The sequence below is a fragment of the Streptomyces sp. HNM0645 genome (genome assembly GCF_030056615.1).
Classification (GTDB): domain Bacteria; phylum Actinomycetota; class Actinomycetes; order Streptomycetales; family Streptomycetaceae; genus Streptomyces; species Streptomyces marianii.
In genome coordinates this window covers 1-54938 of the sequence record NZ_JASHLT010000010.1, presented here as the reverse complement: position 1 = coordinate 54938, position 54938 = coordinate 1, and the positions used below count along the sequence as shown (strand labels likewise).

General features: G+C 72.7%; 47 protein-coding genes and 8 pseudogenes (1 of these 55 running past the window's edge). 21 read left to right on the top strand and 34 right to left on the bottom strand.

What is annotated here, in order from left to right; genetic code table 11:
- Positions 1 to 873: the 3' portion of a PP2C family protein-serine/threonine phosphatase gene (locus QMZ92_RS08520; protein ID WP_283296619.1), read on the top strand. 324 nt of this gene lie to the left of the window's left edge; the window shows 873 of its 1197 coding nt (coding positions 325–1197); the start codon falls outside the window, past its left edge; the stop codon is at positions 871 to 873.
- 49 nt (positions 874 to 922) lie between these two features.
- On the opposite strand, the gene QMZ92_RS08515 is transcribed toward QMZ92_RS08520, so the two are convergent.
- Positions 923 to 1444, bottom strand: a complete 522-nt coding sequence (locus QMZ92_RS08515) for a MarR family winged helix-turn-helix transcriptional regulator (protein ID WP_283296618.1) — start codon at positions 1442 to 1444, stop codon at positions 923 to 925.
- Between the two features lie 276 nt (positions 1445 to 1720).
- On the bottom strand, positions 1721 to 2221 hold the full coding sequence (locus tag QMZ92_RS08510) for a MarR family transcriptional regulator (protein ID WP_283296617.1): 501 nt from the start codon (positions 2219 to 2221) through the stop codon (positions 1721 to 1723).
- Between the two features lie 282 nt (positions 2222 to 2503).
- On the opposite strand from QMZ92_RS08510, the gene QMZ92_RS08505 reads away from it, so the two are divergent.
- A complete protein-coding gene (locus tag QMZ92_RS08505; protein WP_283296616.1) occupies positions 2504 to 3400 on the top strand; it encodes a YihY/virulence factor BrkB family protein in 897 nt (298 codons plus the stop codon).
- A 25-nt stretch (positions 3401 to 3425) separates the two neighbouring features.
- On the opposite strand, the gene QMZ92_RS08500 is transcribed toward QMZ92_RS08505, so the two are convergent.
- On the bottom strand, positions 3426 to 4094 hold the full coding sequence (locus tag QMZ92_RS08500; RefSeq protein ID WP_283296615.1) for a pyridoxamine 5'-phosphate oxidase family protein: 669 nt from the start codon (positions 4092 to 4094) through the stop codon (positions 3426 to 3428).
- 203 nt (positions 4095 to 4297) lie between these two features.
- On the opposite strand from QMZ92_RS08500, the gene QMZ92_RS08495 reads away from it, so the two are divergent.
- The gene (locus QMZ92_RS08495) at positions 4298 to 4588 is read left to right on the top strand and encodes a DUF5133 domain-containing protein (protein WP_283296702.1); all 291 of its coding nucleotides are present in this window, start codon (positions 4298 to 4300) and stop codon (positions 4586 to 4588) included.
- A gap of 95 nt (positions 4589 to 4683) precedes the next feature.
- Here the strand turns inward: QMZ92_RS08495 and QMZ92_RS08490 are convergent, their stop codons facing one another.
- Positions 4684 to 5259, bottom strand: coding sequence for a TerD family protein (locus QMZ92_RS08490; protein ID WP_283296614.1), 576 nt, complete (start codon positions 5257 to 5259; stop codon positions 4684 to 4686).
- A 189-nt stretch (positions 5260 to 5448) separates the two neighbouring features.
- Between QMZ92_RS08490 and QMZ92_RS08485 the strand changes: the two genes are divergently transcribed.
- Together QMZ92_RS08485 and QMZ92_RS08480 are read left to right on the top strand one after the other, a co-directional pair.
- A complete protein-coding gene (locus tag QMZ92_RS08485; RefSeq protein ID WP_283296613.1) occupies positions 5449 to 5859 on the top strand; it encodes a BlaI/MecI/CopY family transcriptional regulator in 411 nt (136 codons plus the stop codon).
- A gap of 4 nt (positions 5860 to 5863) precedes the next feature.
- Positions 5864 to 6802 carry a M56 family metallopeptidase gene (locus QMZ92_RS08480; RefSeq protein WP_283296612.1) on the top strand — a complete coding sequence of 313 codons (939 nt, stop codon included), beginning with the start codon at positions 5864 to 5866 and terminating at the stop codon, positions 6800 to 6802.
- A 27-nt stretch (positions 6803 to 6829) separates the two neighbouring features.
- Here the strand turns inward: QMZ92_RS08480 and QMZ92_RS08475 are convergent, their stop codons facing one another.
- Entirely contained in the window at positions 6830 to 7894 is a 1065-nt protein-coding gene (locus QMZ92_RS08475; RefSeq protein WP_283296611.1) for a sporulation protein, read from the bottom strand.
- Positions 7895 to 8335: 441 nt separating this feature from the next.
- Between QMZ92_RS08475 and QMZ92_RS08470 the strand changes: the two genes are divergently transcribed.
- Both QMZ92_RS08470 and QMZ92_RS08465 read left to right on the top strand, forming a co-directional pair.
- A complete protein-coding gene (locus QMZ92_RS08470) occupies positions 8336 to 9670 on the top strand; it encodes a hemolysin family protein (RefSeq protein ID WP_283296610.1) in 1335 nt (444 codons plus the stop codon).
- Positions 9667 to 10692 carry a hemolysin family protein gene (locus QMZ92_RS08465; protein ID WP_283296609.1) on the top strand — a complete coding sequence of 342 codons (1026 nt, stop codon included), beginning with the start codon at positions 9667 to 9669 and terminating at the stop codon, positions 10690 to 10692. The genes QMZ92_RS08470 and QMZ92_RS08465 overlap by 4 nt, the downstream gene beginning before the upstream one ends.
- A 386-nt stretch (positions 10693 to 11078) precedes the next feature.
- Here QMZ92_RS08465 and QMZ92_RS08460 read toward each other — a convergent pair whose 3' ends face one another.
- The 5 genes and pseudogenes from QMZ92_RS08460 to QMZ92_RS08440 all read right to left on the bottom strand — a co-directional run.
- Complete coding sequence (locus QMZ92_RS08460; protein WP_283296608.1) at positions 11079 to 11507, bottom strand: hypothetical protein; 429 nt, start codon at positions 11505 to 11507, stop codon at positions 11079 to 11081.
- A 6-nt stretch (positions 11508 to 11513) separates the two neighbouring features.
- Positions 11514 to 11888: a roadblock/LC7 domain-containing protein gene (locus tag QMZ92_RS08455; RefSeq protein WP_138052385.1), complete on the bottom strand. Its 375-nt coding sequence runs from the start codon at positions 11886 to 11888 to the stop codon at positions 11514 to 11516.
- Positions 11889 to 11929: 41 nt separating this feature from the next.
- Positions 11930 to 12721 carry a MarR family transcriptional regulator gene (locus QMZ92_RS08450; protein ID WP_283296607.1) on the bottom strand — a complete coding sequence of 264 codons (792 nt, stop codon included), beginning with the start codon at positions 12719 to 12721 and terminating at the stop codon, positions 11930 to 11932.
- Between the two features lie 788 nt (positions 12722 to 13509).
- Positions 13510 to 13677 (bottom strand): annotated as a pseudogene (locus QMZ92_RS08445) (CorA family divalent cation transporter); the annotation flags it as partial.
- A gap of 102 nt (positions 13678 to 13779) precedes the next feature.
- A pseudogene (locus QMZ92_RS08440) lies at positions 13780 to 13938 on the bottom strand (IS110 family transposase); the annotation flags it as partial.
- 108 nt (positions 13939 to 14046) lie between these two features.
- On the opposite strand from QMZ92_RS08440, the gene QMZ92_RS08435 reads away from it, so the two are divergent.
- A complete protein-coding gene (locus QMZ92_RS08435; protein ID WP_283296606.1) occupies positions 14047 to 14850 on the top strand; it encodes a nucleotidyltransferase domain-containing protein in 804 nt (267 codons plus the stop codon).
- A gap of 107 nt (positions 14851 to 14957) precedes the next feature.
- On the opposite strand, the gene QMZ92_RS08430 is transcribed toward QMZ92_RS08435, so the two are convergent.
- From QMZ92_RS08430 to QMZ92_RS08415, 4 genes and pseudogenes are all read right to left on the bottom strand, one after another.
- Positions 14958 to 15182 (bottom strand): recombinase, encoded by a 225-nt coding sequence (locus QMZ92_RS08430; protein ID WP_283296605.1) that lies wholly within the window; start codon positions 15180 to 15182, stop codon positions 14958 to 14960.
- 161 nt (positions 15183 to 15343) lie between these two features.
- Positions 15344 to 15627 (bottom strand): annotated as a pseudogene (locus QMZ92_RS08425) (IS110 family transposase); the annotation flags it as partial.
- A 276-nt stretch (positions 15628 to 15903) separates the two neighbouring features.
- On the bottom strand, positions 15904 to 16239 hold the full coding sequence (locus QMZ92_RS08420) for an ATP-grasp domain-containing protein (RefSeq protein ID WP_283296701.1): 336 nt from the start codon (positions 16237 to 16239) through the stop codon (positions 15904 to 15906).
- 658 nt (positions 16240 to 16897) lie between these two features.
- Positions 16898 to 17137, bottom strand: a pseudogene (locus QMZ92_RS08415) (aspartate 1-decarboxylase); the annotation flags it as partial.
- A gap of 1 nt (position 17138) precedes the next feature.
- Between QMZ92_RS08415 and QMZ92_RS08410 the strand changes: the two are divergent.
- Positions 17139 to 17521, top strand: a pseudogene (locus tag QMZ92_RS08410) (hypothetical protein); the annotation flags it as partial.
- 51 nt (positions 17522 to 17572) lie between these two features.
- Here QMZ92_RS08410 and QMZ92_RS36305 read toward each other — a convergent pair.
- Together QMZ92_RS36305 and QMZ92_RS08405 are read right to left on the bottom strand one after the other, a co-directional pair.
- A pseudogene (locus QMZ92_RS36305) lies at positions 17573 to 17923 on the bottom strand (hypothetical protein); the annotation flags it as partial.
- Positions 17924 to 18147: 224 nt separating this feature from the next.
- Positions 18148 to 19308: a magnesium and cobalt transport protein CorA gene (locus tag QMZ92_RS08405; RefSeq protein ID WP_283296604.1), complete on the bottom strand. Its 1161-nt coding sequence runs from the start codon at positions 19306 to 19308 to the stop codon at positions 18148 to 18150.
- 267 nt (positions 19309 to 19575) lie between these two features.
- On the opposite strand from QMZ92_RS08405, the gene QMZ92_RS08400 reads away from it, so the two are divergent.
- Complete coding sequence (locus QMZ92_RS08400; protein WP_283296603.1) at positions 19576 to 20739, top strand: winged helix DNA-binding domain-containing protein; 1164 nt, start codon at positions 19576 to 19578, stop codon at positions 20737 to 20739.
- A gap of 278 nt (positions 20740 to 21017) precedes the next feature.
- Here the strand turns inward: QMZ92_RS08400 and QMZ92_RS08395 are convergent.
- Positions 21018 to 21206: pseudogene (locus tag QMZ92_RS08395) on the bottom strand (LuxR C-terminal-related transcriptional regulator); the annotation flags it as partial.
- Positions 21207 to 21233: 27 nt separating this feature from the next.
- Here QMZ92_RS08395 and QMZ92_RS08390 point away from each other — a divergent pair.
- The 3 genes and pseudogenes from QMZ92_RS08390 to QMZ92_RS08380 all read left to right on the top strand — a co-directional run.
- A pseudogene (locus tag QMZ92_RS08390) lies at positions 21234 to 21715 on the top strand (AMP-binding protein); the annotation flags it as partial.
- 79 nt (positions 21716 to 21794) lie between these two features.
- Positions 21795 to 23318, top strand: a complete 1524-nt coding sequence (locus QMZ92_RS08385) for an AMP-binding protein (RefSeq protein WP_283296602.1) — start codon at positions 21795 to 21797, stop codon at positions 23316 to 23318.
- Positions 23319 to 23365: 47 nt separating this feature from the next.
- Positions 23366 to 23521, top strand: a complete 156-nt coding sequence (locus QMZ92_RS08380; protein ID WP_283296601.1) for a hypothetical protein — start codon at positions 23366 to 23368, stop codon at positions 23519 to 23521.
- Positions 23522 to 23699: 178 nt separating this feature from the next.
- On the opposite strand, the gene QMZ92_RS08375 is transcribed toward QMZ92_RS08380, so the two are convergent.
- Positions 23700 to 24599, bottom strand: coding sequence for a hypothetical protein (locus QMZ92_RS08375; protein WP_502962019.1), 900 nt, complete (start codon positions 24597 to 24599; stop codon positions 23700 to 23702).
- A gap of 301 nt (positions 24600 to 24900) precedes the next feature.
- Here QMZ92_RS08375 and gcl point away from each other — a divergent pair, with 301 nt between their 5' ends.
- On the top strand, positions 24901 to 26688 hold the full coding sequence (gene gcl, locus QMZ92_RS08370) for a glyoxylate carboligase (RefSeq protein ID WP_283296599.1): 1788 nt from the start codon (positions 24901 to 24903) through the stop codon (positions 26686 to 26688).
- Between the two features lie 124 nt (positions 26689 to 26812).
- Here gcl and QMZ92_RS08365 read toward each other — a convergent pair whose 3' ends face one another.
- Entirely contained in the window at positions 26813 to 28237 is a 1425-nt protein-coding gene (locus tag QMZ92_RS08365) for a glycosyltransferase 87 family protein (RefSeq protein WP_283296598.1), read from the bottom strand.
- Positions 28238 to 28350: 113 nt separating this feature from the next.
- Between QMZ92_RS08365 and QMZ92_RS08360 the strand changes: the two genes are divergently transcribed.
- Entirely contained in the window at positions 28351 to 29484 is a 1134-nt protein-coding gene (locus tag QMZ92_RS08360) for a molybdopterin-dependent oxidoreductase (RefSeq protein WP_283296597.1), read from the top strand.
- The gene (locus tag QMZ92_RS08355; protein ID WP_283296596.1) at positions 29484 to 29939 is read left to right on the top strand and encodes a hypothetical protein; all 456 of its coding nucleotides are present in this window, start codon (positions 29484 to 29486) and stop codon (positions 29937 to 29939) included. Before QMZ92_RS08360 ends, QMZ92_RS08355 begins: the two co-directional genes overlap by 1 nt.
- Here the strand turns inward: QMZ92_RS08355 and QMZ92_RS08350 are convergent.
- From QMZ92_RS08350 to QMZ92_RS08335, 4 genes are all read right to left on the bottom strand, one after another.
- Entirely contained in the window at positions 29921 to 30586 is a 666-nt protein-coding gene (locus tag QMZ92_RS08350) for a methyltransferase domain-containing protein (protein WP_283296595.1), read from the bottom strand. The genes QMZ92_RS08355 and QMZ92_RS08350 overlap by 19 nt on opposite strands.
- Entirely contained in the window at positions 30583 to 31293 is a 711-nt protein-coding gene (locus tag QMZ92_RS08345; RefSeq protein WP_283296594.1) for a TIGR04282 family arsenosugar biosynthesis glycosyltransferase, read from the bottom strand. The genes QMZ92_RS08350 and QMZ92_RS08345 overlap by 4 nt, the downstream gene beginning before the upstream one ends.
- Complete coding sequence (locus QMZ92_RS08340) at positions 31290 to 31964, bottom strand: glycosyltransferase family 2 protein (RefSeq protein WP_502962012.1); 675 nt, start codon at positions 31962 to 31964, stop codon at positions 31290 to 31292. The genes QMZ92_RS08345 and QMZ92_RS08340 overlap by 4 nt, the downstream gene beginning before the upstream one ends.
- 837 nt (positions 31965 to 32801) lie before the next feature.
- A complete protein-coding gene (locus QMZ92_RS08335) occupies positions 32802 to 33884 on the bottom strand; it encodes an NAD-dependent epimerase/dehydratase family protein (RefSeq protein WP_283296592.1) in 1083 nt (360 codons plus the stop codon).
- A 222-nt stretch (positions 33885 to 34106) separates the two neighbouring features.
- Between QMZ92_RS08335 and QMZ92_RS08330 the strand changes: the two genes are divergently transcribed.
- Entirely contained in the window at positions 34107 to 36017 is a 1911-nt protein-coding gene (locus QMZ92_RS08330; protein ID WP_283296700.1) for an NAD(P)-binding protein, read from the top strand.
- Positions 36018 to 36545: 528 nt separating this feature from the next.
- Here the strand turns inward: QMZ92_RS08330 and QMZ92_RS08325 are convergent.
- Together QMZ92_RS08325 and QMZ92_RS08320 are read right to left on the bottom strand one after the other, a co-directional pair.
- Positions 36546 to 37967 (bottom strand): flotillin family protein, encoded by a 1422-nt coding sequence (locus QMZ92_RS08325; RefSeq protein ID WP_283296591.1) that lies wholly within the window; start codon positions 37965 to 37967, stop codon positions 36546 to 36548.
- Positions 37968 to 38042: 75 nt separating this feature from the next.
- Positions 38043 to 38552 carry an NfeD C-terminal domain-containing protein gene (locus QMZ92_RS08320; RefSeq protein ID WP_283296590.1) on the bottom strand — a complete coding sequence of 170 codons (510 nt, stop codon included), beginning with the start codon at positions 38550 to 38552 and terminating at the stop codon, positions 38043 to 38045.
- Between the two features lie 645 nt (positions 38553 to 39197).
- Here QMZ92_RS08320 and QMZ92_RS08315 point away from each other — a divergent pair.
- A complete protein-coding gene (locus tag QMZ92_RS08315; protein WP_283296699.1) occupies positions 39198 to 40457 on the top strand; it encodes an LCP family protein in 1260 nt (419 codons plus the stop codon).
- 124 nt (positions 40458 to 40581) lie between these two features.
- On the opposite strand, the gene QMZ92_RS08310 is transcribed toward QMZ92_RS08315, so the two are convergent.
- Genes QMZ92_RS08310 through QMZ92_RS08300 form a run of 3 tightly spaced genes read right to left on the bottom strand, consistent with a single transcriptional unit; the run spans position 40582 to position 42223 of the window.
- The gene (locus QMZ92_RS08310; RefSeq protein WP_283296589.1) at positions 40582 to 40854 is read right to left on the bottom strand and encodes a DUF6510 family protein; all 273 of its coding nucleotides are present in this window, start codon (positions 40852 to 40854) and stop codon (positions 40582 to 40584) included.
- Positions 40855 to 40910: 56 nt separating this feature from the next.
- A complete protein-coding gene (locus QMZ92_RS08305; protein WP_283296588.1) occupies positions 40911 to 41621 on the bottom strand; it encodes an FAD-binding oxidoreductase in 711 nt (236 codons plus the stop codon).
- A 2-nt stretch (positions 41622 to 41623) separates the two neighbouring features.
- Positions 41624 to 42223: a molybdopterin-dependent oxidoreductase gene (locus QMZ92_RS08300; protein ID WP_283296587.1), complete on the bottom strand. Its 600-nt coding sequence runs from the start codon at positions 42221 to 42223 to the stop codon at positions 41624 to 41626.
- Positions 42224 to 42836: 613 nt separating this feature from the next.
- Between QMZ92_RS08300 and QMZ92_RS08295 the strand changes: the two genes are divergently transcribed.
- Complete coding sequence (locus QMZ92_RS08295) at positions 42837 to 45092, top strand: heavy metal translocating P-type ATPase (protein ID WP_283296586.1); 2256 nt, start codon at positions 42837 to 42839, stop codon at positions 45090 to 45092.
- Positions 45093 to 45469: 377 nt separating this feature from the next.
- Here QMZ92_RS08295 and QMZ92_RS08290 read toward each other — a convergent pair whose 3' ends face one another.
- Positions 45470 to 46009, bottom strand: coding sequence for a DUF4396 domain-containing protein (locus QMZ92_RS08290; RefSeq protein ID WP_283296585.1), 540 nt, complete (start codon positions 46007 to 46009; stop codon positions 45470 to 45472).
- Positions 46010 to 46474: 465 nt separating this feature from the next.
- On the opposite strand from QMZ92_RS08290, the gene QMZ92_RS08285 reads away from it, so the two are divergent.
- Both QMZ92_RS08285 and QMZ92_RS08280 read left to right on the top strand, forming a co-directional pair.
- Entirely contained in the window at positions 46475 to 47683 is a 1209-nt protein-coding gene (locus tag QMZ92_RS08285; protein WP_283296584.1) for an NAD(P)/FAD-dependent oxidoreductase, read from the top strand.
- A gap of 92 nt (positions 47684 to 47775) precedes the next feature.
- Positions 47776 to 48672, top strand: a complete 897-nt coding sequence (locus tag QMZ92_RS08280) for an RNA polymerase sigma-70 factor (RefSeq protein ID WP_283296698.1) — start codon at positions 47776 to 47778, stop codon at positions 48670 to 48672.
- 648 nt (positions 48673 to 49320) lie between these two features.
- On the opposite strand, the gene QMZ92_RS08275 is transcribed toward QMZ92_RS08280, so the two are convergent.
- The 5 genes from QMZ92_RS08275 to QMZ92_RS08255 all read right to left on the bottom strand — a co-directional run bounded on the left by QMZ92_RS08275 (position 49321) and on the right by QMZ92_RS08255 (position 54818).
- Complete coding sequence (locus tag QMZ92_RS08275; protein ID WP_283296583.1) at positions 49321 to 50784, bottom strand: catalase; 1464 nt, start codon at positions 50782 to 50784, stop codon at positions 49321 to 49323.
- 334 nt (positions 50785 to 51118) lie between these two features.
- On the bottom strand, positions 51119 to 52045 hold the full coding sequence (locus tag QMZ92_RS08270; RefSeq protein ID WP_283296582.1) for a 2-hydroxy-3-oxopropionate reductase: 927 nt from the start codon (positions 52043 to 52045) through the stop codon (positions 51119 to 51121).
- Positions 52046 to 52104: 59 nt separating this feature from the next.
- Positions 52105 to 52944 (bottom strand): TIM barrel protein, encoded by an 840-nt coding sequence (locus QMZ92_RS08265; RefSeq protein ID WP_283296581.1) that lies wholly within the window; start codon positions 52942 to 52944, stop codon positions 52105 to 52107.
- A gap of 509 nt (positions 52945 to 53453) precedes the next feature.
- Positions 53454 to 54305, bottom strand: coding sequence for a hypothetical protein (locus QMZ92_RS08260; RefSeq protein WP_283296580.1), 852 nt, complete (start codon positions 54303 to 54305; stop codon positions 53454 to 53456).
- A 48-nt stretch (positions 54306 to 54353) separates the two neighbouring features.
- Positions 54354 to 54818 carry an Rv1363c family protein gene (locus tag QMZ92_RS08255; RefSeq protein ID WP_349307713.1) on the bottom strand — a complete coding sequence of 155 codons (465 nt, stop codon included), beginning with the start codon at positions 54816 to 54818 and terminating at the stop codon, positions 54354 to 54356.
- Positions 54819 to 54938: the final 120 nt, after the last annotated feature.

Sequence of the window (54938 nt, the reverse complement as noted above, 5' to 3'; positions counted from 1 at the left end):
GCGGACGCCTTCACCGAGGGCGACCTCCCGGACCTCCGGTTGGCCTGCGAGGCGCTCGGCCACGAAATCCTCGTCGCCGAGCGCGACACGGACCTGTACGTACTGGCCCGCCGTGCGGCACGGCTGACCCTCGCGGCCGAGATGCAGTGGCAACTGCTCCCGGGCCACGCCTGTGCCCGGGACGAGTTCGCGCTCGGCGCTCAGCTGGAACCGGCCTACGCGATCTTCGGAGACAACTACGACTGGTCGGTGTCGTCCGACCACCTCACCATGGCCGTCACCAACGGCATGGGTGACGGCATCGAGGCGGCCCTCCTCAGCAATCTCGCCGTCAACGCCCTGCGCAACGCACGCCGAGCGGGCCTCGGCCTCGCCGACCAGGCCGCCCTCGCCGACCAGGCCGTCTGGGCCCACTACCGGGGCCGGGCGTATGTGTCCGTGCTCCTGCTGCGCTTCGCATTCGCCACGGGCGAGGTCGAGGTCATCGACGCCGGGTCGCCGAGGCTGTGGCGGCTCCGCGACCGGGAGGTGGAGCCGATCCCGTTCGACGCGCAGCTGCCGCTCGGCATGTTCGAGGAGACGGTGTACGTGCCGGAGCGGTTCACCGTGCTCCCCGGCGACCGTCTGGTCTTCGGCAGCGACGGTGTCTACGAGGCGGTGTCCCCCGCCGGCGAGTCCTACGGCCGGCGGACCCTCGCCCGTACGCTGCTCGCCACGAGCCTGCTCCCGCCCACCCAGGTCCCCGGGGCCGTGCTGCGCGAGCTCGCCGGCCACCGCGGGGACAAGCCCCTCGACGACGACGCGCTCGTGGTCTGCCTCGACTGGTACGGACGGGGGAGTGGTTCCGGCGGCAGGGGGCGCACCGCGGACTGAACCGGTGGGGTGCGACGGCCTCCGCGGCGCGGAGTGCCGTGCGGGCCGCTTACGCGTGCCTCGCGGAACCGCCGTCCTGGCGCGCGCTCCCGGCGCCGTCCGGTCCGGGGCTGGGGTCACCGTCGGCCACCACGGCGTTCCGGAATCCGTGGAGCCCCTCGAGCAGTGCCGCTCGGGACGTGGGGTCCATGGCCTCGATCGCCGCCAGCAGGACCTCCTCGCGCTGGGAGCGCAACTCCGAGAGGTACGCCCGGCCGTGACCGGTCAGGCGGATCGTCAGCTCCCTGCGGCTCACCGGGCTGGGGGTGCGTTCCACGAGTCCCATGGCCTCCAGCCGGTCGCACAGCCTGCTGACCGACGACGGCGCCGAGCCCAGGACGTCGCCGAGCGTGCGCAGATTGATCCCGTCGGCGCGCTCCAGGCTGTACAGCACCCGGAGCTGTGAGGCGGAGACGGCCGAGGCGGTGTCCCTGCCCCGCTCCCACAGGATCTCGAGCATCTCGATGACGTCGCAGGCCGCTCGTGCCGCATCGGTCGCCCGCCGCGAGTGTGGAGCCGGACTCGTGCTCATGCCGTGACACTCCAAATCAGACGTGCTCCGCCGATGCCGCGGAGCCGGTGCCGCGCCCCTGCCTCGCGCGCGCCGGCGCCGGACGGATACCGGTGGCCGGGATTCCGGCGGCCGGCGTCGTCGCGCGGGCACGAGGCGGGTACGGGGGCAACCATATCCCTCCCCCCGACTACCCGACCGGCCGCCGATCCTTGTGCCGATCGGTTGACGATCCGGTGTGGCCGGCGTGAAGAACGCCCGCCCGCGGGACCGCCCGCCCGGCGCCCGGCGGGCGGGTCATGCGGAACGTGCGTTGTCGGCCGGGCGCAGCCCCGGTGCGGAGCCCGTCTCGCCGAGCGCGTCCCGGAAGCCCGACAGGCCCAGGAGGAGGGACTTGGCCGCGGCCGGAGGCATCGCGGCGATCACTTCGAGCAGCGACGCGTCCCTGCGGCTGCGCAGCTCCTGCAGGTAGGTCCGGCCGCGGCTGGTCAGATGGAGCTCCAGCTCGCGCCTGCTCACCTGGCTGGGGAGGCGTCGGACGAAGCCGAGTGCCTCGAGCCGGTCGCAGAGCCGGCTGACGGAGGGAGGGGCCGATCCCAGCAGCTCGCCCAGGGTCCGGAGGTTGATCCCCTCGTCGCGGTCGAGGGTGTAGAGGACGCGGAGCTGCGACGCGGAGACCGGGGCGTAGGGCACCTCACGGCCCCGTGTCCACAGGGCCTCGAGAAGTTCGACGAACTCGTGGCCCACCGCCGGGACGTCGCGCCGGCGAGGCCCGGAAGCAGAGTGGTTCGCGTCCATACCTTCCGACACCCCGAATCGGTCACCCTCATTTCGCGGGGCCGTGGCAGCGCCGCAGATCCAGAGGCAGAGGCCGTCCCCGCCACCGCAACCATATCTTTTTACCGGCACCGGACACCCGGGGTCACGGCATACCCGCTCGGTGACGGCCGCGCGGGACGGATGGCCGGGTGGGACGCGGGCAGGCGTCCGGGGCCGCCGACCGTGCGACCGGCCGCCCCGCGTCGAGCGGCCGCGCACGGGCACGCGGACCGGAGCGCTCCCCTCGCGACAGGAGACGACATGCACGGTGACCGGACGCGTACCGGCGGGCCCGCGCCGGACGGCACCCCGTCCGGGGTGCTGCCCCCGCGGGGCGACCTGCTCACCGCCCTGCGCCGGACGCCGGTGTCCGCCTGGCACGGCGACGTCACTGACTGGGCCGCGGCACTGACGTACTACGCCGTACTGGCGCTGATCCCCGTACTGCTGGTCACCGTGTCGCTCACCGGGCTCGCCGACGCCTCGCAGACCGGCGCCCTGATCGAGCGGGCGGCCGCGCTCGTGCCGTCCCAGGCCCGGCCACTGCTGGAGGGAACGCTGCGGGACCTGGCGGGGCGGCAGTCCCAGGCCCGGCTGGTCGCCGTGATCGGCTTCCTGGGCTCGCTCTGGTCCGCCTCCAGCTATCTGGCCGTCTTCCGCCGGGCCCTGCACGCCATGCACGGCGTCGAGGACGCACGGTCCGCCTGGCGGACCGTGCCCCGTGCCGTCGTCACGGCGTGCGTCCTGCTGGCCGCCCTCGTCTCCAGTGCGCTGGTGCTCACCCTCAGTGGCGAACTGGCCGTGGCGCTCGGCGGGGCACTGGGCCTCGACGCGGCGGCGGTCGTCACCTGGGACGTGCTCAAGTGGCCCCTGCTGGTCTGCCTGGCGGCCACGATGGTGCTGGTGCTCTTCCGCTCGGGCCCGGTACCGGCCAGGGGAAAGCGGCGGCGGGTGCTCGGAGGCGGCCTCGCCGTCCTGCTCTGGCTCGCCGCCTCCGCCGCGTTCACCTCGTACACCAGCCACGTCGGCACCTACGACCGGCTGTACGGGCCGCTGACCGGGTTCATCGTGTTCCTGGTCTGGCTGTGGGTCTCCAACCTCGCCCTGCTGACGGGCGCGCAGTTCGAGGCCGAGCTCGTCAAGGCGCGGGCGCGGTGAACCCGTTCGCCGGTTGCCGGGCCGCTCACACCGGGGTGCCTCCGGGGTGCGGGACGCCGGAGGACCGGGCGGGCGGAACCGGCTCGTGCGCCGGGACCCCGAGCCGCTCGGGCGCGACGAAGTACTCGCCGTCGCGCGGCCGGTCGGCGCGCTGGCGGGGCCGGGGCGCCGGCTCCAGGTGCGGGATGTGCTTGGAGCAGTGGACGTACGCCTCCTCCACCGTGATGTGCACCCAGAACTCGGGCCGGCGCCCCGGAGCGGAGTCCACGGGCAGGCCGGGGCACGCCCGCCGCTGCTCCTCGTCCGTCCGGAGCCGTGCCGTCCCGTTGACGTGCAGCCCGACGTGGTCGTGGGTGAAGTCGACGAAGAGCAGGCCGACATGGGGGTTCTCGGTGATGTTCCCGGCGCTGGCGAGCACGCCGTTGCCCCGGTACTCCGGGTAGGTCAGCGTGCGGTCGTCCAGCACGGTGACGAAGCCGGGCGGCCCGGCCCGGAAGGTGATGTCGCAGGCGCCGCCGGCGTCCGCCGTCGACAGGAACATCATCGTCTGCCGGGCGACGAAGCCCGCCATCCGCCCGGTGAGGTGTGGCTGCACCTGGCGGTCGTAGAAGTCGCCTGCCTGTTCGGCGGTGCCGAGGAGTTGCTGGAGACGGCGCTCGCCGACGGAGCCGGGTGACTCGTGGATGTCGTTCACGAAGGGCTCGGTCTTCCTGTGGGACGTCCGTTCGGGGGGTGGGCCCCGGCACTCTAACGCCGCAGGGAACGTGGTGTCGTCGACCGTACGGACATCCGGGCGAGCTTGTGGCGTCGTGTGAGGGACGCCTGAAATGCCGTGCGTGCGGCGGTGTTCCCGGGGCACATGGTGAGCCACCGGAAGAAGGAGCGGACGCCGTGCCGATGCCGGACCCCAAGGTGCTTCGGAGCATCCTGGAGCGGTGCGCCGAGCCGCGCATCGCCGCACCGCAGAACGACGGGAACCGTCGTGCTCTGGACGACGTGACCTGCACGTTGTGCGTGATGACGGCCACGAGCAGCGTCGTGGAGGCGCTCGAACGGGCCGACGCGCTGCTGGAGGAGGCGGCGGCAGCGGGGCGGGTGACCCCGCCCGCCACCGCCGGTTCGCGCCCCGGGCCGTCGCAGGAGGCCGCCCCGCCGCGGGACGGCAGCGGAGTCACCCTCGTCGCCTGACTGCCGCAGCGCCGCGGAAGGCGCCGCTCCGGGGCGGACGGCGCGCTGCCGTTCGCCCCGGAGCGGCGTTCCGCCGTGCGACGGGGCCCCTCGCGTCAGACCGCCACGCCGAAGTCGGAGACGATGCCGGCCAGTCCCGAGGCGTAACCCTGGCCCACGGCACGGAACTTCCACTCGTCGCCGTTGCGGTACAGCTCCCCGAACACCATGGCGGTCTCGGTGGAGGCGTCCTCGGAGAGGTCGTAGCGGGCCAGTTCGGCCCCGCCCGCCTGGTTGACGACGCGGATGAAGGCGTTGCGCACCTGGCCGAAGCTCTGGCTGCGGGCCTCGGCGTCGTGGATCGACACCGGGAAGACGATCCTGGTGACGTCGGCGGGCACCGAGGCGAGGTCCACCTTGATCTGCTCGTCGTCTCCCTCGCCCTCGCCGGTGAGGTTGTCGCCGGTGTGCTGGACGGAGCCGTCGGGGCTGGTGAGATTGTTGTAGAAGACGAAGTGCCCGTTCGAGGCGACCTTGCCCGAGTCGTCCAGGAGCAGCGCACTGGCATCGAGGTCGAAGTCGGTGCCGGTGGTCGTGCGGACGTCCCAGCCCAGTCCGACCAGGACCGCGCTCAGGCCCGGCGCCTCCTTGCTCAGTGACACGTTGCCGCCCTTGGCGAGGCTCACGCCCATATCGGTTCTCCTCACGTGTGTGCCCGGGTGCGGCGGCACGCGGGCGACGGAACTGCGAACGCTCGGAATCTACAGCAATGTAGAAATTGTCCGCCCGGTGGCGCGCCCCGACTCGCCGTGGGTCAGTACGATGAGGCGGCGAGGCCGCGAGGCCGCGAGGGACGCGGACGAAGCCGGAGGGAGGCGGAGTTGGACAACCGGGAAACGGCCGGCTCGCTCCCTGCGGGCGGTGGGCGCAGGCGCGGACAGGGCGAGCTCGAGGCGCAGGTGCTGTCGGTGCTGAGGACCGCGCCGGGACCCGTCACTGCCGCCTGGGTGCAGGAGCGCCTGCCCGGGCAGCTCGCCTACACCACCGTCATGACCATCCTGTCCCGGCTGCGGGCCAAGAACGCCGTCACCAGGCAGCGGGAGGGCCGGTCGTTCGTGTGGGAGGCGACCGCCGACCAGGCGGGGCTCGCCGCGCTGCGCATGCGCCGCGTCCTCGACGGGGAACGGGACCGGGAGGCGGTGCTCACCAGCTTCGTCACCTCCCTGTCCCCCGAGGACGAGCGGGTGCTGCGCGAACTGCTCGGCCACACGGACGACGATCCCGAGGAGTGACCGGGTGGGCGTCTTCGTCTTCCTGCCGCTGGTGCTGCCCCTGACGGCCTGGCCGATCGCGCGCCTCGCCGAGCAGCATCTGCACCCCCGCACCGCCACGTGTCTCCTGGCCGGGGTCGGCGCCCTGATGGCTCTGTGCAGCACCCTTTGCCTCGCCCTCATCATGGTGGTGGGTACCGCGCAACTGCCGGGCAACCCGCTGCCGGACACCTGGTCCGACCCCGAGGTGCGCGAGGCGGTCCCGTACGACGAGGTCGTCGGCAAGGCCGCCATCCCCGCACTGGTCGCCGTGGCGGCGGCCGCGGTCCGTACGGTGTGGCGGCAGCACCGCGTCCGGCGCCGGGCGGAGCGCGCCCTGGAGGGGCTGCCGCCGTCCCCCGTCGCGGTGCTGCCCGACGACTCGCCGTACGCCTACGCCCTGCCCGGCGGCCGGGGCCCGGTGCGCGGCCGGATCGTGGTGTCCACCGGCATGCTGGCCCGTCTCGACTCGGGTGAGCGCCGCGCCCTGTTCGCGCACGAGCGCGCGCATCTGGCCGCGGGCCACCACCGCCATCTCCTCGCGGCCCGGCTGGCCTCCCGTGCCAATCCGTTCCTGCGGCCCCTGCACACCGCCGTCGCCTACTGCGCGGAGCGCTGGGCGGACGAGGAGGCCGCCGGGGTGATCGGCGACCGGCGCGTGACGGCCAGGGCGGTCGGCAAGGCGGGCCTGGTGTCCCGGGGCGCCCCGTTCCCGCTTCCGGCCGGTTTCGCCACAGGGCCCGTGCCGCGGAGGGTCGCCGCCCTGCTGGGGCCGGTGCCGCCCGCCGGAACCTGGCCGCCCGCCTTCACCGCCGCGGGTGCGGCGCTCTGGACCGCCGCGGCGGGGGCGGCGGTGTCCGCGCTGTCGTCGGCGAACTCGGCCGTGGCGCTGTTCCTGGTGCTGAAGGCCGCGACGCCGTTGTAGGGCGGGCGCGGGAGGACGGCCGGGCCGTCAGCTCTCCTCGCCCTCGCCTTCCGCGTCACTCCCGTCCGGGCCCTCGTCCTCGAGGGCGTCGCCGATCTCGTCCACCACCTCCGCGCCGACGGCCAGGCCCGCCGCGCCGGCGGCCACGGCGGCGCCCGTGCCGGCGGCCACGGCGGCGCCCGTGCCGGGTCCGTGGTGCCCGCCGTGGTGGTGGCCGTGACGATCGGCGTGGTGGTGGTCCTCGTGCCCGCTGCCGTGGACCAGGCCGTGGGTGGCGTCGCCGCCGTGCGGCCCGTGCGCGGCGGGGCCGGAGCGGTGCTCCAGCAGATGGTGCAGCCAGGTGCCGACCCTGGCGTTCCAGTCCGTGTCGCCGGCCTCTTCGTGGGCGACGTCGAAGCGGGTCGTCGCGTCGTGCCCGCCCGCGGACAGCCCTCCGCGCCCGTCCGACTCCAGGACCACCTCCACCCGGCCCGGTCCGGCGAGGAAGGTCACCTCGACCTCGTCGACCGCTTGGGCGTACTGCGGGGGCGGGGTGAGCTCGATCTCCTGGTGGAAGGACAGCAACTGCCCCGTCCCCCCGATGTGCCCGTACTCGAGATCGGCGGACCGGAAGCCGAAGCCGAGCTGCCCGAACGCCTCCAGGACCGCTTCCTGCACCGGGAGCGGCCGCACGGCCAGCCGGTCCAGGTCGCTCTTGTCCCGGGCGCCGGCCACGCCGAGCTCCGTGCGCACACCGAGCACGACGCCGAGCGCCTGCCCGTGCAGCTCGGTCAGCGGCGTCTCCCAGGGCACCGTCACCGCGAAGGGGACCACGTGCCGCGCGCCCGGGTCGAGCCGGAACCCGCCGCCCACCGTGAACCGCTCGAAGGTGACCTCCGCCTCCCGCTCCCCTTCGTCGGTCTCCTCGGTCTCCGCTTCGACGCGGGCGACGAACTCCAGGGTGATGTGCTCGATCTCGAAGGCGGTGTCCCCGCCCTCGAGCCGGACCTCGCCGGTGAGGCTGCCGCCGGGCGGGACGGCTCCGGGGGCGAGGACCGTGTCGACGGCCGGGCCTCCGACGCCGATCGAACCGAGCAGTCGCTTGAACACCATCGTGGCGTTCGCTCCTTACGTGTGCGAGGTTCCTGCGGGGCGATGCGGCGGATGCCGCACGGACGGACGGGGGCGGGCCCGTGGGCATCGCTCCTCGTCCCCGGGAACATCCCGTAGCGCGGGAACATCCCGTACCGTCCTTGGCGTTGTCTACACGCATGTAGACGCGTACGAGCGGAGCCCCGCCGCGGCCCGCGCACACGGGGGGTGGCACCGGAACGGCCGAAAACGCCTCACGGATGGCCAGTGCAAAGGGAATGGCCAGCTGCTTTACCCCTCCTTTACCATGGTTCGGCGGACACTGTCCCGACCATGACCCCAACAGGGCCGATCCCGGTCCACCGAGCCACGAAGGAGCAGCAGACCCGCAATGGGTGAACCTCCCAGTCCCAGCCGTGCCCCGTCCCGCCCGCCGTTGTCCGAGGGCCGGGAGGTGGCACGGTGACCGAAGTGCTCCTGCTGCTCGTCGCCCTGGCGCTCACGCTCGCCTGCGCCGTCTTCGTCGCGGCCGAGTTCTCCCTCACCACCGTCGAACGCGGTGAGCTGGAGCGGGCGGCGCGGGCCGGCGACCGGGGCGCCGAGAGCGCCCTCAAGGCCGTGAAGCGCCTCACCCTCCAGCTGTCCGGTGCCCAGCTGGGCATCACCGTGACCTCGCTGGTGATCGGCATGCTCGCGGAACCGTCGGTCTCGGCCCTGCTGCGCGGCCCGCTCGAGGCGGTGGGACTGCCCTCCGGCGCCGTCCCGACCCTGTCGACGCTGCTCGGCGTCGCGATCTCGACCGTCGTCCTGATGGTGGTCGGCGAGCTCGTGCCCAAGAACTGGGCGATCTCGCGCCCGCTCGCCGTGGCCAGGGTCGTGGCCGGGCCGCAGCGCGGCTTCACCGCCGCCTTCGGACCGCTGATCCACCACCTGAACAACACCGCGAACCGGATCGTGCGCCGCTTCGGGCTGGAGCCCGCCGAGGAGCTGGCGTCGGCCCGTACCCCGGAGGAACTGATCGCGCTCGCACGGCACTCGGCCCGGGAGGGCGCCATCGAGGCCGACTCGGCCGAGCTGTTCGTCCGCACCCTGCACCTGGGCGAGCTGACCGCGGAGAACGTCATGACGCCCCGCGTCGACGTCCGAGCCCTCGAAGAACACGCCACGGCGGCCGACGCGGCGAACCTCACCCTCGCCACCGGTCTGTCCCGTTTCCCGGTCTACCGGGGCAGCCTCGACGAGGTCATCGGCACCGTGCACATCCGCGACGTCCTCGCCCTCGACGAGGACAAGCGGCCGCTCACACCGATAGCCGACCTGGCCACCGCGCCCCTGCTGGTGCCGCACTCGCTGCCCGTGGACAAGCTCCTCGGCCGGCTGCGCAGGGCCCGCACCATGGCCGTGATCATCGACGAGTACGGGGGCACCGCCGGTGTCGCCACCGTCGAGGACATCGTCGAGGAGGTCGTCGGCGAGGTCCGCGACGAGCACGACCCCCACGAGACGCCCGACCTGGCGCCCGCCGAGCCCGCGCTCGACGGCCGTCCGGTGTGGCACGCCGACGGCAGCGTCCGTATCGACCAGCTCCGGGAGATCGGCTTCGCCGCGCCCGACGGCCCGTACGAGACCCTGGCGGGACTGATCGCCATGCGGCTGGAGCGCATCCCGACCACCGCCGACCGCCTCGACGTCGACGGCTGGCGGCTCGCCGTGCTCCACACCGAGCACCACCGTGCCGACCGTGTCCGCATCACCGGCCCCGCCGCCGTGGCCAAGAGCGCGGAGGAGACCCGATGACCACCCTCCAGCTGCTGATCGGTGCGTTCACCCTCGTCACCAACGCCTTCTTCGTCGGAGCCGAGTTCGCCCTGATCTCCGTGCGCCGCAGCCAGATCGAGCCGGCCGCGGCCAAGGGCAACCTGCGTGCCCGGACCACCCTCTGGGGCATCGAGCACCTGTCCGCGATGATGGCCACGGCCCAGCTCGGCATCACCGTGTCGTCGCTGGTGCTGGGTGCCGTCGCCGAACCGGCCATCGCCCATCTGCTGGAGCCCCCGTTCCACGCCATCGGCGTCCCGGAGGCGCTGATCCACCCGATCGCGTTCGTCATCGCGCTGACGCTGGCGACGTATCTGCACATGCTCGTCGGCGAGATGGTCCCGAAGAACATCGCCCTCGCCGCCCCCGCGCCGACCGCGCTGCTCCTCGGCCCCCCGCTGGTGGCGCTGACCCGGGCCCTGCGACCGGTGGTCTTCGGCATCAACGCCTTCGCCAACGCCCTCCTGCGACTGCTGAGGGTCGAGCCGAAGGACGAGGTCGCCTCGGTCTTCACCGACGACGAACTGGCCCGCCTGGTCAAGGACTCCAGCGAGGCCGGGCTCCTCGAGCCGGAGGACGGCGAGCGACTGCAGGACGCGCTGGAACTGGGCACCCGGCCGGTCGGCGAGGTGATAGTGCCGCTCAACAAGATGCTCACCGTCGGCGCCGGAATCACCCCCCAGGGCCTGGAAAGGGCCTCGGTCGCCAACCGGTTCTCCCGCCTTCCGGTGGTCGCGGAGGACGGTGCGATCCTGGGCTACCTGCACATCAAGGACGCGCTCGGCGCCGCCGACCGCACGAAGCCCTTCCCGCGCACGGCCCTCCACCCCATCATCAAGGTCGCCATCGACACCCCCCTCGACGACACCATGACCGCCATGCGGGGCGCCGGCACCCATCTCGCCGCCGTCACCGGCACCAAGGGCACCGTCATCGGCTTCGTCACCATGGAGGACGTCCTGGAGGAACTGGTGGGCCCGGCTCCCGACGCGGTCGCCTGATCGACGAGTGCTCCGACCGCGCACCGCACCGGGGCCGCCCCACCCGAGAGGGTGGGGCGGCCCCGGTGCGTCCCGGCCTCCGCGGGCCCTCGCGGCGGCCGGGACGCCGGAACCACGTCCGGCAGAGCTGCGGCAGGCTCCCGGCTTCGGAGGACGGACCGTCCGCGCTCCGAGGCGTGGACGCTGGTCAGGCCGCGGGCGACGAGGGAGCGGAGGAAGGCGAGCCGGCCGGCGCCGTCCTCGGCCGCCACCCGGCGGGAAGCCAGTCCTTCGGGGTGGGCGCCGAACGCCGGCAGAGGGCCCGTAGGCCGTCACCGGCGCCAAAGGGCTGTCCAAGCAGACGGCAGTGACGATCCGGAGGCTGGGCCCCCGGATCCTCCCGGGGCTCAGATCCCGCCGTATTCCTTCACCACGCGCCTGGCCTGGGCGAAGAGCATGCCCACGTTCACCGACTTGCGGCACACCGCCACCGCGACGACGTCCTGACTGTCGTTCATCCGAATGAACAAGTGGGTCAGATTCTCACTGTTCACCAGGATCTCCTGGAAGTAGTGCTGATCATTCTGAACCCCCCGCCGCTCCTTGAACACGTCCTCGATCATCAGCACCGTGCGCCCCTGGAACAGGTCCAGAGTCGCTCCCGCAAGCAGGTCCAGGACCTCTGTGGGGTGTGTGTCGACGGTCTCGTAGGACAGGAGCATGCCCGTCGCCATGTCGACGACACCGGCCGCGACACAGTCGGGAGTCTCGGACCTCAGTGCCTTCACCAGAGCCATGATCTGGTCCGAGAACCCCGTGATGCGCTTCGTGGCCATGTTTCGTCAGTTCCCTTCGGAGAGGATGGCTCCGATGCGCTTCAGCATCGGCTGGGACTCCAGGTGCAGTTGCTCGACGGCGAGTCCTTCGTCACCGAGGACCACCATCAGGGCCGTGTCACCCACCGGGTAGACCGCGGCACAGCCCCTGCTTCCACAAGCCACCGTGCGCCGCAGAGGACCGCGGCCGGTGGCCGCTGCCGTACGCTGGGCGATGCCCATACTGGCCGCGGCGAGCGCGGCGAGTTCGTTCGGTTCGATACCGTCCTCCGTGTCGGCCGCAATGAGTATTCCGTCCACCGCGGCGATCACGGTGTCGGTAATTCCTGATATCTGGTCACGAAGTCCTTTCATCTCACCGGCCAACGCCTCGTGATCCATTCATATACCTCCTCGCGCGTGTGCATGATTCCCCGGGGCCTTCAGGAGTCGGCGACCCTGAAATCCGCTTCCCGGGTACGGCTCCTGAACCGAAAGAGCCCTTTCCAGCTCGCTGCGGATTCCTCCGCGACGAGAGTCTTCGACCTGAACCCACTGGCTCCGGGGGTGCGGCGGGGGAGGGCATCAGCGCCCCGCACGACGTTCCCGGGGGCAGCCGGACTGCGTGGCACCGGGGCACGCTCCGCCCAGACCTTGGGCACGCCGATCGCCTCCGCACCGTGCGTGGCCCGCTCCAGCAGCCCCTCACCGAGCATGCGGGACACCTCGACGGTCACGCCGTAAACGCCGCGGCCGAGCGCGAAGGCGATGTCCCGTGGGGTGCGCCGACCGTCGGCGAGGAAGAGGATCTCCCGCCTGTGTGGCGCCAGTTCCTCCGCCGCCCCCCTGACACCCCGCCCGGCGACCACCCGCTCGCGGTCGGGCAGGACGGCACACGGCAGCGCGGCGAGTCCTGCGAGCTTCCTGGCGGCGGTGTCCAGCAGCCGCAGCGGATCCTCGCCGGGCGCTACCGGGCCCTCCGGGCCGTCGTGGGCCGCGGCGCAGTCGGTCATGTCTCCCGCGACGACGGCGAACGCCGCGTCCTGCAGTGCCATCGCGATGACGACCTGAAGCTCGGCCGCGCCGATGTGCCCGCGGGCGACGAGGCCGGCATCCCGGTTCTCCGGGGCGGTCCGCGCGGGGAACAGCTCTGCCCATCCCGCCTCGCTCACACGGCCGGAGCGCAGCAGGAGTGCCTCGACCCCGGGGGCTCCCGGGCTCTCGACCGCGACCACGCTTCCTTGCTGCAAATGGAACACCCCGCCGGGCCTGCCGCGCACCCGAAGAGCCGTGGTGGTTCTGTCGGTCCGGCACTGGGCCAGGGCGAGCGAGAGCACACCGTGTCCGGCCCGGTGAAGGGATTCGCGATTGTCCGACACCACACCTCTTCGACCCGGCAGCCGCTCGTGCGCAACACGTGTGAAATTCGCACGAGTTCCTGACGCATGACACCAACGGGTTATGTGTATCAGCCGGGAAGTCGATTCCTACGCCGGTGACGCAATGTGACAGAAGCTGCAAACTTCTACTGATCACAGACGTTCCACTAGCGGAGTTTCGATCGACTACTTGCGGTTGCCGCCGTGGGAGACGCTCAATGGAGACCGCTGGGACGACGAGAGGCCGGGGCTGACCCGAAGGTGTCCCTTGCCCGGGTGGCGGGTTGTGACCGGTTCGAAGCGGATGGCCGATCCGAGGCTGCAACGTGTCGTCTCGACCTGCTCGGAGAAGGCGAGCCGGGGCGGGCGTCGCCGTCAGGGGTCGACGCCGCCGCGAGATCGCTCAGGTGCCGGTGGACATCCCGGTCGGCACGGCATCGGACGGCAGGCCCGGGTCCCACTCGGGGCCGGCTCGTGCGGCGCGCGATCCGGGGCAGGACGGGGCCGGACCCCGCGGTGCGGCACTGCCGGGGGCACGGCCGGGCCGGGCCCGGGGACGGCTTCGGGCCTCCGGGCGTGGTCGGGGGAGAATCTCCGCCGCGTTCGCGCATGTGAAGAACATCCCGTCCCCGGTCGGTCTGCCAGAGCCAGTCCCGCCTCTTGAAGACGATGTACAAACTCACGCACACCGCTGCCATCAGCAGAATCGCGAACGGGTACCCCACCGCCCACTTCAGCTCCGGCATGGTGCCGAAGTTCATCCCGTACACCGTTCCAACCAAGCTGGGTGCAAACAGAATGGCCGCCCAGGCCGGGAAGAACCGGCCGGGCGTCCACTCGTTGCCTCACGGTTCCCTGGGCTCTGCCGGTAACCGCCCAGGTGCCGACCAGACGGTCCAGGAGGCCGCCGCCCGTACGGCTGCGAGGAACTCTGCACCCAGCACGGTGCCGATGCCGGGGACGCTCAGGACGATGTTGGCGAGTTCGTGCTCGCGAAACCTGCCCTCGATGAGCTTGTCGATCTCGGAAACCTGCTCGTTGAGGGCCATCACCTCCTCGGCCAGGGCGTGGACTTCACTGCACTTCACCCGGACGGGTGGGGGCCTGAGGGTGGAGGGCGCTGAGAAATGGGGTCGCAGTGAGTGGCCTGGTCCTGCAGACTCTGGGCTGTGGATCGTTTGATGGAGATCGCGGATCGGTTGACCGGCGTCGGCGGACTGGTCGGCGTGTGTCTGGGCGGGAGCCGAGCCAGGGGAACACACCGGCCCGACTCCGATTTCGATCTGGGTCTGTACTACCGGCCGCCGCTGGACACCGGTGCCTTGCGTCTCCTCGCATCCGAGCTGACCGGCGAGTCGGTCGAAGTGACGGAACCGGGCGGTTGGGGGCCGTGGGTGGACGGTGGAGCATGGCTGACCGTTGACGGCTGCCGTGTCGACTGGATCTACCGCGATCTGGACCGCGTTCACCGGGTCTGGGAAGAGTGCCGGGCGGGGAACTTCGAAGTAGGCATTCAGGCCGGTCACCCGCTTGGGGTCTACTCCTATACCTATGTCGGCGAGGTGGCCGTTGGACGCGTTCTCGCTGATCCCGGTGGTGAACTGCGGGCCCTGCAAGAGAAGACTCGCCGCTATCCGGAGCCGCTGCGCAAGGCTCTGATCGCCAACGCGCAGTGGGAGGCTCCCTTCACCCTGGCCAATGCCCGCAAGGGAGCGGCTCGCGGAGACGCCTTCTATGTCGCCGGCTGCCTCTTCCGCGCGGTGGGACTCCTCGTGCAGGGCCTTCATGCTCACGCGGGTTGCTGGGTGTTGAACGAAAAGGGAGCTGTTCAGGCTGCGGGAGAACTTCCGGCTGCTCCTGCGGACTTCGCGGCGCGGGCTCATGGGTTGTTCGCCATGCCCGGCATGACCCCAGACGTTCTGTCCACCGTGCTCGATGACGCTGACGCGCTGGCCGCCGAGGTGTGCAGGCGGCTCACTTCCTGAAGGAAGCCAAGGAGACGTAGTCGACCAGCCGGCCATGGTCGAGCACGACCGGCTGGTGCAGCGCCCGCGAGGTTTGTGCCCTTCGGAGGGCCGGGTTTCGATGCGTATCACTGCGTCTCCTCGGGACGGGGGCGGGGAATGCCGAGGTCGATGACGGGTCTCTTGACGAAGCGCGCGGCCTCGGCTTGCTTGGCGCGGAGGAAGGTCAGGGTCGAGTCGATGCCTTCGACCTCGCCGAGCCACTGCTCCTCCTGGGCTCGTTTGCGGCGCAGGAGGAGGTCCTTCTCGATCTCCGCGAGGCGGGGCAGCAACTTGGGGTTGGCCTGGAGCATCGGGCAGCGGATGCAGGCTTCTCGAAGTGGGGGAGGAAGGCGTCCCACTCGTCCTCTGTCGGGATGCGGTACTCCTCACCGGGGCGGGAGGCCCGTCGGCCGGCGCTGAATGCTCGGTGGGCCTCGATCGTCTCGGCAGGGTAGACCGCTGATTGACACCCCAGCTTTGCGATGGTCTTCTCCCCGGGGCTGGCGGTGTGCTGGCGTTCGGCAGCCTCGACTGCGGCCTCGGCCAGGGCCCTCGCGCTTCGGACCTTGCGGTTGGCCAGCCACTTCGTCAGCCGCGCGACCCCGGCCCGGCGGATCGCGGCCGGGGTCTGGTAGCCGTCAGGAGTCTGAGCGGGCGGGTGTTGGTGTCCAGGGCCCGCTCCAGGGCCGGGAACATGCTCAGCAGGGTGCCGCGCAGACGGTTGACCACGGGGGTGCGGTCCGCGACCGGGTCGGCCGCAGCTCGGCAGCCGTTGCGGTGCGGGCGGCCAGCCGGTGCGGGTCGACATGGTGTCGGAGTCACGATCGCGGATCATGACCAAGCTCCTTGCGCGAGGGGATTGACATGTCCTGATCTCGTCGAAACCTGCAATAGTTCTTTGCAGTCCACGATCTTTGGACCAGTCGCTCAAGGCGCAGCGAGGGGCATCACCACCCTGTCCGCCCGAATCCGGCAGGTCCGGCGCGGACCGTGTGGGGCCCTGTCATACGCTGCCAGGGGGAACGCCTCTGCTCAACGGCGGGCTGCCCCCGCGTCCAGTCGCCCACGGATCCAGCCGAAGAAGGCGTCGGCGACCTTGCCGAGTTCCGGCTCCGGCATCATGGTGAAGCCGCCATGGGCCGTGCTCCACTCGTTGAGCACGGGACCGGAGTCGGTCATCAGCCAGTCGACGCACATCCATTCGGCTCGCAGGTCCAGTGCCATACGACTGCAGAAGTCAGCGACCTGCAGGTGGTCCTGGTTCACCTCTATGGTCCCTCCCTGGCTGACGCTCGCCAGGTAGCCCCCGGGGCGGGGGCGGCGGGTCAGAGAGGACACGACCTTGCCGTCGGCGACGAACACACGCATGTCGCCGTAGTGCGGGATCAGCGGCTGCACGATGTAACCGGCCCCGGTTTGGGCGACGATGTCGATCGTCGCCCGCCAGCTGCTGATCGGAGTCGACCCGTAGCACGCCGTAACCGCCGGTCATCTCGCGCGGCTTGACGATGTAGGGGCCGTCGCCGAGTTCACGCCGCACTTCGGCGATCGCTCGGCGGGCGTACTTGCCGGACGGCACTGTGATGGTTCCCGCGGTCGGGATGCCCAGCGCGCCGGCGTGCTGGAGTTGTGCGAGCTTGTCACGCTCCAGGTAGTCGGGGCCGTCGAACGAGCCGTTGAGCAGGACCGAACTGCTGGCCTGGATGGTGCGGTAGATGGCGCGCAGCGCCTGGCCGCCCTGTGGTTGGGTGGCCATGTCTTCGACGATGTAGCACTGCCGCTGCTCCAGCAGGTCCTCGCCGCGGTAGCGCAGGACTGGCCTGCCCACGGAGGACGGCACCAGCTCCGCTGCTCTGATCACCCGGAAGTCAAGGCCGCGAGGCCGGGAAAGCACCGAGTAGCGCTGCGTGATGCTGCGCTCGAATGCCTCCACCTCTGTTGGATCCGCGGCCTCGGACTCGTATATCCACGTGATCACGGTGTTCATGTGCCGTATGTCCTTCCCTCGTTGGTGATAGGCCGACCGCTACGAGGACACCCGGCTGCCGGACCGCAGGCCGAAGCCGTCCGGCACGTCTGCGGGTTCGTGACCCTGGCTCACCACCCTGTTGTGCTCGTCCACGAAGACCACCCGAGGCCTGAGAGTCCGGGCCTCGTCCTCCGTCACCATCCCGTAGGCGATGAGGATGACCAGATCTCCGGGACTGATCAGGCGGGCGGCAGCGCCGTTGATGCCTATGACCCCGGAATCGCGGGGACCTTCGATGTGGTCGCTGGACGGCGTGACCTGGACCAAGGTCGCCACCGGCGGCTCCACCGCCGCCAAGGCCCTCAGCATCACGCCGCCCGAGGACGGCACCCACACACTTCAGGTGCGGCAGGTCGACAAGGCGGACAACAAGTCCGAGGCCATCGACTACACCTTCCACGCGGGTCCGGGGGCTTCTCCTCGCCGGAGGACGGCACCCGCACCGCACGTCGCCTGTCGCTCGTCGCCGAAGCGGGCAAGTACAACGCGGTGACCTTCCCGTGGCGCCGTTCGGCGGAGGACGCCTGGGCCGACGTACCGGTGTCCGCCGTGACGGTGGGCGGTGCGGCACTGTCCGGCTGGCCGCTGCCGCTGACCGGTGGTGAGAACGAGGCGGCCGTGGTTGCTCGTGCGCGCCTGCCGGACCTGGTAGAGGAGCGAGAGAGCCACACCGGCCAAAGCGATGGCTGATAGCACGACGGACACGGCCCCGTACGTCTGGCTGATGTCCCTGAGCTTCCCCCAGTCCGTGCTCGCCGGAGCCACAGCGGCCAGTACGAATGGTGTGGAAACGATCAGCCCCAGCAGTCCGAGCCCGAGCAGGCCGTACGCCAAGGCCGTCCATACCCATGTTGTGCGCTGCGCCCTGCCACTACCAGTTGTCACACGCCCCCCGGAAACACTGACTGCCGGTTCGCTGACCGGAATGAAGCTGGCGTTGACGCCCGGCAAGAGGCCCTCAATCCGCCCCCACCCATCGGCCGGACAGGTCGTAGTCCCGCTTGTCCGCTGGACCGCGCCCATGCCGACGCCATCGTCGGCGGGCCGCCACTCGGGCAGTAATGCTCACTCTGGGTGATGGCCCGGCATGGCAGGGTGCTTGGAGCCGGGCCATACGAAAGGTGGGGAACAGCAGATGAGGCGGACGATGGCCCGCTCCCCAAGGCCGCGCATTCTCCCCAGGGCCCCGAAAAGACCCTTCGGTGCCATTCGCGACTACGAAGTGGATCACTCGTTTTGGCTCGTTTCTACAGCCAGTCCCGCCGCTTGAAGATGAAGTACAGGCTCAGGCATACCGCGGCCATCAGTAGAATCGCGAACGGATACCCGCCCGCCCAGTGCAGCTCTGGCATGTTCTGGAAGTTCATGCCGTAGATGGTTCCCACCAGCGTGGGTGCGAAGAGGATGGCCGCCCAGGCGGAGATCTTCTTGATCTCCTCGTTCTGTTCGAAGCCCGCCTCCGCCAGCGCCCGCATCTCCGCGTTCTGCTGCTGCGTCACCAGCGTCGCGTTGACCGTCAGGATGTCCGCCAGGGCCTGGCGGAACCCGTCGACGCGCTCGCTGATGTGGGTGACGTGGTCGGCGACGTCGCGGAGGTAGCGCTGGAGTTCCTCGTCCGTGCCGTACTTGGCGAAACCCGCCATCAGGCCGTGCAGCATGCCGACCAGCGGCCGGGTCGCGCGCTGGAACTCGACCATCTCGCGGGACAGTTCGTAGATGCGGCGGGACACCGCGGGATCGCCGCCGAAGACCTCCGTCTCGATCTCGTCGATGTCGTTCTGCACACCGGCGACGACGGGCGCGTACCCGTCCACGACCGTGTCGAGTATGGCGTAGAGCACCGCCTCGGGGCCGAGGGCGAGCAGTTCGGGGTCGGTCTCCATGCGGCGGCGGACCGCCGACAGGTCCGGCGCTGCCCCGTGCCGGACCGTGATCACGAAGTCGCGGCCGACGAAGACGTGCAGTTCGCCGAAGTCGACCTCTTCCAGGGCGTCGAGGTAGCGGGCGGCGCGCAGGACGACGAAGAGGGTCTCCCCGTACCGTTCCAGCTTGGGCCGCTGGTGGGCCTCCATGGCGTCCTCGACGGCCAGCTCGTGCAGGTCGAACTCCTCGGCCAGCGCCCGCAGTTCCGCATCGGTCGGTCGGTGGAGGCCGATCCAGGCCATCCCGGCCGGGTCGTCCCTCAGCAGTCGGAAGGTCTCGGCGAGGGACGAGGGTGACGACACCCGGCGCCCGTCACGGTAGAGCACGGCCTGGACGATGCTGCGCCGGTCCTGCTCCTCGCGCGCCCGTTCGGCCGGCGCCGGCGCCGCGGGCTCCGGGGGCTTCGGTGGGGCAGCGGCGGGGGAGGCCCGGCGGCGCCACGACTGCCGTTTCGAGGCCGGGGCGGAACGGGCTCGTCGGGGCATCCCGGGTCACCTCCCGTGCGAGCGAGGCGCACGCTGCGCTTCTGCGTACCCGCCCCTCTACCCGCGTTCACGCCGTGTACATGCGTTCCTGACCGGCACGGGCAGGATATCCGGGCTCACCGGCGGAAGCATGGCGGACTGCCGGTGAGCCCGTGCCCGGGGAGCTGCGGCGGGCCCCCTCTCGGCCGGGCCGAGAGACCGGGCTCGTCGGCACCCGGATCGTCATCGCGGACGCACGGTGACCGCACGGCCGACTAGCGTCCCGGTATGGCCCCGAAGACACCGCCCGTGCTCGGCCCCCGCGCCCTCGGCCGCGCCACCCTGGACCGCCAGCTGCTGCTGCGCCGCGACCCGGGGGAACGGTTGACCGCCGAGGCGGCCGTGGAGCATCTGATCGGCCTCCAGGCGCAGAACGTCGGACCCCCGTACCACGCCCTCGCCGCCCGGCTGCACGGCTTCCGCCCGCAGGAGCTGTCGGAGCTCATGGAGTCCCGCGCCGTCGCCCGCATGGTGACGATGCGTTCCACCCTCCACACCCACGGTGCGCACGACTGCCTCACCCTGCGGCCCTTCGCGCAGCCGGGCGGCCCCGAGCGGGAACTGCGGATGTTCACGAGGCGTCTCGGCGGTATCGATCCGGACCGGCTCGCCGCCGTGGGCAGGGAACTGCTGGAGGAACGGCCCAGGCCGGTCGGGGAACTCCGCGACGCGCTGCTCGCGCAGTGGCCGGACGCCGATCCGCTCGCGCTCACCACGGCCGTGCGCTGCATGCTGCCGCTGGTGCAGACGACCCCGCGCGGGCTGTGGGGCAGGGCCGGACAGGTCACGCTCACCACCGCGGAGCAGTGGTTCGGCCGGCCCGTCGGCCCCGCGCCCGAGCCCGAGACGGTCGTACGGCGTTATCTCGCCGCCTTCGGACCCGCCTCCGTCAGGGACATGCAGACCTGGTCCGGTCTGACGCGGCTGAAGGGGGCGTTCGAGCGCCTGCGCCCCGAGCTCGCCGCCTTCCACGACGACAAGGGTGTCGAACTCTTCGACCTCCCGGAGGGTCCCCGGCCCGACCCGGACACCCCCGCGCCGCCGCGTCTGCTCCCCGAGTTCGACAACCTCCTGCTCTCGCACGCGGACCGTTCCCGCTTCGTCCCGCCGGACTTCAGGGACCGTACGTGGAAGGGGAACCAGGCCCGCAGCGTCCTCCTGGTCGACGGTCGCGTGGCCGGGATCTGGCGGACCGGCGGGCGGGGAGGGACCGGCGGGCGGAAGAGGGACCGTGACGCGGAGGCGGGCGGCGCCCTGACGCTCACCGTGCGGAGCTTCGTCCGCCTCACGGCGGCGCAGCGCACGGCCGTGGCCGAGGAGGCGGGGCGCCTGCTGGCGATCGTCGCTCCGGGGGCCGACCACGACGTGCGCTTCGGGGAGTTCACGGAGTGAGACACCGGGACCCGTTGACGTCACCCGGGCGGTGCGGCGGGGGACACCCCGGCCACCGTGACGTCACCCCCCTCCGGGCGGGGAAGGCGGACGGGGGCCACACGGAGGGGGAGCGCCCGTTGCGCGGGTTCCGTGAGCCTGGTCCAGGCCCCTTCGCGCCGAGGGCGTCGGTCAGGCACCGTTCCGCGGCGAGCCCCACGGCGGTGCACACGCCGAGAGGCGTGCGCATGCCGCGCAACCAGTGTTCTTCCCCGCTCGCCGTTCCCAGAAAGCCGCCATCAGGGCGGCAGCCCCGCGCGCCTCGCCGCCACCACCGCCTCCAGACGTTCGTGCGTGCCCGGTTTGCGCATCGCGGACCGGGGATAGGCGTTGACCGTCTCCGGGCGCCGCCCCGGACGGTCGGCGGCGGCCGCGTTGGCGGAACCCGTCGCCACGCAGGCGAGCACGTCGAGTTCGCGCGGCGCCAGGGTGGTGCCCGCGTCGCCGACGTGCGCATCCAGGCGGACCTGACCCAGCTGCGCACCCCGTCGCGCGAGGTCGTCGCCGGTGAACCGCTCAATCCCGAGGTCATCGAGGCCGTGCGGCGGGCCTGGGGCGTGACCGTCCGCGACGGCTTCGGGCGGACCGAGACGGCCGTCCAGGTCTCCAACAGCCCCGGACACCTGCTGAAGGCCGGCTCGATGGGCCGCCCCAGCCCCGGGTGCCGCGTCGAACTCCTCGACCCTGTCAGCGGAAAGCCCGGCGCGGACGAGGTGGGGTCGTCCTGGACCTGTCGGCCGACCCGGTGGGGCTGATGACGGGCTACCACGGGGACCCCGACCGCACGGCCGAGGTGGTGGCCGGAGGGTACTACCGCACCGGCGACATCGGTGCGCGCGACCCCGACGGTTGCATCACCTACGTCGGCCGCACCGACGACGTCTTGAAGACGTCAAGATCAGGGGGCATTGCTTTCCGGTCGCGGATCGCGGCGTGATGGAGGATGGGCGGCGATCGGTCCTGGCTGTAACAGTCCCAGACAAGCAGCAAGTCATACAGGGGAGAGCTGAAGAGCGATGCGTGTACCGATGACCGTCAACGACTTCCTCGACCGTGCGGAGCTGGGCTTCAGGGACTGCATCGGTGTGGTCGACGAGCCGGATCAACCCGCACCGCCGGTGCCGATGACGACATACGGCCGGTTGGGCGACCGCGTACGGGCCTGGCAGGCAGGGCTCGACCCGCTGGGCGTCGGTGAAGGGGAGCGAGTGGCGGTGGTCAGCCACAACTCCGCCCGCTTGCTGGAGCTGCTGTTCGCGGTGACGATGAGCGGCCGGATCTGTGTGCCGGTGAACTTCCGGCTCAAGCCGGACGAGGTCGAATACGTGGTGCAGCAGAGCGGGGCCTCGGTGCTGCTGGTCGACCCCGAGCTGGACGACGCTCTGACGAGTGTGAAGGCCCGTCACCGCTTCGTCCTCGGCGAGCAGACGGAGTCCGAGTTGATGAGGTTCGGTGTGGAGCCGCGACCGTGGTCGAGCCCGGACGAGGACGCCACGGCGACGATCAACTACACGTCGGGAACCACCGCGCGCCCCAAGGGGGTTCAGCTCACCCACCGCAACATCTGGGTCAACGGCCTGACCTTCGGCCTGCACACCCGCGTCTGGGAACACGACGTCTACATGCACACGCTCCCGATGTTCCACTGCAACGGCTGGGGGATGCCGTTCGTGATGGCGGGACTCGGCGTCAAGCAGGTCGTGCTCCGCAAGGTCGACGGTGCGGAGATCCTGCGTCGAGTCGAGGAGCATGGTGTCACGCTCATGTGCGGTGCGCCGGCGGTGTGGAACGCGGTGCTGGATGCGGCGGCCACGTGGGAGGGCGAGATCCCGGGCCGGGATCGGGTGCGGATCGTGTGTGCGGGGGCGCCGCCGCCGAGCAGGATGATCCGGCGGGTGGGTGAGGAGCTGGGCTGGGAGTTCACGCAGATCTACGGCCTGACCGAGACGTCGCCGCTACTGACGTTCAACCGGACGCGGCCGGCGGATGCGAAGCTGCCGGCTGAGGAGCGGGCGCGCAAGCTGTCCCGCGCGGGGCTGCCGGCGCTCGGGGTCAAGCTGCAGGTCTCTGCGTCCGGAGAGGTCCTGGCCAGGTCGAACGTCGTGCTCGACGGGTACTGGGACAAGCCGGAGGAGACCGAGGCGGCACTCGAGGGCGGCTGGTTCCACACCGGCGACGGCGGCACCGTCGACGAGGCGGACGGCCACTTGACGATCTCCGACCGCAAGAAGGACGTGATCATCACGGGCGGCGAGAACGTGTCGTCGATCGAGGTGGAGGACACGATCTTCAGTCACCCGGAGGTGGCGGAGGTGGCGGTGATCGGGGTGCCGGACGAGAAGTGGGGCGAGACGATCAAGGCGCTGGTGGTGCCGGCCGAGGGCGCGGCGGTGAGCGAGGCCGAGATCATCGCGTACTGCAAGGAGCGGATGGCGGGATACAAGGCGCCGACGAGTGTGGAGTTCCGGGATGCGATCCCGCGGACGGCGACGGGGAAGATCCAGAAGTTCAGGTTGCGGGAGCCGTACTGGGCGGACTGAATCGCCCCGCGTCAGGTAGAGATTCGATTTCGCGAAAGGATCGAGTCGTGGCACGGCCTTCCCGTTATCTGCTCGAACTCCGCCGGCGCGCGGTGCGCATGGTCGCCGAGGTGCGCGACGACTACCCGAACGAGACGGCCGCCCTGCAGGGCGGCCGCCGACAAACTCGGCATCGGCTCCCGCGACACTGCGGAACCGGCTGAAGCAGCACGAGATCGACTCGGGGACGCGTGCGGGGACAACGACGGAGGAGTCCGCCCAGTACGACCGCCGAGTGCGTGGCCGGGTTCGGCCGCCGGCCCCGGTAGGTTTCCGCCCTCGGCCGGGGTCCGGCCCCGGTCCTGCCTCCGCCCCGGCCGACCGCGGCTCCGGGCGGCCCGGTCAGGCGCCCGTGGAGATCAGGTTCTTCGCCGGGCCGTTCACCGGCTCGGGCACGCCCGTGAGATCCATGACGAACAGGGGGACTCCGAGGTCGTCCGCTCGTGCGCGGGCGTCCGCCGAGTAGCCCGCGAGTGAGAAGACGACGCTCCTGGCGGAGGAGTTCAGCCCGTTCAGCCACAGGAGCTCCACCGCGCGCAGGGTGACGGGCCGGGTGGTCGGGTCCACCTGGGCGACCAGTCCCTGCGCGCGCAGGTCGATCCCGGACGTGGTCCGCTCCTCGGGCTGCACGACCTGCTGGAACCCCAGCCAGCGCAGATACAGGGCTGCGGCCGTGACCGCGTCGCGTGCCGTGCGGATCGCGACCGGGCGGAAGGCGGGACGGGGCGCCGGAGCGGTGTCCGGCGGCACGGACAGGGGGAGGCCCTCCGCCGTCCCTTCCGCGGAGCCGGAGGGGAGCGTGGCCTCCCCGGGTGGGACGACCGGACCGGCCTGGTCCGTAGGGCCGGCATCCCGGGAAGCGAAGACGCCGGAGGCGCCGGGTGCGTCCGGGCCGCCCGCCCCACCCGGCCCGCCGGTCCCGGAAGCCGCGAAGGTGCCGCCGGCGCCCGAGGCGGCGGTCGTGGTGCGGTGCGCCGCGGCCGCTCCCTCCGACGACTCCGGCGTGGCGGTCACCGGTCGTACGGGGATCCGCAGCACCGTGCCGCAGGGGCAGCCGAGCTCCGGCTGGGGCCACTGGTCCTGTCGCCCGCACGCCAGGCAGCGCACGGTGACCCAGTCGTCGGTCCAGGTGCGGTGGCGGATGGGCTCGGCCGGTGCTCCCCGCAGCAGGGGCGGTGCCAGCGGAGCCCCGCAGGCACAGGGATAGACGGGCGACGCGAACGTGTGCGAGCGGCGGCACACCGGGCAGCGCACCGGTACGTGATCTCCCATGTCCGTCCCCCTTCGGCGCTTCCGGGCACGCCTCGTGCTCCATCGTCCACCAACCGCGACCCCTTGGGGAGGGAGTTCGGCCATCGGCGGCCCGCCCTTGCCTTGACGCGGTCCGGCACGCCGCTTACATTACTTCCGAATAGTAGAAGATGACTTCCGTATTACGGAAAAGCCGTGAGGCTGCGGAAGACGATCAGGGAACCAGCACGGAATCGACGCTCTCAGGTGGCGCGACAGAGCCCGATCCGCCAGGCCGAAGCAGGAGCACTCCATGCCCCGTATGACCGCCGCCCGAGCGGCTGTTGAGATCCTCAAGCGTGAAGGCGTCAGTCACGCGTTCGGTGTGCCGGGCGCGGCGATCAACCCCTTCTACAAGGCCCTCAAGGAGGGTGGCGGCATCGACCACACCCTCGCCCGCCACGTCGAGGGCGCCTCGCACATGGCCGAGGGCTACACCCGCGCCGAGCCGGGCAACATCGGTGTCTGCATCGGCACGTCGGGTCCCGCCGGCACCGACATGATCACTGGGCTCTACTCCGCCATCGGTGACTCGATTCCGATCCTGTGCATCACCGGCCAGGCGCCGACGAGCGTGATCCACAAGGAGGACTTCCAGGCCGTCGACATCGCGTCGATCGCCAAGCCGGTCACCAAGGCCGCCACGACCGTCCTGGAGGCCGCGCAGGTCCCCGGCGTCTTCCAGCAGGCATTCCACCTGATGCGCTCCGGCCGTCCCGGCCCGGTCCTCATCGACCTGCCCATCGACGTCCAGCTCACCGAGATCGAGTTCGACCCCGAGACGTACGAGCCGCTTCCGGTCTGGAAGCCCGCCGCGACCCGCGCCCAGATCGAGAAGGCGCTCTCCTTCCTCCTGGAGGCCGAGCGTCCGCTGATCGTCGCCGGCGGCGGCATCATCAACGCCGACGCCTCCGACCTGCTCGTCGAGTTCGCCGAGATCACCGGCACCCCGGTCATCCCGACCCTGATGGGCTGGGGGACCATCCCGGACGACCACGAGCTCAACGCCGGCATGGTCGGTCTGCAGACCTCCCACCGCTACGGGAACGCGAACTTCCTGGAGTCCGACTTCGTCCTCGGCATCGGCAACCGCTGGGCCAACCGCCACACCGGCTACAAGCTCGACGTCTACACCCGCGGCCGGAAGTTCGTGCACGTCGACATCGAGCCCACCCAGATCGGCAAGATCTTCGCCCCCGACTACGGCATCACCTCGGACGCCGGGGCCGCGCTGCAGCTCTTCGTGGAGGTCGCGAGGGAGCTGAAGGCGGCGGGAAGGCTGCCCGACCGCTCCGACTGGGCCGCCTCCACGCAGGAGCGCAAGGCCACCCTGCAGCGCCGTACGCACTTCGACGACGTCCCCATGAAGCCGCAGCGCGTCTACGAGGAGATGAACAAGGCCTTCGGCCCGGAGACGCGCTACGTCACCACCATCGGCCTCTCCCAGATCGCCGGCGCCCAGATGCTGCACGTCTACCGGCCGCGTCACTGGATCAACTGCGGTCAGGCGGGCCCGCTCGGCTGGACCATTCCGGCCGCCCTGGGCGCGGCCACCGCCGCCCCCGACACCCCGGTCGTCGCCCTCTCCGGCGACTACGACTTCCAGTTCCTCATCGAGGAACTGGCGGTCGGCGCGCAGCACAGGATCCCGTACGTCCACGTCCTCGTGAACAACTCCTACCTGGGCCTGATCCGTCAGGCGCAGCTCGGCCTGGACATCGACTTCCAGGTCAACCTGGAGTTCGAGAACATCAACTCCCCGGAGCTGGGCGTCTACGGGGTCGACCACGTCAAGGTCGCCGAGGGGCTGGGCTGCAAGGCGATCCGCGTCACCGACCCCAGCGAACTCGGCGCGGCCTTCGAGCAGGCCAGGAAGCTCGCCGCCGAGCACCGGGTGCCGGTCGTCGTCGAGGCGATCCTGGAACGGATCACCAACATCGCGATGAGCCGGACCGCGGACATCAGCGACGTCACCGAGTTCGAGGAGATCGCGACCGAGCCGGGCCACGCGCCCACCGCGATCGTGCCGCTGAAGAGCTGACCCGGCTGCCCCGGGTACTGCAGGGGCCGGTCCGCCGTGGGGGCGGACCGGCCCCTCCGTCACGCCGTGGTGTCCGCGGCCGGGCCGATCCCGACCGTCCGCCAGGGGTCGTGCGCGCGCCGGATCAGGCGCTGATCCCGGCGTTTCCCGAAGGCTCCGCGGAGGCCGGGGGCCCGGCCCGACGTGTTCCTTGCGGCCGGCCGCGGACGGTCCGCCTGCGCAGCACCCACCCGGTGAGGACCGCCGCTGCCGCCGTCGCGTAGGCGATGGTGCCCACGGTGTCGCCGTGCCCGGGGAAAGCGGGTCCGGTGACGTACTTCGCCGCTCCGGCGACGGCGATGCCGAGCCATTCCCAGCGGCCGTCGAGGGCGACCAGGGCGACGAGGAGCAGGGCGTACCAGGAATAGCCGGGCGTCAGGAGCAGGAAGGCGGTCCCCGTGACCACCAGGGCACCGCTCCACGGCCGCTCCGGGTCCCCGCGCAGGACCACGTACGCCACGACGGCCAGCATCGCCGCGGCCACGACGGGCAGCGTCCAGTCGTCCGGCAGGAGCAGACGCAGCAGCGCATAGCGGTTCCTGGCGGAGGCGTCGTCGTAACCCTCCTCCTCGACGTAGCCGCCGAGGAAACCCAGGACCGAGCCCCGCGACACCAGCACGTACGGCAGGTAGAGCACGGCGACGACGCCCGCCGCCGGCAGCAGCACGGCCAGGGCGTCCCGGGCGCGTCGCACACCGGACAGCGCGCCCGGGATCAGCACGGCGGGCAGCAGCTTCGCCGCGACGGCCACGCCCAGCAGGGCCCCGCCCGCCGCTCGGTGCCGGACGACGGCGACCAGGGCGGCGACGGAGAAGAGCACGCCGAGGACGTCGACGTGGGCGTTGTTCACGGCCTCGACGGGCACCGCCGGGCACCAGGCCCAGTAGGCCGCTCGCCACGGCGCACCGCGGCGACGCAGCACCAGCAGCAGCGCGGCCGCGGTGGCGACCGAGAGCAGTGCCCCGCCGGTCTGCAGCGGTTTGTGCCGCGCGCCCTCGGGGGACAGGGTCTCGACCAGGAGGAAGTAGCCCTCCGCGACGGGCGGGTAGACGGTGTTCACCCGAGGCCTGTTGATCCGGGTGCACACGCCGTCGCCCACGGGCGCACGGTCGGGTCCGGCGCAGGCGGCGCGGCCCTCGGGAAAGAGCCAGGCGTCGCGCAGCGGGACGAGTTCGGGGGCCGCGGGGACGTGGTCGTACGGAGAGATCCCGGCCGCCTGCACCCGGCCGTCCCAGGCGTACCGGTAGGAGTCGGTGCTGGTGCGCGGCGGTGCGACCAGGCCCGTCGCGGCGACGGCGACCGCGCCGGCCATGACGAGCACCACCGCGGTTCGGTCCGGGGCCTTCCGCAGCGCCCACAGACCTGCCGCGAAGAGCAGCCAGGCGGCCGCGTACCAGAGCGACAGACGCCCGGGGGCGGAGTAGTAGTCGTCGGCGCGCACGGTGCCGACGAGTACGGCGACGAGGCCGGCGAGAAGCAGGACGGTCACGGTGGTCCGGCGGCTGGTCATGGCGCCCAGCCTGGCAGCGCCGCGGGCGCCGGAACGGTATGCGGGATGCGCCGTCCGCGTTTCGTAAGGTGTCCGAGCCGCCGTCCGGGCCGTTCCGGCGGTCTCATGGATACATGAGACCGCGACTTCGGCCACCGTCCTTCTCCGGCAGACTCCACGACGCCCGAACGGCCACGGCGATCGGCCGCTGGCTGGGCGCGGCGATCGCCGTGTGTTTCCTCACCGGCCTCATCAGCCACTACCTCCAGCACCCGCCCGGATGGCTCGCGAACGAGCTGCCGCCGCGCCCGGTGTGGGGCTACCGGCTGACCCAGGGTCTCCATGTCGCCTCCGGCCTGGCGGCCATCCCGCTGCTCCTGGCGAAGCTCTGGGCGGTGTACCCGCGGCTGTGGGTGTGGCCTCCGGTGCGTTCCGTGAAGCACGGCCTGGAACGGCTCTCGGTGGGGGTCCTGGTCGCCGCGGCCGTGTTCCAGTTGTTCACCGGGCTGCTGAACATCGTCGAGTGGTATCCGTGGCCGTTCTCGTTCGTACCGGTCCACTTCGCCGTCGCCTGGCTGGTCGCCGGCGCCGTGCTGCTGCACGTGGCCGTCAAGGCGCCCGAGATCAGGGACCACTGGAGTCGCAGGTCGCCCGGCACGCTCACGCTGCCGCCGGAGGACGCACCGGACCGCAGGTCACTGCTCGTGGCCGTCGGCGCGGCGGTCACCGCCGTGACCCTGACCACCGTCGGTCAGGCGTTCACCCCGCTGAAGAGACTGGATCTGCTGGCACCGAGACATCCCGGGATCGGCCCGCAGGGGCTGCCGGTGAACCGGACGGCCGCCGCGGCGGGCGTCACCGCCGCGGCGGTCCGGGACTGGCGCCTGGAGGTGCTGGGGCCGCGCCGCTACACGCTGACCCTGGACGAGCTGCGGGCACTTCCGCGGGCCGAGGCCGTACTGCCGATCGCCTGCGTCGAGGGATGGAGCGCCTCGGCGCACTGGGGAGGCGTACGCGTCCGGGACCTCCTGGAGCGCGCGGGCGCCGCCGGGGACGCGGGGCTGCGCGTGGTCTCGATGGAGGTGCGCGGCGCCTACCGCGTGATGGAGATGGGCCGCGAGTACGCCCACGACCCGCTGACACTCCTGGCCCTGACCCTCAACGGCCAGGTGCTGTCGGCCGACCACGGCTTCCCGGCACGGATCATCGCCCCGAACCGCCCCGGTGTCCTGCAGACGAAATGGGTCACCCGACTGGAGGTCCTGTGATGTCCCGGCGTGGAGGTGCCGCGCTGCTCCGGTACGCCGCCGGAGGTCTGGGGGTGGTGCTCATGGCCGTGGGCACGGGGCTTCTCCTCTCCGCCCGCGACGCCTGGGGAGCGGTGGTGTGGCTGGGAGGAGCGCTCGTGCTGCACGACGCGGTGCTCGCCCCGCTGGTCCTCGGCGTGGGAATGCTGGTCGCGGCCCTGCCCGCTCGGGGTGTGGTGCGCGGGGCGCTCGTCGTGGGCGGCTCGCTCGTGCTGATCACGCTGCCGCTGCTGCTCCGCCCCGGCGCCCCGCCCAACCCGTCCGCGCTGCCACTGCCCTACGGACGGAACCTGGTGATCGTGCTGGGAGCGGTTGCCGGTGCCGCCTGCCTGGTCCTCCTCGTCCGGCGGCTGCGCCGCGGGCCGCGGCACACCGAGGCCGACGGCAGGCGGCGGCGTCAGGCCCCGCGACGCTGAGCGGGGGCGCGCAGTTCGACGAAGCTGCGCCCGGCCGCCGTCCACTGCCCGGCCGGGGTCCAGCCGGCTCCCGCCGCGTGGGCGCACAGGGCGCGGGCCCCGAGGCGCGCCCAGGGGAACGTCGCCCCGCGTTCCCCCCTGCCGTTGACGACGGCGACCTCGACGCGTTCGTCGGCGTCCTCGTCCTCCGCGGAGGTTTCGGCTATCAGCACCGCTCCGGGCGCGGTGACCTCGGACACGCGACGCATGAGCGCGGCCGGGTCTCCGCCGATGCCGACGTTGCCGTCGATCAGCAGCGCCGTTCCCCAGCGGCCCTCGTCGGGCACCGGCTCGAAGACCGACCGGAGCAGGGCCGTTCCGCCCGCCCGGACGGTACGGGCCACCGCCTCCGGACTCACGTCGATCCCGAGTACGCGGTGTCCCCTCGCCTCGAGCGCGACGACGAGCCGTCCGGGACCGCAGCCGATGTCCAGCACGGGGCCGTGGCACCGGCTGAGCACGGTCAGGTCGGCGGAGTCCGGTCCCTCGCACCAGCGCTCCACCTCCAGGGGCAGGAGCCACCCGTCGCGACGGCGCAGGAAGAGCGGCCCGCGGCCGGTGCGCAGCGCGTCCGTGTAGGGGTCGGCGCGCCACGCGGTCGCCGTCATCGCGGACCCGCCGGCGAAGGACCGCCCCCGGGTCGCGCGGCGGCGGGCCGCGTTCGGGACCGGTCCGCGCGGTCCGGTGCGGCGGCGGCCGGGACCAGCCGTGCGTACACGGCCGCGAACCGGCTTCCCGCCGCCTCACGGGCCACCAGCCGCGCGTCCGCGGCGGTGTCCACGTCGCGCAGGGTCGGCAGGTCGCCCACGCGCAGTCCGGCGCCCACCAGCCGGTGGCGCTGCGCGGCCCCGGTCCCGGGTACGGACATCGGTACTCCGCGCAGCAGTTCCGGGTCCGGTGCGGCCAGCCCCAGCGCCCAGAACCCGCCGTCGGCCGCGGGCCCGAACCAGGCGTCGTGGTCATGCCACGCCCGTGGCGCGAGCGCAGGTGCGAGGAGGTCCGCAGAGAGTTGCGGGGTGTCCATCCCGACCAGCAGCGCCGGGCCCGCACACAGGGAGAACGCCGCGGCCAGCCGCTCGTCGAGCCGGCCCGCGCCCTGGGGCACCACGTCGAAGCCCGACGGCAGCCAGTCGCGGGCCGTCCCGTCCAGGACGAGCACACGCCGCTCCGCGGGAAGTCCGGCGACCACCGCGAGGGTGTCGGCGAGTGCGGCCTCGGCGAGCAGCGCCGCCTGAGCCGGGCTGAAGGGAGGGCACAGCCGCGTCTTCACCCGGCCGGGTACCGGTTCCTTGGCGATGACGAGAAGCGTGGTCACCGTGCACCACCGGCCTCGCCCAGCACCCGGCGCATGTCGTGCACCGCCTGCCAGGTGCCCCGCCAGGTTCCGGTCACCTTCGACTTCCCGGTTCGGGGCAGGTAGGGCACGTCCTCCTCCCGCACCCGCCAGCCGGCGTCCGCGGCCCGCACCACCATCTGCAGCGGATAGCCGCTGCGACGGTCCGTCAGACCCAGCCCCAGCAGCCCCTCGCGGCGCGCCGCCCGGAGCGGTCCCAGGTCGTGGAGCCTCAGGCCGGTCCGCCGGCGCAGCATCCAGGACAGCGCGAGGTTCCCCGCGCGGGCGTGCGGCGGGAAGGCCCCCCGGCCGGCGGGTCGTCGCCGCCCCAGCACCAGGTCGGCCTCGCCTTCCGCCACGGCACGGACGAAGGGGACGAGGAGTCCGGGATCCAGGGACGCGTCGCAGTCGCAGAAGCACACGATGTCCGCCTCCGAGGCCAGCAGCCCCGCGTGGCAGGCCGCCCCGAACCCGCGCCGTTCCTCGCGCACGACGGTCGCCCCCAACTCCCGGGCGATTCCGGCGGAGCCGTCAGTGGAGCCGTTGTCGACGACGATGGCGCGCCATCCGGTGGGGACGCGTTCGAGGACCCAGGGCAGCGCCCCGGCCTCGTTCAGACAGGGAAGTACGACGTCAGTGGTCACGACTTTCACCGTACGAACCGGCGGCGAACAAAGCGGACATCGACCCCTTACGAAACGCGGACGTCATCCTCCGTGAGCAGCCGTGCCGTACCGCGTCGCCGGAACGCACCCCGTCCGCCGCGGTGCCGCCGGCTGCCGTGACCGCGGGCCGGGAGCGGCGCGATGCCGTGGCCGGGCGTCGCGGGCCGCCGCCGGTGACGTCCGTGCGGGGGGCGGGCCGCGGTCCCGGGCGCCGCGCCGGCGCCGGTGACGTCCCCGGGAATCGGCCCCGTCGCGGTCACCGCATGCGGCCGCGACGCGACGTGGCCCGGCCGGGTGAGCGAGCGTCAGGTCCCCGCCCGGCCGGCGGATCCCGGGACCCGGCGCGGCGCTGCGCGTACCGGCGGCAGTCGGTCCCGGACCGGCTCCCGTGCGAACAGGGCGGCGCGGTTCGACGTGGCGGTCGGATGCGGGCCCGACGCGCGGGGGCCGCGCGCCGGTCACCGGCTTCGGCGGCGGAGCAGCGGAGGCCCGCCCGGGTGGCGTTCGGGGACCACTCGGGACGTGCGTGCACGCGGAGATGCGCCCTGGACACGCGCGCACGCGGTCCGCCCGCCCGTGGCACGGGGCCCTGCGGCATTCACGCCGCCCGCACCGACTCGTACCACCGGGGGCGCGGGGCCCTGGCCCGGACCGGGCCGGGCGGGGATCCGGATGCCGCCCGGGGACGCCGTACGCAGGCAGGGCCGTTGCGCTTCTCGGGCGGGCTGCCCGCGCCGCAGCCGTCGGGGCCGCGCGGAGATCCGGACGCCGCCGCACGGCCGTCACTCCGCAGTCCCGCCGGCGCCCGGCACTCGGCCCGGGGACTCAGGACGGCGAAGTGCCGGCGGTCTGTGCGGCGCCGGGTGCGCGCTGCGCCGCACGGGCGAACTCGGCCATGCCTTCGCGGAATCCCGTGCGGGGCGACCAGCCGAGATCGCGCCGCAGCCGGCGCGAGTCCGCCGTGATGTGCCGGACGTCACCCAGCCTGAACTCACCGGTGACGACCGGGTCGGGCCCGCCGCACGCGGCCGCCAGTGCCGCGGCCATCTCGCCGACGGTGCGGGGCTCCCCGCTGCCCGTGTTGTACGTGGTGAGAACGCCCGCCTCCCGTTCCGCGACCGCCTCCAGGGCCGCGACGTTCGCCTCGGCGACGTCCCGGACGTGGACGAAGTCCCGTCGCTGAGCGCCGTCCTCGAACACGCGGGGCGCCTCGCCCCGGGCCAGCGCCGACCGGAAGAAGGAGGCCACTCCCGCATACGGGGTGTCCCGGGGCATCCCCGGCCCGTAGACGTTGTGGTAGCGGAGAGACACGGCCCGGCCGTCCGTCGCACGTGCCCAGGCGGCCGTGAGATGCTCCTGCGCCAGCTTCGTCACGGCGTACACGTTGCGCGGGTCGCACGGGGCGTCCTCGTCGACGAGGCCCGGGACCAGTTCCGCGCCGCACCGCGGGCACGGCGGCTCGAACCGCCCCGCCGCCAGATCGGCCGCCGACCTGGGACCCGGCCGCACCACCCCGTGGCGGGGGCACGCGTAACGCCCCTCCCCGTACACGACCATCGAACCGGCGAGCACCACCTGACGCACCCGTGCCTCCGCTGCCGCGGCGAGGAGCGTCGCCGTCCCCAGGTCGTTGCAGCTCACGTAGTCGGGCGCATCGGCGAAGTCCTTGCCGAGCCCCACCATCGCCGCCTGGTGACAGATCGCGTCCACGCCGTGCAGGACCGCGGCGAGTGCCGTCGTGTCGCGGACGTCGCCATGGACGAACCCGGTCTCCGGCGGGGCCGGAGGCCCGTGGTGCGCGGTGGGCAGCAAGGCGTCCAGGACCACCGGTTCGTGGCCCCGCCCGATGAGTGCCGAGACGATGTGCGCGCCGATGAAGCCGGCGCCTCCTGTGACGAGTACGCGCATGCCGCCGACGCTAGGGGCCGCCTCCGCCGCGTGCCCGCTGCCACGCCAGGACGTAAGACTTCCGTCACGACCTCCTCCGCCGAGCCGGCCCGCGCCGGGACGCCTTCGGCAGGCCAACGTGCCAGACCCGCCGCCGTGTTGAGGTGCGCCGCAGGGGGACGGCACGGCAATGTATGGCATGTGCATCCCATTCCTCAGCAGTCGCGGCCCGCGGCGGGCCACATGCTCGTCAGCGGCGACGACGCCCTCGCCCATCGGCTCGCCGCCGAACTCCGCGACGTCTACCGGCAGCAGGTCACGCTCCTCGTCCCGCCCAGCCGCTCGTCCACGAGCCCGCCCGCCGACGCGGACGCCCCGTCGGGCGGCCGGGCCCTCGCCCTCCTCGGCAGGGTGTCGGCGGGCATCGTCCGTACGGGAGCGAGCCGTGCGGCCGTGAACGGTGGAGCCGACCGTCCGGAGGAGATGTCCGTGAGGGAGACGGACGATCCCGACGACGTCGCGCTCCGGGACGCCGGGGTAGAGACCGCGCAGGCCCTCGCCCTGGTGCACGAGGACGACGAGACCAACATCCGCGCCGCGCTCACGGCTCGCCGGCTGAACCCCCGTCTGCGTCTGGTCATCCGCCTCTACAACCGCAAGCTCGGCCAGCACCTGGAGGAACTGCTCGACCAGGCGGCCGCCCTCGCCGTACCCGGGATGGACGCCGACGACATCGACTCGTCCACCACCGTACTGTCGGACGCCGACACCGCCGCTCCGGCGCTCGCCGCGACCGCCGTCACCGGAACCAGCAAGATCGTCCAGGCTGACGGGCTGCTCCTGCGCACCGCCGAGAGGCCCCCGCCGGGTCGCGGCGGGGCCGCGGACCAGGGGCTGTGCACCCTGGCGTTGCTGTCCTCCACCAGCAGCGACCCCGCGGGCGTGGAGGGATCCGACGGCAGCGGTTCCGACGGACCGCTCCTGCTGCCCGACGACGCCGCCGTGGCCGCGGCGTCCGGCCGCGGGAGGATCGTGCTCGAAGCCGTCACCGGCCCGGAACCCGGGCCCGGCAGCCGTCTGAGCGGCCCCTCACTGCCGTTCCGGGAGCTCTTCTCCCGTCGAGTGCGCTGGTCGTTCGCGGGCGTCGGCGCGGCCGTCACCGCCCTGGCCGTCGCGTCCTGGCTCACCATGGGCGGCCACCCGCTCCACGCCGCCTACATCACGCTCCTCGACCTCTTCTCCATCAACGACCCCGCGGTCGGCGGGGAGCCCGACCGCCAGGTCCTGCAGTTGCTGACCGGGCTCGTGGGGCTCCTCCTGCTGCCCCTGCTCGTCGCCGCCGTGCTGGAAGCGCTCAGCTCCTTCCGCTCGGCGACCGCCCTGCGCCGGCCCCCACGCGGTCTGACCGGCCACGTCGTCCTGCTGGGCCTCGGCAAGGTCGGCACCCGTGTCCTCGGCCGACTGCGTGAACTCGGCACGCCCGTCGTCTGCGTCGAGAACGACCCCGAAGCCCGTGGCGTGGCCCTCGCCCGCCGGCTGCGCGTGCCCGTGATCATCGGGGACGTCACCCAGGAGGGCGTGCTCGAGGCAGCCAGGACCCACCGTGCGCACGCGCTGCTGGCCCTCACCAGCTCCGACACCACCAATCTCGAAGCCGCCCTGTACGCCCGCTCGATCGCCCCCGACCTCCGGGTGGCACTCCGGCTGTACGACGACGACTTCGCCACCGCCGTCTACCGGACGCTGCGTGCCGCCCATCCCGGGGCGCTCACCCGCAGCAGAAGCGTGACGTCGCTCTCCGCCCCCGCCTTCGCCGGGGCCATGATGGGCCGTCAGGTGCTCGGAGCCGTCTCCGTCGAGCGCCGGGTGCTCCTCTTCGCCGCACTCGAAGTGGCCGACCTGCCGCAGCTGGAGGGCCACACGATCGCAGAAGCGGTCAGTCCGGGCAGATGGCGGGTGCTCGCCCTGGACATGACGGCACCGGGCGACCGGCTCCCTGACCTCTCCGCCGCCCCACCCGACGACGGGACGCACCACACCACGGGTCTGCTCTTCGACCTCCACCCCGGGCATCTACTGCGCCCCGGTGACCGCGTGGTCGTCGCCGCCACGCGCCGTGGTCTGGCGGAACTGCTCGGGCCCCGGGGCCGGTAACCGCGTCCGCCGACGGGAGGCGGCGGCCGGTGGGCGTGTTCGTCGGCGGGGAGACGGTGCCTGGCGGGCGTGTTCGTCGGCGGGCCGCCGCTACGGGCCGCACCCGGGGTGCACACGCTCCCGAAGCGGAACGCCCGCTCACCGGAGTGCTGAGCACCCGCCGCCCGCTCACCGGAGGACGCAACGCCCGCCGTCCGCCGGAGGACCGAACGGCGCCGCACCCCACGGAAGCGCCACCGGCAGGGCCCGAGAGGGCCGGAGGTGCTTGCCGATGGGCGTCTGCCGCGCCTGGCGCCCGCGCCGAGGAGCCCCTGCCGGTGCGTGCCGGGGAGCTGCTCGCCGAAGACCGCCTGCCGGTGCCGGGGTGCTCGCCGAACGGCGGCGGACCGCGCCGGGCGTACCCTTGCGGGCTGCCCGGCGCGGTCCGCCGCCGTTCCGGGTGCGTGGCGTCCTCGCCACCTCCGGCGGGCGTTCCCGTCCCTCGTCCCGAGGGCCCGGCCCGCCCTCCCGCCGGCCGGTGGTCCCGGCTCAGGAGATCGGCACCGACCCGTTCTCCACGGCCTTGCCGGGCTCCGGCTTCGGGCCCTTCTGTGTGATGCCCCGCAGCAGCTCGGCGAGGTCGACCCCCGTGGTGGAACCCAGGAGCTCCAGTCCCTGGGCGACGTTGTCCGCCACGGCTCGCGGCAGCTTGCCGGCGCCGTCGGTGGAGATGACGGTCATCTTGTCGATCGCGCCGAGCGGTTCTGCAGCCTTGCCGACCACCTGCGGCAGTACCTCGACGAGCATCTGCAGCACCGCGGCGTCGCCGTACCGCTCGAAGGCGTCGGCCTTCTTCTGCATGGCCTCCGCCTCGGCCGACCCCCTGGCGGCGATCGCTGCGGCCTCCGCCTCGCCCTCGATACGGACCGCGTCGGCGAGCGCCGCGCGGTTCGCCTTCTCGCCCTCACCGGTCAGACGGGCGCGCTGGGCGTCGGCCTCGGCCTGCTTCACCAGGGCGACACGACGCGCCTCGGCCTCCTGCTCGGCCTGGTAGCGGGCCGCGTCGGCGGGCTTGCGGACCTGGGTGTCGAGTTCCCTGTCGGTCAGGGCCGCCCGGCGTTCCGCGACCTTCTCCTGCTGGCTGAGGATCTCCTGCTGCCGGTCGGCCTCGGCGAGCGGCCCGGCCGCGGCGGCCTTCGCGGCCGCCTCGTCCGTCTCCGCCTTGATCTCGGCCTGCTTGAGGGCGAACGTCCGCTGCGCGACGGCGATCTCCTCCTCGGCCTTCAGCCGCGCCTGCTCCGAGGACCGCCGGGCCACCGCCTCGGCGATGTCGGCCTCCTGCTTGGCCCGCGCCGCTTCCGGGCGTCCGAGGTCCTCGAGATAGGAGCCCTCGGTGGTGATGTCCTGGATCTGGAACGCGTCCAGCACGAGCCCCTGTCCCGAGAGGCTGGCCTCGGCCTCCTCCGCGACCTGGCCGGCGAAGGCGGCCCGGTCCCGGATGATGTCCTCCACCGACATCCGGCCGACGATGGAGCGCAGCGCGCCGGAGAGCACCTCCTGGGTGAAGCCGACGATCCCGTCCTGCTGGACGAGGAAGCGCTGGGCGGCGGCCCGGATCGAGTCCTCGCTCCCACCGACCTTGACGATCGCCACGCCCTCCAGGTTGGCCTTGATGCCGCGCAGGGTGACCGCGCCCCGGACGGCGACGGGGATGTGCCTGCTGGAGAGGTCGAGGGTGAACCTCTGCTGCACGAACGGCACGACGAACACGCCGCCGCCGACGACGACCTTCTGGCCGCTGTTGTCGGTGAAGACCCGCCCGGTCTCGGGATCGGTGGCCTTCTTGCCGCGCCGGCCGGTGATGATGAACGCCTCACTGGGACCTGCGACCTTGTATCGCGTGATCACGACGAGGGCCAGCAGGACGAGGAGTACGGCGACTCCCACCACGGCGATGACGACTGGACTCATGGTGCTCCCCCCTGCCTCCCGGTGGGCGGCAGATCAGGTGTCGAATGTCGAACGGACGGGCGCCGGGGCAGAACGTCAGCGCTCGACGGGGCGTACGAGGACGGAGGTGGCCGACAGGGCGGCCTCCACCCAGACCTCCGCGCCGCGCTGGACGGGCGTGGCCGACCTGGCGGCGAACTTCACGGGCTGACCGGCCACGCGGAGCAGCACTTCGCCGTAGCCGCCGGCCGGGATGGCCGTCACCACGGACCCTCCGGTGCCGAGGAGGTCCTCGCCCCGCGGGGCCGCGGCGCTCCGGTCCCGCATGAGCGCGCGGCTGAGCCGCCAGGTCAGCCGGGCCGCGAGCAGGCCGGCGAGAACTCCCGCCACCGTGGCGGCGGTCGGGCCCAGGCCCGTCGTGCCCAGCACGATCGCGCCGGTGAACCCGAGCATCGAGACGAAGCCGGCGATCACCGGTAGCGAGAGCCAGCCGTCGAACAGGCCGTCCAGCACCCCGCCGAGGACACCTTCCAGCACCCCGTCGAGGACGAGTGAGAGCGCCAGCAGGACGATGCCCACGATGCCGAGACCGAGAAACAAACCCATGACCAGCACACCCCCTGACCTTTGAACGCCCCGATGGACGCATCGTCCCATGCACACCGAGCGGAATTCATTGCCGTGTTACGGCAGTCTTTACGACTTCCTGATGCCGTGCCTCGCCATGCTGCCGCGGCCCCGACCGGCGATGTGCGGCCGCACGGGTGGGCCGGTGCCGTTCCCGGCGTCGTCGTCCCGGCGGGGCGCCGCGTCGCCCTGCTCCGTACGGACGATCCCGGAGGGGCGGGCGGCGAGCGGCCGCCTGCCCCGCGCCCCACACGCCTCGCGCGGCCCGGGTGTCGTCGCGGCCCGATGCCCGCTACGCGGACGTAGAGTGCTTGGACCTTGCCGTCCGCCGACAGCGCGTGCCGACGACGGGCGGGCGCCGATCCGCCCGGGCAGTGGAGGAACTTCGACGTGAGCGATGCGCCCGGGCAGCCCCCGGCGAAAACGCCCCCTCCTGCGAGAACGCGGTCCCGGGCGTCAACCCGGCCTAACGCCACGACCCGGCAGCCCCCGGCGACGACGGGACGGGGGCTGCCGGGTGCGGCCGACGGGCGCCGCCGGGAGGGTCCGGTCCGCGGCCCTGCCCGGCGCCGCCGGAGGACGCCGAGGGGCGTGGCGGCACTCGCGGTACTGCTCGCCGCCGCCATGGCCGCCGGCGTCTGGGTCTACCGGGACCTGCAGGGCAACATCCGTTCCGCGGACGTGGACAACAAGATCGGAGACGACCGCCCGCCCAACACGAGTCCGGGCTCCAAGAACATCCTCGTGGTCGGTTCCGACTCGCGGGCCGGGGCCAATGCCCGGTACGGCAGTGGTCCGACCACCATGCGGTCCGACACGCTGATGGTCCTTCACCTCGCGGCGAGCCGGAAGTGGGCGACCGTGGTGTCCTTCCCCCGCGACTCGTGGGTGAAGGTGCCGGCGTGCGACCGCGGCGACGGCAGCACCTCGAGCCCCCACCACGCCAAGATCAACGAGGCGTTCGCGATCGGGGGTACCGGCGGTGAGGTCGCGGGCGCCGCCGCCTGCGCGATCAAGACGGTCGAGCAGAGCACCGGACTGCGCATCGACCACTTCATGTCGGTGGACTTCCAGGGGTTCAAGGGCATGGTCAACGCCCTCGACGGGATGGAGGTCTGCCCCACCGCCGCGATCCGTGACGACAAGGCCCGCCTCGACATCCCCGCCGGCTGCCAGACCGTGCGGGACGAGGACGCCCTCGGCTACGTACGCGCCCGCTACGGCGTCGGCGACGGCTCCGACCTCGGACGCATCGGCCGGCAGCAGGAGTTCATGCGCGCCCTGGCCGACCGGGCGCAGAAGAAGCTGACCAGCCCCGGCGCGATGTACGGGCTGCTGGAGTCCGCCACCAAGTCGCTCACCACGGACAAGGCGCTCGCCGGGATCCAGCCCCTGTACGGTCTCGTCTCCCGGCTCAAGGCGATCCCGCCCGGCCGGCTGACGTTCGTGACCGTGCCCAACTACCCCCGCAGCATGGACGTGCCGTCCGACACGGCGAACGTCGTCTGGCAGTACCCGGCGGCCGCCGATCTGTTCGCGGCACTCGCCCTGGACCGGGAGGTCCGCAAGGAGACCGTCGCGGCCGCCGGCGAGAGGCCCCTGTACGCGAGCAGTGTCCGCGTACGGGTGCTCAACGGCACCGGCACACCGGGTCTCGCCTGGGAGGCCGCCCAGTCGCTGCGCCGGGCCGGATTCACCGTCACCGGAACCGGCAACGCGTCCGCGGCGGCGGCCCGGACCTCCGTGACCCACCCGGCGGGGCTCGGAGAGCAGGCCCGCGCCCTGGCCTCCAGGCTGCCCGGGACCACCGTGGCGGAGAGCGCCGACGCGCCGGAGGGCCTGGTCACCCTGACGGTGGGGGACGACTTCGGCGGCATGCCCTGAGACGCGGCCGATCCGGGAGCACCCCGTACGGCAACCCGCCCCTCGCACCCCACGCAGCCCGCAGCCGTCCTCCCCCAGTCCGGCCGCCGCGGCGTCCGCAGCGGGGGCGGGCCCCCTCCGGCGCTCACGCGGTACGGAAGCGGAACGCGCCCGTCGCGCCGCCCATGGTCAGCCAGACGTGGTCGGCTTCCTTCACGAGCCTCAGGGCGACCCGGGCACAGCCGGGACAGCGGGCGGTGAGGCCCGGTTCGGGCCCGTAGACGTGGAGTTGGGCGAGAGGCCCGGCCATGCCGCACGTGGGGCAGCGCCACCACGCCCGGGTGGGCTCGACGGAGAGGATCTCCGAGAGCGGGCCGGCCAGCCAGTTCCCGTCGCGGTGGAGGGGCGTGTCTTCCATGGTGGGTCTCCCGGATGGGGTGAGGGGCTCGGTCGTGGCGCGGCGCGGGGCCGACGTCAGCCGAAGCGCTCGGTGCGGATCGTGGCGGGGTCGCGGCCCAGGTCCACGAGGTGGTCGCCGACGGTTTCGACGAACGCCGTGGGACCGCACACGAAGACGGTCCCGGCTCCCGCGAGCCGCGAGACGTGTCCGCGCAGGTCGCCGGCGGAGACGCGGCCCGGTGCGCGGGCGGTGTCCGGCGGCGCCCGGCGGGTGTAGAGGACATCGACGTCCAGCCGGTCCGTCCCGACGGTGAGCAGATCGCGGTACCAGAAGTCCTCGGGGGTGCGCACCGAGTACACCAGCTGGAAGCCGACGGGGGACTTCGCCCCGTGGTGGGCGCGGATCATGGCGGTCAGCGGGACGACGCCCGATCCGCCGCCCACCAGGAGCACGGGACCGGTCTGCCCGGGCCGCCAGACGAACCAGCAGCCGAGCGGTCCGCGCACCTCCACGTCGGCGCCCAGCGGGAGGCCGTCGGCGAGATAGGGCGAGACCTCCCCGTCGGCGACGGCCTGCACGCCCAGTTCGATGCGTTCCCCGTCGGCAGGTGCCGCGAGGGAGTAGCTGCGTGCGGCCTGGTAGCCGTCGTCGGCGGTGAGCCGCACGTCCACGTGCTGGCCGGCCAGGTGACCGGGCCAGCCCGGGACGCTGAAGGCCAGCGAGCGGGCGGTGGGGGTCTGCGGCAGGCGCTCCACGAGGTGGGCGCGGCGCCAGGCGGCGGCCATCGTCAGTCGTCCCAGGTGCGCTGCTCGCGCCAGGGGTCGCCGTAGTTGTGGTAGCCGACGCTCTCCCAGAAGCCGGGCTCGTCCTCGAGCGTGAGCCGCAGTTCCCGCACCCACTTCGCCGACTTCCAGAAGTACAGGTGCGGCACCAGCAGCCGCGCGGGGCCGCCGTGTTCGGGGGACAGCGGGAAGCCGTCGTGGGTGTGGACGACCCATGCCCTGCCGTCGAGAAGGTCCTCCAGCGGAAGGTTCGTGGTGTAGCCGCCGTGGCTGACGGCCACGGCGTGGTCGGCGGCGGTCTCCACGTCCTCCAGGAACGCGTCGACCGGAACGCCCCGCCACGGAGTGTCGAACTTCGACCACCGCGTCACGCAGTGGATGTCGTGGACCGTGTCCTCCTGGGGCAGCGACATCATCTCGTCCCACGTCCAGCCGCGGGAGTCGCCGCTCTCCGTCGTCACGGTGAAGGTCCAGGTCTCGGTCGGCACACGGGGTGTGGGGCCTGCGGACAGGACCGGGAACGACTCCGTCGGGTACTGCCCGGGAGGCAGCTTCTCCGCCAGGCCGCGTCCGCGACCGTGGAAGCCGGGTGAGAACGTACCCATGCCCTCGCCTCCTGAGTACCGTGTCCTGGCCGGTCGGACGGCGCGGCGCCGGCGCCGCGCTCGTGCCCGGCCGTTGTGTGTCGTCTCACGTTCCAGTGTCGGAGGGTGGCGACGGCCCGACCACTCAGGTGGCCGGCCCGGCCGCCGCGGTCCGTTCCACGGTCCGGGCCGGGTTGGCGATCAGGCTGCGGTGCGCAGCCGGGCGAACACCTCCGGGGCGCCACGTGCACGGTGCCGCCGGAGCCCCGCAGCGGGTGCTCGTCCACGATGACCGGGGTGTGCTCGCCCCGGGTCCGCAGCTCGATGCCGGTAGCCCCGCTCGCCGGTGCCGGCCCGGTGGGCGGCAGGTCGCCCGGTGCGCTCCGGACGCCGTCGGGGACTCGCGCGGGATGCGGACGCCGGTGGCCGAGCAGATCCCGGGAGGCGACGGCGAGCTTCGGCGCGTCCCCCGTCGTGGAAACGGAGCTTGCGGTCGGATACCGGTAGGGGGTATGTATGGCGTCGACGTCGAGATGTACCCCTAGGGGGTATAGTTCTCAGGAGGATCGGGCGCCGGACGAGGGGAGCCCCGTCGGCGGCCGGCCCCGCCCCATCCACGAGCCCAGGAGCAGGGATGACTGCCACGGTCCACGGCACCGCCGAGGTCGAACTCGCGATCGGCGGCATGACCTGCGCCTCGTGCGCCGCCCGTGTCGAGAAGAAGCTCAACCGCATGGACGGTGTGGAGGCCACGGTCAACTACGCCACAGAGAAGGCGAAGATCTCCTACCGCGGCGACGAGGTCTCCGTCCGCGATCTCATCGCCACCGTCGAGGCCACCGGCTATACCGCGACCGAGCCCCCGCCGCCCCGCACCCGCACCGAACCCGGTGACGCCGGGGCGGGGGCGGAGGACGGGTTGCGCCCGCTGCGGCAGCGGCTGATCACCGCGGTGGTGCTGTCGGTGCCCGTCGTCGCCATGGCGATGGTCCCGGCCCTGCAGATCCGGTACTGGCAGTGGCTCTCGCTCGCCCTGGCGGCGCCCGTGGTGACGTACGCGGCCTGGCCGTTCCACCGAGCGGCCTTCACCAACGCCCGGCACGGGGCCGCCACCATGGACACGCTCGTCTCGGTCGGCACCTCGGCGGCGTTCCTGTGGTCGCTGTGGGCCCTGTTCTTCGGCACCGCGGGCGAGCCGGGCATGACCCACGGCTTCGAGCTGACCATCGCCCGCACCGACGGCGCGGGCAACATCTACCTCGAAGCCGCCGCCGGCGTGACCGCGTTCATCCTGGCCGGCCGGTACTTCGAAGCCCGCTCCAAGCGCCGGGCCGGCGCCGCGCTGAAGGCTCTGATGGAACTCGGCGCGAAGGACGTGACCGTGCTGCGCGCCGGCGGGGAACAACTGGTCCCCGTCGCCGAACTGGCCGTGGGCGACCGCTTCCTGGTGCGCCCGGGCGAGAAGATCGCCACCGACGGCACCGTCGTCGAAGGTTCCTCCGCCGTGGACGTGTCCATGCTCACCGGGGAGTCCGTACCCGTGGAGGTGTCCGTCGGCGACCCCGTCACCGGAGCCACCCTCAACGCCGGCGGCCGTCTCGTCGTCGAGGCCCGCCGGGTGGGCGCGGACACCCAGCTGGCGCGGATGGCGAAGCTGGTCGAGGACGCGCAGAACGGCAAGGCCGCGGCGCAGCGGCTGGCTGATCGGATCTCCGCCGTGTTCGTGCCCGCCGTCATGGTCCTGGCCCTGGGCACGCTCGGTTTCTGGCTCGGCAGCGGGGCGGGGTGGACGGCGGCGTTCACGGCCGCGGTCGCCGTCCTGATCATCGCCTGCCCCTGCGCGCTGGGACTCGCCACGCCCACCGCGCTCATGGTGGGCACGGGGCGCGGCGCCCAGCTCGGCATCCTGATCAAGGGACCCGAGGTCCTGGAGAACACGCGCAGGGCCGACACGATCGTCCTCGACAAGACCGGCACGGTGACCACCGGGAGGATGACCCTCCTCGGTGTCCACACCGCGCAGGGGACCGTCGAGACCGAGGCCCTGCGGCTGGCCGGGGCACTGGAACACGCCTCCGAACACCCCATCGCCCAGGCCGTGGCGACCGGGGCGGTCGAGCAGGTCGGGGCGCTCCCGGCGGCCGAGGACTTCGTGAACCTCCCCGGCCTCGGCGTGCAGGGCGTCGTCGACGGGCATGCCGTCCTCGTCGGCCGCGAACGGCTTCTCGCCGAGTGGGCCATCGCCCTCCCGGCCGAGCTGGACCAGGCCAGGGCGGAGGCGGAGGCCGCGGGCCGGACCGCGATCATCGTGGCCTGGGACGGTGAGGCGCGGGCGGTCCTGGAGGTCGCCGATGCGGTGAGGCCGACGAGCGCCGAGGCGGTGCGGCGACTGCGGGCCCTCGGGCTGACGCCGATCCTGCTGACCGGTGACAACAAGGCCGTCGCCGAGGCGGTCGCGTCGGAACTCGGCATCGAGCGGGTGGTCGCCGAGGTCATGCCCGAGGACAAGGTCGACGTGGTGCGGCGTCTGCAGGAGGAGGGCCGGACGGTGGCCATGGTCGGCGACGGGGTCAACGACGCGGCCGCGCTCGCCCAGGCCGATCTCGGCCTGGCGATGGGCACCGGAACCGACGCCGCCATCGAGGCGGGGGACCTGACTCTGGTGCGTGGCGACCTGGGGGCGGCGGCGGACGCGATCCGGCTGTCGCGCAGGACGCTCGGCACGATCAAGGGCAACCTCTTCTGGGCCTTCGCCTACAACGTCGCCTCGCTTCCGCTGGCCGCGGCGGGACTGCTGAACCCGATGATCGCGGGCGCCGCGATGGCCTTCTCCTCGGTCTTCGTCGTCGGCAACAGCCTGCGCCTGAGGGGCTTCCGTCCGGCGGACTGAGGAAGCGGGGGCGGCGTGCCCTGACACGGGCCGTGAGCGGGAGCCCCGCGGGGATCCGGGACGCGGCCGGGCCGGGAGCCCGCGCCGTTCCGTCCGAAGAGGCGGTGGCGACCGCGGGGCCCCGTTCCGTCGCGCACCGGCCGCGGGAGCGGTGAGGCGCTCACGCACCCGAGGCCGGTGGCGCGTGGCAGGCGGCCGGTGGCAGTGCGGCGGCGTCGGCTCGCCGCGGTCGTCCGGGCCGGCGCACGACAGCGCGGCCGGCCCACGTCGGCGGACCGGCCGCACGGCAACGGGCCGCCGGAGACCGGCGGCCCGTTGCCGCTCCCCTTCCGTGGAGGGGGAGCCGAGTCACGAAGAGGCGGAAGGCGCAAGGCATGTCAGTGGTACGCGTGGACGATCGCGTGGCCCTTGCCGCGGCCGATCAGCCACTTGTTGACGGGGGTGGTGACCACGAAGGCGACGACGAACCCGCCCAGCAGCGAGGACCAGAACAGCGTGTCCGACAGGTGTGCGTCCATCGCCCCCGGGACCAGGGCGATGATGCCGTTGTCCACGAGTTCCATCACGGCGATCGAGACCGTGTCGGCGGCCAGCGCGACCTTGAAGGCACTCCTGAGGTCCACGCCCGCGCGCCGCACCGCGAACATCGTGAACGAGTAGCCGAAGAGGAACGCGAGCGTGATCGCGAGCACCATCGTCGGAGCGTTGCCCCAGGCCAGAGCCGTGCCGATGACCATCCCGAGGATCTCACCGATGGCGCAGCCGGTCAGGCAGTGCAGGGTGGCCTTCGCCGCGGTGCCCCAGGTGGTGCCGCCGTGCCGGTGGCCCGGGTGGTCATCGTGGCCGCCGGGCGAGCCGGGGGCCCGGTACTCGGCCCGGTCGTTCGTGGCACCGGCGTGTTGAGAGGTGTGGTCCATGACGCGTCGTCCTCGTTTCCCGTCGTTCCCGTCGTCCCGTAGTTCCCGCCGGATTGACCAGCGGCCCCGGGGTTGCGAACACTCCGACAATATACCCCCTAGGGGTATTCCGCCCAGGGGTCGGTGGGTGGGCAAAGGGAAGGGGCCCGCCTGCCGGAGCCGTGCTCGGGGCCGGGTGCATCATCGCGGCGGTCGCCGGGGGTGCCCCGTCGCCGGCCGCCGGCGCCGGCGGCCACTCCCGCGGCCGGCGCCGGTCGTGAACCGCCTCGTCGGCCTCTGTGGCCGGGGGGTCGCCGCGCCGCCGGGTCGCCGGGTCGCCCTCCCGGGGCCGCGGCCCGACCGCACCGGCGAGCAGGCGCGGGGGCGGCTCCCGTCGAGCCGGTGAAGTGATCTGAATCACACTCTGTCACAACGGCCGACGATGCGGTGACTTAAGGCCGAACACCCGGAACCGGAGGAGGAATCATGACGGGGAACTCGCACGTGGTCGTGATCGGTGGCGGATACGCGGGCGTCATGGCCGCGAATCGGATGACGATGCGCGACGACGTGACCGTGACGCTGATCAACCCGCGTCCGGACCTTGTCCACCGGGTCCGCCTGCACCAGCTGGTGGGCGGGTCCGACGACGCGGTCGTCGCGTACCGGGACGTCCTGGCCGGGCGCGTCCGGCTGGTGGTCGACACCGCGACCCGCATCGACGCGGCCGAGCGCAGCGTGACGCTCGCGGCCGGCGGCACGCTCGACTACGACTACCTGATCTACGCCGTGGGCAGTGGCAGCGCCGAACCGAGCGTGCCCGGGGCGGTCGAGTTCGCCCGCCCGCTCGCCACCCTGGAGGAGGCGCAGCGGCTGCGTGCGGTGCTCGACGCCACGCCCGCGACGGTCCCGGTGACGGTGGTCGGCGCCGGTCCCACAGGCATCGAGACCGCCGCCGAACTGGCGGAGCGGGGGCGCCGGGTGACGCTGGTCTGCGGCGGAGTTCTCGGCCCGTACCTGCACACGCGTGGCCGGCGCTCGGTCGCGAAGCGGCTGGCCGAGCTCGGTGTGACGGTCGTCGACGGCTCCGGCGCGAAGGTGACGGCGGTGACCCGCCACGCCGTGCGGCTCGCAGACGGCCGTGAGCTGCCGAGCGAGGTCACCGTCTGGACCGTCGGCTTCGGCGTCCCCGACCTGGCCGCGCGCAGCGGGCTGAGCACCGACGCCGTGGGCCGTCTGCTCACGGACGAGACGCTGACGAGCGTGGACGACGCGCGCATCGTCGCGGCCGGGGACTCGGCTGCACCGTCCGGTCGGCCACTGCGGATGAGCTGCCTGAATGCGACACCGCTGGGCGCGCGGGCCGCCGACACACTGCTCAGCCGGCTCGCGGGGGAGCAGCCGGAGCACCTCCACCAGGGCTTCTACGCCCAGTGCATCAGCCTGGGCCGGAGCGCGGGCATCTACCAGGTCGCCGACCGGTCCGACGCCGCGGTGTGGCTGCACATCGGCGCGGGCCTGGGCGCCAGGATCAAGGAACTGGTCTGCAGGAAGATCCCCCAGCACCTGTCCGGAGAGGCGCGGAAGCCCGGTTCGTTCCGCCTGCACCGTATAAGGGGAGGCGTCGCCAAGCGCCGGGAACTGCTGCGTGCCCACCGCGCCGAGGCGCCGGCCGCGGCCGATCGGGCAGTCTGACCGGTGCTTGCTGGAAGGATCCTGCTGTGAACGCAAGCGAACGCGGTCGGCCGCCACGGCCGACCGCGAAGGACGAGGAGAAGGGGGGAGAGTTGAACGGCGACGCCACCGAACCGGTGACCGAGGCCTTCCTCGCCCACCGCAACCTGCTCTTCACCGTCGCCTACGAGGTACTCGGATCGGCGGCCGACGCCGAGGACGTCCTCCAGGAGACCTGGCTGCAATGGGCCAAGGCCGACCGGGGGCAGGTGCGCGACCAGCGCGCCTTGCTGGTCCGGATCACCACGCGCCAGGCGCTCAACCGGCTGCGCACCATCAAGCGCCACCGGGAGGCGTACGTCGGCCCCTGGCTTCCCGAACCGCTGCTCACCGCGCCGGACGTGGCCGAGGACGTCGAACTCGCCGAGAGCGTGTCGATGGCGCTGATGCTCGTCCTGGAGACGTTGTCGCCGACCGAGCGGGCCGTCTTCGTGCTGCGCGAGGTCTTCGACGTCGGCTACGACGAGATCGCGGCCGCCGTGGACAGGAGCCCGGCGGCCGTCCGCCAGATCGCCCACCGCGCCCGCCGGCACGTCGATTCCCGGCGCCCCCGCCGGGTGGTCTCATCGAACGAGGGCCGGGCGGTGCTGGAGTCCTTCCGGCGCGCCGTCGAAACCGGGGACCCGCAGGCCCTCCTCGAGGTGCTCGCCCCCCAGGTCGTCCTGATCAGCGACGGCGGCGGCATCAAACACGCCGCGCTGCGGCCGGTCACCGGCGCGGATAGGGTGGCCCGGATGTTCGCCGGCGGCATCTCCAGGGTCGAAGGTGCGATCACCACCGAACCGACCGTGGTCAACGGCAACCCGGCACTCCTCGTCCGTCTGGACGGCGAGATCGACGGTGTCATGGCGGTCGGCACCGAGGACGGACGCATCACCGGCCTCTACTACGTCCGCAATCCCGAGAAACTGTCCCACGTCACATCCCCGACCCCGCTCACCCTTCGCTGAGCGCCGCCGGCCCCCGTCACCGCACCTGCGAGATCCGGCCCCGGGTGACGGGGCGGACCATGTCGGCGACGGCGACGGCGACGGCGCACTGCAAGCCGCACTGCGTGCCTGGCCGATGAGGGTGGTTGCCGCCCGACGGTGCGAGGCTGGCGCGACAGGACGTTCGCGCCGCCGGGCGGGGTTCATGGGGCTCACGTGGCTCACGGAGCCGGATGAGTGGAACGATCAGCCGCAGCCGCAGCCGCAGCCGCAGCCGCAGCCGCAGCCGCAGCCGCAGCGAGCCGGCGCCCGGGAGCCGGGGAGTCCGGCAGGGTTGCGCCGACCGGGCCGTAGTCCGGCAGGGTCGCGCCAGGACCGCGGCGGGGCGATGGGCTTTCCCGCCGGCCCCTCCCTCAGGTCTGGAAGGGGGCCGGGTCGGCCCGTACCACCGCACCGGCTCGCACGCCGCCGCGGTCCTCCGGCGGGTGCCGGCCGTGCGGCCGGCACCGTGTCCTCGCCGTCGGCCACCCCTCATCCGGGCCGGCGGTTCGGACGGCGTACGCAGGCGGAACCTCCCGGTCTGCGTGCGTACGCGGTCTCGGTCTCAGCACCCCCGACCGCTGCCGCGGCCGTGGTGGTCGCCGCGGGGGCGGTCGGGGGAGCGGAGTCTCAGTCCTCGCGCAGGGCGGTGACCGCCTCCTCCACACGCCTGCCGTAGTCCGGGTCGGCCGCGTGGAAGTGGGCGAGGTTCTTCTCGATCACGTCGTCGCGGGAGACCTGGGACAGGCCGCCGGCGATGTTCGCGACCAGACGCGACTTCTCCTCCTCCGACATCAGGCGGTAGAGCTCACCGGCCTGGTGGAAGTCGTCGTCCTTGGCGTGCTGCGGTGCGGCGTGCGTGCCGGTGTGCCCGTAGAGGGCCAGCGGGGCCGACAGGGCGGCGTCCGACTGCACGGGGCCCGCGTACGAGTTGGGCTCGTAGTTCTTGTCGTGGCGGGAGCCGTTGCGGGTGGCCATGAGCCCGTCGCGGCCGTAGTTGTCGGCACCGCCCGGAACGGCCTTCGGCGCGTTCACCGGAAGCTGTGTGTGGTTGACGCCGAGACGGTAGCGGTGGGCGTCCGCATAGGCGAAGAGGCGGCCCTGGAGCATCTTGTCGGGCGAAGGCCCGATGCCCGGCACGAAGTTGTTCGGCGAGAACGCCGCCTGCTCGACCTCGGCGAAGACGTTGTCCGGGTTGCGGTCGAGGACCAGCCGGCCGACGCGCTGCAGCGGGTAGTCGGCGTGCGGCCACACCTTGGTGAGGTCGAACGGGTTGAAGCGGTAGTCCGCCGCCTCGGCCGCGGGCATGATCTGGACGTACAGCGTCCAGGACGGGTTCACACCTCGCTCGATCGCCTGGAGCAGGTCCGTCTGGTGCGAGTTGGGGTCCGTGCCCGCGACCTCGGCGGCCTGCTCGCCGCTCAGGCAGCGGATGCCCTGGTTCGTCTTGAAGTGGTACTTGACGAAGAAGGCCTCGCCCTCGGCGTTCGTCCACTGGTAGGTGTGCGACCCGTAGCCGTTCATGTGGCGGTACGAGGCCGGGATGCCGCGGTCGCCCATCAGCCAGGTGATCTGGTGGGTGGCCTCCGGAGCATGGGCCCAGAAGTCCCAGACGTTGTCCGGCTCCTGCTTCCCGGTGAACGGGTCGCGCTTCTGGGAGTGGATGAAGTCCGGGAACTTGACCGGGTCCTTGATGAAGAACACCGGGGTGTTGTTGCCGACGAGGTCGTAGTTGCCCTCCTCGGTGTAGAACTTCACCGCGAAGCCCCGCGGGTCGCGGACGGCGTCCGCGCCCCCGAGCGAGTCGGCGACGGTGGAGAAGCGCAGGAAGACCTCGGTGCGCTTGCCGATCGCGTCCAGGAAGCCGGCCCGGGTGAAGCCGCTGACGTCGTCGGTCACCTCGAAGTAGCCGTACGCGCCGGAGCCGCGTGCGTGGACGACTCGCTCCGGGATGCGCTCGCGGTTGAAGCGGGCGAGCTTCTCCAGCAGGTGCTGGTCCTGGAGGAGGAGCGGGCCACCGACGCCGGCGGTGGCGGAGTTCTGGTTGTCGGCGACCGGAGCGCCGGACTCGGTCGTAAGCACGCGCTGCGTCATGGGTGGGAGGGCGGCCTTCCGTGCGGGAGCTGCTGAGGTGCCAGGAGCGTAAGTACGCGTCCGGGAAAACGTCAACAGTTTGTTGAAGTCAAGGGTGTGAATCCGGGCCGCGGCTGCGCCTGGGCGCGACAGGACAGGTGTCAGCGCGGCCACGGCCCGGACGTCTGAGGGGGTCGATGGCGACCCCGGGGGGGGCGGGGTGCCCCAGGCCGGAGCGGGGTGGACGGCCGCCTCGGGAGTGGACCCGGGTGGACGTGGCTCCCCGCCGGCCCGGGCGGCCCGGTGGGAGGGCGCCGGGCGGGTGCGCGGCGAGCGCCTTCGCCCGGCTGCCGGGTCAGGCGACCGGCGAGCCGGACAGGCGCTCGACCGCGCGGAGCAGCGCCGAGTGGTCCAGGCCCCCGTCGCCCTGTGCGCGCAGGGAGGCGACCAGCTGGGCGACGACGGCCCCGACCGGCAGTGCGGCACCGACGTTGCGGGCGGCGTCGGTGACGATGCCCATGTCCTTGTGGTGGAGGTCGATGCGGAAGCCCGGCCTGAAGTCGCGGTCGAGGAAGTTGTCCTTCTTGCGGGTCAGGACGGTGGAGCCGGCCAGGCCGCCGTTGAGGACGTCCAGGGCCGCCCGCAGGTCCACGCCGGACTTCTCGAGGAAGACGACGGCCTCGGCGCAGGCCTGGATGTTCACGGCGACGATCAGCTGGTTGGCGGCCTTCACCGTCTGGCCCGAGCCGTGCGGACCGCACAGGACGATCGTCCTGCCCAGGGCCTCGAGGATCGGTCGGGCCTCGTCGAAGACGTCCTGCTCGCCGCCGACCATGATCGACAGCACCGCCTCGACGGCACCGGCCTCGCCGCCCGAGACCGGGGCGTCCAGGACGCGGATCCCCTTGTCGGCGGCGTTCGCCGCCAGGTCGACGGAGGTCTGCGGGGTGATCGAGGACATGTCGATCAGCAGGGCGCCGCGCTTCGCGTTCTCCAGGATCCCGTCCGGGCCGTACGCGATGGCCTCCACCTGCGGCGAGGCGGGGACCATGGTGATCACGACGTCGGCGTCCCCGACGGCCTCGGCGATCGAGGCGGCGGCTGTGCCGCCGGCGGCCGTGAGCCGGTCCAGCTTCTCCTGCTCCAGGGTGAAGCCGGTCACCTGGTAGCCCGCCTTGATCAGGTTCTCGGACATGGGTGAGCCCATGATGCCGAGGCCGATCCACGCGATCGTGGGCAGGTCCGGGCGGGAGGAGGGGGAGGAGTCTGCGAGGGTGCTCATCGGGGTGCCTCTCTTGAAGCGGTGGTACGAAAGGGAGTCGGCGGACGGCGGGCCGGAGGTCAGTGCGCGGGCCGGGCGTCCTCGGGGAGCCAGTCGAAGGACCGGGCGCTCGGACGGTCGCCGGCCTTGTACTCCAGACCGATCCAGCCGTCGTAGCCGGCCTTCTCCAGCCGGTCGAGCAGCTCCTCGAGCGGCAGGGAGCCGGTGCCCGGCGCGCCGCGGCCCGGGTTGTCCGCGATCTGCACATGGCCGGTCTTCGCCGCGTACGCGTCGATGACGGCCGCGACGTCCTCGCCGTTCATCGACAGGTGGTAGATGTCGAGCAGGAACTTGGCGTTGCCGAGGCCGGTGGCGGCGTTGACCCTGTCCACGACCTCGATCGCGGAGGGCGCGCTCACCAGCGGGTAGAGCGGGGACTCCGGCTGGTTCAGGGTCTCGATCAGCAGGATCGCGCCCACCCGGTCGGCCGCGCGGGCCGCCGTCACCAGGTTCTCCAGGGCGAGCTCGTCCTGTACCGCCGGATCCACGCCCTCGACCCGGTTGCCGTAGAGGGCGTTGAGCGCCTTGCAGCCGACCGAGGCGGCGAAGTCCGCGGCCACGTCGATGTTGGCGCGGAAGCGGTCCGACTCCTCACCGGGCACGGACAGGGCGCCGCGGTCCGGGCCCGGGAGCCGGCCGGCGTAGAAGTTCAGGCCCACCAGTCGGGTGCCGGCGTCCTCGAGCGCCTGCCTCAGCTCGTCCAGTTCGCTCTGGTCGGGCGTGGGGGTGTCGATCCAGGGCCACCACAGCTCGACCGCCGTGAAGCCCGCCGCGGCGGCGGCCGCGGGGCGCTCCAGCAGCGGGAGTTCCGTGAAGAGGATCGAGAGGTTCACATCGAAGCGCTGGTCCGTGTATCCCATGAGGGGCTGCGCTCCTTCCGTATTGCGGAAACTCATTTCTGCTTAATGGAAGATTGCCTGGCGTGGGGGAGAGCTGTCAAGACCGGGCCGCAATCCGACCGACATGCGGACCGCCTCCCTTCGGCGACGGCCCGGGGTTCGGCGGGGACGGGCACGACACGGCGCACCCCGTGGCACGGAAGGCGCCCCGGAAGAGGCGGAGACGGGAAGCGGTGTGCGGGCTCGGGCGGACGGTGACCTGCGGCGGAGATGTGCCCGGGCGCGCGGGAGCGGACGGAGGAGGGCGCGAGGGCGGCGGAAGCGCGTCCGGGCGGACGAAGTACGTCTGGACGGACGGGCGGCGAGAGGCGGGGCGTACGGGACGGGGACGGGTCGAGGGGCCGGGGTGTGCGGGGCGGGCACGAGAGCCCGGGCCCGGCCGGGAGCACGAAAAGGCCTCCCGGGTGGACCGGTGGCGGCCTGCACGGCCGTCCTCCGTACACCCGGGAGGCGCAGGGGCCCTCCCGGCGCTACAGCGCGTCGACCGCGCTGACCTTCCAGCCGCCGGCGGTGCGGGTCAGCTCCATCCGGACCCGGTTCAGATCCACCCGGGGCCCGTCGACCCGGGTACTTCGCGTCACCTGGTTGACGAACAGCAGGACCACGGCCCGGTCCGGCGACGCCGACACCACCGAGGCAGCCGGGCTGCCGCCGCCGGGCGGTGTCACCACGGAGGCCGTGACCACCCCCTGGTACTTCTTCGCGGTGGGCGCCACGACCTTCGTCGTCGTCCTGCGGTACTCCTCCAGGAAGGGCCCGGTGAGATGGCCGCGGGCCGCGGCGAAGTCCCGGTCCAGATGCCGGTGGTCGTACGAGAGCACGGCCGGCGCCGCCTTCCGCGCCGCCGCCAGAGCGCCGGCGCGTCCTTCGTCGGCCTGCCGGCCGCGCGCGTACGCCGTGCCCAGGACGGCCGTCGTGACCAGCCCGGCTACGGTCAGCACGGCCAGTACCGCGCGGACCGGCAGCCTGCGCCGCGGGGAGCGCCGGCCCTCCGGGCCGCCGTCCTCCCCGGCCGGGGCGCCGGCCGACGGTCCCGCGCCCGGCTCCCGATCCTCCCGCTCCGGCTCTTCCCAGTCGGGTGCCTCCCAGTCGGGTTCGGTGCCCTCGGCCGGAGGGTCCTCGGCGCGCAGGGTCCGTCCGGACACCACGGCGCCGTAGCCGTCGGCGGGCCGGCCGGAGGTGTCCGCGCCGGGCGCCGCCCGCCGGCCGCCCCCGGTCTGCTGGGCCTGTCCGGCACGCTTGGCCGCCGCCCGGGCCGCGGCGGTCATCGAGCGCCGGGCGGGGGAGCCGGCGCCACGGCCGCGGGTCGTCGTGTTCGCCACGGGGATTCTCCTCACTGTGGGGCGTACTGGCGCGACGGCGGGCGCGGGTCAGCCGACGAACTCGACGTTCGACGTCAGCCAGCGGCCGCCTTCGAGCACGAGGTCGAGCTGGAGCCGGTAGGTACGGGACTGGCCTTCCGGGGCGGCCGAGTTCGTCACCTTGCTGTCGGCGACGACCAGCACCCGGGCGGTGCGTTCGTCGGCACGGGCGACGCCTGCCTCCAGCACCTGCCCCTCGGAGACCGACTTGTTCGCGGCGACGAGCTTGGTCAACTCCGCGGTCTGCGCCGCGAACTGCTCCTTGAAGTCGCCGGTCGCGCCTTTCAGGACGTTCGCGCTGTCCCGCTCGTAGTGCCGGTAGTCGAGCGAGGTGAAGTTCAGCGCCGACCGGCGGGCCGCGGCCAGGATGTCCTGGCGGCGCTCCTCACCGGCACGCTGCTCGTGCACCCGGTAGCCGAGCCACAGCGAGAGGCCCGTCGTGACGACGGTGGCCACCGCGAGCACGGCGGGCACCGCCCTGCCGCGCAGGGCGGCCGCGACCGCCCCAGAAGCGAGCCGGCCGAGTGCCCGGACGGCTCCCGGTACGCGCCCCGGTCGCCCGTCGCCCGCCCCGCGGCCCGCGGCCGCCGTGCC

Bases quoted from the DNA above. Each gene is read 5' to 3' on its own strand.
- QMZ92_RS08515 (WP_283296618.1), bottom strand. From the start codon at position 1,444: ATGAGCACGAGTCCGGCTCCACACTCGCGGCGGGCGACCGATGCGGCA.
- QMZ92_RS08510 (WP_283296617.1), bottom strand. From the start codon at position 2,221: ATGGACGCGAACCACTCTGCTTCCGGGCCTCGCCGGCGCGACGTCCCG.
- QMZ92_RS08505 (WP_283296616.1), top strand. From the start codon at position 2,504: ATGCACGGTGACCGGACGCGTACCGGCGGGCCCGCGCCGGACGGCACC.
- QMZ92_RS08495 (WP_283296702.1), top strand. From the start codon at position 4,298: ATGCCGGACCCCAAGGTGCTTCGGAGCATCCTGGAGCGGTGCGCCGAG.
- QMZ92_RS08490 (WP_283296614.1), bottom strand. From the start codon at position 5,259: ATGGGCGTGAGCCTCGCCAAGGGCGGCAACGTGTCACTGAGCAAGGAG.
- QMZ92_RS08475 (WP_283296611.1), bottom strand. From the start codon at position 7,894: ATGGTGTTCAAGCGACTGCTCGGTTCGATCGGCGTCGGAGGCCCGGCC.
- QMZ92_RS08465 (WP_283296609.1), top strand. From the start codon at position 9,667: ATGACCACCCTCCAGCTGCTGATCGGTGCGTTCACCCTCGTCACCAAC.
- QMZ92_RS08460 (WP_283296608.1), bottom strand. From the start codon at position 11,507: ATGGCCACGAAGCGCATCACGGGGTTCTCGGACCAGATCATGGCTCTG.
- QMZ92_RS08455 (WP_138052385.1), bottom strand. From the start codon at position 11,888: ATGGATCACGAGGCGTTGGCCGGTGAGATGAAAGGACTTCGTGACCAG.
- QMZ92_RS08435 (WP_283296606.1), top strand. From the start codon at position 14,047: ATGGAGATCGCGGATCGGTTGACCGGCGTCGGCGGACTGGTCGGCGTG.
- QMZ92_RS08430 (WP_283296605.1), bottom strand. From the start codon at position 15,182: ATGCTCCAGGCCAACCCCAAGTTGCTGCCCCGCCTCGCGGAGATCGAG.
- QMZ92_RS08420 (WP_283296701.1), bottom strand. From the start codon at position 16,239: ATGCGTGTGTTCGTCGCCGACGGCAAGGTCGTGTCCTCTCTGACCCGC.
- QMZ92_RS08405 (WP_283296604.1), bottom strand. From the start codon at position 19,308: ATGCCCCGACGAGCCCGTTCCGCCCCGGCCTCGAAACGGCAGTCGTGG.
- QMZ92_RS08400 (WP_283296603.1), top strand. From the start codon at position 19,576: ATGGCCCCGAAGACACCGCCCGTGCTCGGCCCCCGCGCCCTCGGCCGC.
- QMZ92_RS08385 (WP_283296602.1), top strand. From the start codon at position 21,795: ATGCGTGTACCGATGACCGTCAACGACTTCCTCGACCGTGCGGAGCTG.
- gcl (WP_283296599.1), top strand. From the start codon at position 24,901: ATGCCCCGTATGACCGCCGCCCGAGCGGCTGTTGAGATCCTCAAGCGT.
- QMZ92_RS08365 (WP_283296598.1), bottom strand. From the start codon at position 28,237: ATGACCAGCCGCCGGACCACCGTGACCGTCCTGCTTCTCGCCGGCCTC.
- QMZ92_RS08360 (WP_283296597.1), top strand. From the start codon at position 28,351: ATGAGACCGCGACTTCGGCCACCGTCCTTCTCCGGCAGACTCCACGAC.
- QMZ92_RS08355 (WP_283296596.1), top strand. From the start codon at position 29,484: ATGTCCCGGCGTGGAGGTGCCGCGCTGCTCCGGTACGCCGCCGGAGGT.
- QMZ92_RS08350 (WP_283296595.1), bottom strand. From the start codon at position 30,586: ATGACGGCGACCGCGTGGCGCGCCGACCCCTACACGGACGCGCTGCGC.
- QMZ92_RS08335 (WP_283296592.1), bottom strand. From the start codon at position 33,884: ATGCGCGTACTCGTCACAGGAGGCGCCGGCTTCATCGGCGCGCACATC.
- QMZ92_RS08330 (WP_283296700.1), top strand. From the start codon at position 34,107: ATGCTCGTCAGCGGCGACGACGCCCTCGCCCATCGGCTCGCCGCCGAA.
- QMZ92_RS08325 (WP_283296591.1), bottom strand. From the start codon at position 37,967: ATGAGTCCAGTCGTCATCGCCGTGGTGGGAGTCGCCGTACTCCTCGTC.
- QMZ92_RS08320 (WP_283296590.1), bottom strand. From the start codon at position 38,552: ATGGGTTTGTTTCTCGGTCTCGGCATCGTGGGCATCGTCCTGCTGGCG.
- QMZ92_RS08315 (WP_283296699.1), top strand. From the start codon at position 39,198: ATGGCCGCCGGCGTCTGGGTCTACCGGGACCTGCAGGGCAACATCCGT.
- QMZ92_RS08310 (WP_283296589.1), bottom strand. From the start codon at position 40,854: ATGGAAGACACGCCCCTCCACCGCGACGGGAACTGGCTGGCCGGCCCG.
- QMZ92_RS08305 (WP_283296588.1), bottom strand. From the start codon at position 41,621: ATGGCCGCCGCCTGGCGCCGCGCCCACCTCGTGGAGCGCCTGCCGCAG.
- QMZ92_RS08300 (WP_283296587.1), bottom strand. From the start codon at position 42,223: ATGGGTACGTTCTCACCCGGCTTCCACGGTCGCGGACGCGGCCTGGCG.
- QMZ92_RS08295 (WP_283296586.1), top strand. From the start codon at position 42,837: ATGACTGCCACGGTCCACGGCACCGCCGAGGTCGAACTCGCGATCGGC.
- QMZ92_RS08290 (WP_283296585.1), bottom strand. From the start codon at position 46,009: ATGGACCACACCTCTCAACACGCCGGTGCCACGAACGACCGGGCCGAG.
- QMZ92_RS08285 (WP_283296584.1), top strand. From the start codon at position 46,475: ATGACGGGGAACTCGCACGTGGTCGTGATCGGTGGCGGATACGCGGGC.
- QMZ92_RS08275 (WP_283296583.1), bottom strand. From the start codon at position 50,784: ATGACGCAGCGCGTGCTTACGACCGAGTCCGGCGCTCCGGTCGCCGAC.
- QMZ92_RS08270 (WP_283296582.1), bottom strand. From the start codon at position 52,045: ATGAGCACCCTCGCAGACTCCTCCCCCTCCTCCCGCCCGGACCTGCCC.
- QMZ92_RS08265 (WP_283296581.1), bottom strand. From the start codon at position 52,944: ATGGGATACACGGACCAGCGCTTCGATGTGAACCTCTCGATCCTCTTC.